The following is a 57,671-nucleotide window of genomic DNA, read 5'->3' on the forward strand; positions in this document are numbered from 1 at the left end:
ACTCATCGCGCGCGACATCAAGAACGTCAGTGAAATCGAGGCTCAGTCCGCAGGTATCAGCATCTCGGGCAGTTACGGTGGTGCTGGGGCGAGCGCCTCGGTGGGTGGTTTGTACGGCATTGCTCTAAGCGAATCCGACAAGAGCCACACACGTAGCGCGGTGAGCGACGGCACGATCATCGTTCGCAACCCGGAGGGCGCCAAGGATGTTGTCGGGTTGAACCGCGATACAGCCAATGCCAACGAGAAGCTCGACAAGCCTGATGAAGACGCCATGAATGAGCGCATCGAGCTGGTGAAGAGTTCGGTGGAGTTGGTGAAAGGAATCAGCAGCGTGGTTGCTGCGGAGAGAATCAAGGAGGCTCAAGATCCAAATAGCGAGGCCTACCAGGTTGCGCGTGAAAAGTTGAACGACAGCGGTGTAGCTGACCCGACGCCCGAGCAAATCAGTCAACAGGTTCAGCGTGATTACGGAACAGGCAGTAGTTTTCAAAAGGCCAGCCAGGCGGTCGCTGGGATTGTCCAAGGCATCCTGACTGGAGACATTGGAGCTATCGTGGGAGGAGGGGCAGCTCCTTACCTGGCTCAAGCCGTTAAACAGCTGACGGAAGGAGACGACACCGCCAACCTGATGGCACATGCCGTGCTCGGTGCTGTTTTGGCAAAAGCGCAGGGAGGCTCGGCGCTGGCCGGTGCTGCAGGCGCCACTGCGGGTGAGCTGATCGCCCGTCAGCTCTACCCAGGCAAGTCCAGTGATCAGCTGACGGACGCGGAAAAGCAAACCGTCGCAGCCCTGTCGACTTTGGCCGGTGGGTTATCCGGTGCGCTTGCTGGAGGCGGTGCCTTTGACGCTGCGTTGGGGGCTGGAACGGCGAAAAATGCCGTTGAGAACAATCATCTGAGCGATATAGAAAGGATCTCGCTTGCGGGGCTCCAGAAAGAGTATGACGCGTCGTGCAAAGGCTCTACGTCAAGTCATTGCCAGGGCCTGTCTGATGACATTGCAGCGCTTATTGCCAAAGGCTTTAGCGTTCTCAAGAACGAGCCGATAGCAGAGGATAGCGATTTTACGCGTGCCTTTGTTTGGACGACCAACCCGGGGGATGTGGTCTCCTGCGCCACTTCGCCCAATGGCTATTGCGTGGCTACCGATAAGTCGATCACAACGGATCGGGGAGAGGAATGGGTCCTGCAACCAGCGTCGTTTGAGCAGGCTGAGGGAGGGAAAGCCAGAAGCGATTTGAATGCAGCTACTACGAAGGCTGAGCTTAAGGGGCTTTCTAACGAGCTGTTCACGGCTGGTTGTGGCGGGAGCGGTCTGGTTGGGATAGGGTGCCAGGGCTACATGGCGGCAGGTGGAGAGAATCCGATTACGGGGGAGACGGCTACCAATACCGAACGTGTCATGTGGGGAATACAGGGGCTGTTAAATGCATGGGGGCTGGGTGGCTCAATACTCAGCGGAGTAGCGAAAACCCCAGTAGTAGGAGTTCTGGATGAAGGAGCTTTTGCACAAGTTTTAGCCAAGCCAACTAAGGCATTTAGTGACGAGGGGAAAGTGATTTATTCGCAAGCCGCAGGGCGGTCAATTAACACCGTTAGTGATCTCACTGAAGCTTTGATGCAAGGGGTGATTAAACCGAGTCAAATACCCTTGGATTATGTTGTTATTGATGGTCAGAAAGTTATCGCTAATACGAGAAGTTCGACGGCGCTTATAAATGCCGGGATACCTAAGAGCCAATGGTACGGGGTTGACAAGACTGGTGTTAAAGCTTTTGGTGATGTGACTTTTGATAAGTTGGTGCAAGATCAGCTAAATAAAAACTATGGTGGTTCAGTCTCAAATGCCAGAAGGTGATGAAGTATGAAGTTGTCCAGGCCAAAGAAGGTACTTGATATGGATAGTTTTTTGCCTCTTGATGGTGAGGAAAGAGTTGATATAAATTATTCAGATGGTGATTTAAATCTGGACGTATTTTATGAGGTGGGGGAGGCTGCTGAAGGAATAGCAAAAAAAAGCATTCGATTTTTACGCGCCAAATATTTTTTTAAGTCTCCATTTCCGGGGCATAATATTTTCGTTTGTCCGGATGATGGGGATATTTCCTTGCTTAATTCCCTAGTTGAGTATGAGTGTTCAGAGCTGTTGGATATTGATGGTAGGACCCTCGGAGTAGCTGATTACAGGCACTATCGCTTGTTTCTGCACTCGGTGGGAGTGGCGCTGTATGTAGTGGCAAAATCTTTTGAACTTTCAGATTAGGGAAGGGGGCATAGGATTAATTGAGCCGCTGGAACATTGTTGACAAGCCAGACACCGTTATCTGCTTGGTAAAATTTGAAGCCCTGCTGGCACATATGAAAGGCTTTGATTTTTAATAAGACAGGACTTCCATAACGCTTGCCGACATTGATGGCTGTCGTCATATCCTGCGATAAGTGCACATAATGACGTGAACCTGCAACCAATCCTTGCTGCCAAATTGAGTTCAGAAACCGACTCGCAGTGCCGTGGTAGAGAAATTCCGGTGGTGTTTTCTCTGTATATCGAAGCCTCACATTGGCTGTTGAGTGCCCCTGTACAGCACGAATGCGTAGCCCATCATCCGAAATGCTGAAACGTTTTTTATCGCTGCTGTTAACTACGGTTTGAATAAGTGAAATATCCAACGCTTGCCCAAGTTTGGCCGCTCCAGCTATTAAGGAGTCAATTTCTCCCCAGCCTTCGCTGTCTAACTGCAAGCCGATAGCTTGCGGTTCATGCCTGAGAACATAGCTAAGGAACTTGCTGGTTTCATCGAGTTGTTGAGTCATCATGGTGGTCCCGTGGGTCTATTTTTTACTATGGATATTTTGCGATTTATTCGGAGAGGATGGAAGCTCTGTGAGCAATTTGTATTATTTCTGCTCTCTTTGCTGAGTAAGTGCTAAGAATAACCTATTGATTTTATGATGATTTTTTCTGGTCGAAAGCTTCGGTCTTATCTAGTCCACGTTCGGCGATGTCGTCGGCGTATTAGCAGTGCAGCGGAAAATTATGGTGATATCCACGTTGTCAGCAGCATCAAGGCGGGCAACAGGTCATTGTTTTTCAGCAAAAATAATAAACGGGGACAGACCACGATTAGGGGTTGACCGGAATAAACGGGGACAGACCACGATTAGGGGTTGACCGGTAGCAGTCTAGTATTTTAATAGTGGTCTGTCCCCGAATTCCGTTACAATTTAGGGAGCGTTATCCAAATATCCAGTTGAATGTATTTGCACGTGATTGAGTTTGGTTTGGAGGTTCTTTGAGTTATTTCGATATGTTGTATGAGATGCAGGCTTCGTATGGTGAAGCTACTAATAATAAAGGTCTAACAATCTATCAGGCCTTTGCTTACGCTTATGATGAGATGGATGCGCTTTTGCATTCCAAAGCTTACAGGGTAAGGATTCAGGCCTTCACCGCTTTATTTTTTGTGGCGATAAGGGAGGGAGTGACGTTTGCTAGGAATGATCCTTTTACAGATGATGTTTTCGAAGAGCTCAGCGATGCGTACTCTAAACTGTCTGAGCTTGGGTTAGGTAGCGGTAGTGATGAAGACGACAAGCTGATGCTTGAGCATGTACGCTTAGTTGCTAGCTTTACTGGTGTCATTAATTTTTAAGGGATCTGAAAGAGAGAAAACGGGGCGGCCCTTGGGGCGGGCTCCGGGGGAGTCGGTCGCTGGGTTGGGGCAGTTGATGGGAAAAAAGGGGACAGATTTATTTTCTCTTTTGCTACGCTGAAAGCTTCCACGCTTCCACGCTTCCACGGACGGATGAGTCATCCGCACCACGTTGTGCTACGTGACCAAGAGCGGCGAGGTCAGGATAGACGGAGGATTGATTTGAGAAAATAAATCTGTCCCCTTTTTCCTTACTTGCTTGCCTGTAGTCGTTACATTGAATTGAATCCTGTACGGACTCGTATGGTGGCTGATGCTGTGGATTACCCATGGTCGAGCTATCGAATCCGGGTAGGTGAGGTGCCAGATGGCCGTTGGCTGGACGCTGATCCATGCTTTGTTGCTCTGGGTAATACAGCTGCGGAGCGTTGTCGTGGGTATGAGGCGTTCGTACGCCAAGCCGTTCCGGCGGATGAGATCAGGTTAATTCGCGATGCTTTGCAGCGAGGTCAGTTGACGGGGACGAGCCGTTTTGTGGACGAGGTAGAGCGGATTGTTGGTGTACGAATAGAGCAGCGAGGGCAGGGCCGGCCAAGGATTGATTTGGAAAAATAAATCTGTCCCCTTTTGTCCAAGCCAATTACAACAGACAAGGGAATTCCTTTCTTGGAGAAGCGCTTGACGGATGGTCGGGGCATACGCCTGAATATGGATGGAACATTTAAAGGGTTCGTGGATTGATTATGACTACTGAATCTTATGAAGTGATTTTTGAGGGTGTGCCCGACAAAGTGTTGTTTGCACTTTTAAAAGTGATCGAAGGTAATGCTGATACGCTCTCGGATCTGACAGTGTCGGAGCCTGTCGAGCTTTTAAGTAAAAGCGGTGTTTGTAAAGAATTGATAGATGATTTTTGTGTCCGTGAAGAGGATGCATGTCTATCGGAGTGTCTTGGTGGTTTCCATGTTTCGCCGGCATTGACGCTTCCTTCGGTTCTGTTGAGAGTAGTCAAGTATGGGGGCGGTACCGATGTCGAGTTATCTTTTGATGGTATCGTTACTCTTGGTGTTGATAGTGTGATGCTGGATGTGCAGAGATATGCGAGCAATTTGTCTAAGTTTTTTGGGGTGACAAAGTTTTACGGTGGGTTAGAGCCAGCTATCGATGTCGAAACTCGATATTTCACTAATGATATGTTGGGACCTTTATCTTGTGCACCAGTGAGGTAATGCAAAAAAGAAAAGAAAAAGGGGACGGATTCTGAGAAACCCCCGATTTTTCTTACGAGAAATCAAGAGGTTGGGAGTTGAAAAAAAGGGGGCAGATTTATTTTCTCTTTTGCTACGCTGAAAGCTTCCACGGATGAGTCATCCGTACCACGTTGTGCTACGTGGCCAAGAGCGGCGAGGTCAGGGTAGACGGAGGATTGATTTGAGAAAGTAAATCTGTCCCCTTTTCACTGCTAAGGGCGACTGGGAGAAACATATTAAGGGAATGAACCCTGATGGGATCACCATTTCTAATAAGCTAAAGGGGCTAAAATGACTGTGCATAAGATTACGGCGCCTGAGGGGGACTTATTAAATGTGCTCTATGAGGTCAGCCCGCTTGAGTGGCGGAAATATCAACAGCGGTACCCAGAGATTCGGGTCGCAAATCGTTTTCAGAAAGTAGACCGCAGTGGATATCCACCCTATATTTCATTTAGATTTGTAGTTGAGAGTGACGTGGTTATAGCGAAACTGAGGTTGGCAGTAGAGAGCTATCTCGGGAAAGTTTCTTGGAGTTTGATTGAGCATAAGAGAGATGGATTGTCAGGAAGAAACTGGACAATAAAGCCACGCCGAGTCAGAGAGATTGGCGAGGAGGCTTTAAAGCTGGGGCTAGCCCCAGATGAGTATTTTGCCGAATATGAACCGAAGTTTGGGGTAACCGCTTACGACGATTTGGTAGGCCTAACAGAGCATATTCGACAAGCTTTTAGTGAGGATGGAAGATTTTAAAAAAAGCAGGAAAAAGGGGACAGATTTATTTTTTGATTCTTTGCCACGCTGAAAAATTCCACGGACGGATAAGTCATCCGCACCACGTTGTGCAACGTGGCCAAGAGCGGCGAGGTCAGGGTAGGCGGAGGATTGATTTGAGAAAATAAATCTGTCCCCTTTTTCAGTCCGAATAAATGGAGAGCTCGCTGATGTATATTCACCGACTTCGACGAGCGCTATCTCGGTGTTGAAAACTGTTGCTTATAAAGTACAAAAGCAAGCTGATAATATTGTTATCAATCTTGCGGACTCACCGTTGAGTATCGAGGCGATAGAGCAGGCATTGAAAGTGAACCCTATTGACAAGCTGAAACGGTTGTTTGTTATGAAGGGTGACAACAAGCGGATCATTGAGGTTCAGCGATGACGATCACTATGTTCATGGAAATTGAGGCTGGCGCCACGCTGGAAACTATCCGGCATATTGTGCAGGACGTAGCCAGTGCTGTAACGGTGGAGAAAAACTCGTTAGAAGGCTATTTTTCCGATTCGAACAGTTTCTTTTATTTTGAATTGGTTGAACCGCCTAGTACCGTGTCGGCTGAGGGCTGGGTCGTGGATTGGCTTGTCGGTGTCATGGGGGCGTTTCATTGCCCCCTGCATGAACTGGAGCAGAGTTGGCGCGAGATTAAATATGTCATGGAAGCGTTATCTTTGAAATCTTCGGCGCGCTTTGTTCTTTCCTTTCAATACGATAGCGTCTATGCGTTCAATGAAGGGGAAGGTGTGGTGTATAAAAAAAGTATGGTTGTTTAATGGACGCGGATTCAAGAGAGTCTGGAAAAGGGGGCTACACATCGATCAAGCGAGGACACAGCCCGAGCGAATCGTAGACGCCAAGTCTGCAGGGTTAAACTCTGTAAAGGTCTCAATAATTTTGCTCTCGCGCATGTGAAAAACGGGCGACCAAAGGTCGCCCGTTTTCGTTACTCAGCAGCCTGTACCCGCAACCGTCTCCCAATCACATCCATCACATCACACCCATCTCGTAACGCTATCGTCAGCATCTTGCAAAAGTCAGAAAGCACCACCGTATCGGAGCTGATATCCGAGCGGAACGCGATGTTTTCCAGCAGTTGGGTCACGGTGCGGATGCGGTAGTCGGCGGTTTCGAAGAGGACGTCGAGCGGAGCTTCGGTGTCGATGAGCAGGGTGGCCGGGGTGCAGTCGATTCCGGTGATGGGCATGTATCTGGTCATAAGCAGAGCCTCGAAAGTTGATGAGTCTCTCTGTAGATCGGGTCGCCAAACCCGGCTGCCTTTTTAGGCGACGAGGGACTATAGGGCGATCCGCTCTTGAGCCACAAGACGCCGCTTTCCGTGCTTCATGTAGGACGTTTGGCCTGGCAGTTGTCGGCTTTGGCTGAGGTAAAGCAAACGACTGCTGCGCAGTCGAGCGGGAGCAAGCTCCCTCGCCACAGGGGGCGGTGCTCGACTTGGGTTGGCGTATCAGCCATGGCAGCAGCCATGGGGCTTGGCCTCTTCGTATTTATCGTGATGCCGCACCCAGTCCATGATTTCGTCTTCGTTGCGGCCCTTGGGCGTCAGGTCGAGGTAGTTGTAGGTGCCGACCAATATGTCCAGGCCGCGGGCATAGGTGGAGTAGGTGTGGAAGATGTCGCCGGCTGCGTTGCGATAGAAGACGCTCAGGCCGGGGAGTTCGCCTTCGGTGGTGTCGGTTTTTTCGTAGTTGTAGGTGGCTTTTTCGGTGGCGGTGTCTTCGGTTTTGAAGCTGACGCCGAAGTCGTAGTTGAAGTCGCAGCCGTTGGACGAGACCCAGTCGAAGTCCCAGCCCATGCGGCGCTTGAAGGGTTGGAATTCGGCGAAGGGCGCGCGGGAGACGGCCACCACGGCCACGTCATGGTGGGCCAGGTGTTGGTTGGCTCCGTCGATGTGGTCGGACAGGAACGAGCAACCTTGGCAGCCTTCGGTCCAGCCGGGGCCGAACATGAAGTGGTAGACGATCAGTTGGCTGCGGCCGCCGAACAGGTCGGCCAGGTTCAGTTCGCCGTGGGGGCCTTGGAAGCGGTAGGGTTTGTCGATTTTTACCCAGGGCAGGGCGCGGCGTTCGGCGCTGAGTTTATCCCGTTCGCGGGTGAAGGCTTTTTCGTGGGCCAGGTGTTGGCGGCGGGCGGCGAGCCATTCTTCCCGCGAGACGACTGGATGATTCTCTACGTTCATGGTGATTTCTCCTGTGGCTGAGCTGCGAAATCGGCTTTCAACAGGTGGTCGTTCGGCCTTGGAAGAATTCGACAGGCCGTTGGTCGGCTCAAGACGGAGACCGCCCGGAAACCCGGCTGAACGGCGACGCAGCGCCTCGGTCACACCTTAAGTAGGCATCTCACTCTTTGGAGGATGGACCAGGATGACGACTTATAACTGGGACTTGATCGAACGGTTGTTGCACGAAGTGCAGAACGGCGCCGGCCACAGCTTTACCCCTCGGCCTTATGCGGAGCAGTACGCGGCGGAGAAAGCAGCCGCAGGCGAGGCGATCGAGAACCTCGATCATCTGAAAGCGGTCGCCGGGGAGTACGAAAAGCTGCTGTTGGAGCGTAACTATATCGAGCCGCGGCCGGAGGAAGAGGGCGGTAATGGCGAGAACTTTGTGCTGACACCGCGTGGCTCGCGGTTGTTAAGCCTGATCGACAGCAGCATTCCGGGCAATGATCATCCGCGCCAGGTGTTGGATGAGCAGGAGGATGCGCTGGATGAGTTTACCTTTGATGATTTGGCTTCGAAGGCGCAGATTGCCTGACAGGTCTGCATCGATTCCTGATGTGGGAGCGAGCCTGCTCGCAATAGCGGCCTGACAGTCATAGATAAGTTGCCTGTCGGAATGCTATCGCGAGCAGGCTCGCTCCCACATAGGATCTCTGTGTTTTCAAGTTCGTGCTTATTCAGCTTTGTGCCGCTTTCAGGCACTTCAAGTCAGTGAAGTCCTTCTTCACCCCGTCGATTTTCTTCAGCAGCTGTTCGCGCTGGGCTGGGGTGCTTTCGGCCATCAGGTCCACCAGCAGGCTGCGAGCCTGGGCTTCGGTTTTGCTGAAGGCCTCGCGGTAGGCGGGGGTCCAGAGGCTTTCGCGGTTGACCAGCAGTTGCTCGATGCGTTTGGGGAAGTCGGGGCTGTGGCGTTGGGCCACGGTTTCGCTGAACTGGTTTTGCCAGTGGGCGCGGTTGGCGATCCATTGCTGGTTCTGGTCGCCCAGGGCAGTGGACCAGGCCATTACTCGTTGGCGCTGGGCGTCGTTGAGTGGGCCGAGCCAGTCGTCCAGGCGTTTGATCATGCGTTCGCTGCGCTCCTGGATCTGTTCCTGCAACGTCGGCTTGAGGTATTGCTGCTGGCGTTTGCGCTGGTCCTTGACGAAGGCTGCGTCCATGTCGTCGACCTGGTCGTCGCTCAAGCCTTGCAGCAGTTCAATGGCCGAGGGGGTGATTTCCCGGGCGGTCTCGGCGATGGCGGCCTTGGCTTCCCGGGTACGCTGTTGCAGGGCTTCGTCGGTCACCTGGTCGGTTTGCACCATGGTCTTGAGGCGATCCAGCCAGTCGAGGTAGCCGGGCAGTTGCGTGGTGCAATGCCAGCTCAGGTGCTCCTTGAGACGTTCGTTGAACCAGTCTTTTTTCTCGCCATTGATCTCCAGGTAGTCGTTGAGGGTCCAGGGGATGATCAGGTCGAGGTTGCGGTAGGCCAGGCCTACACGGCTGCAGGCGGTAAGCGTCAGCAGCAGGGCGATGAACATGGCAGTGCGAGTCAACCAGCGCGGCATGAGCGAGTCCTTGCGAAGGCGTAGGTGCTTTGTTTGAGCATGGCAGGCGCGCGGCAGTTCAGCCGATCGAATAAGTAACGCTTAGTAAAAAGGATGGGCCATCTTGAGGGTCAGCAGGCTGTCGCATTCGCTGTTGTGGCCGGAGTATGCCGAGCAACTGCTGCCGCTGAGGCTTGAGTCGCTGTAGATCAGGTCCAGGTCGATGCCTTTCCAGGGACGGGAAATTTTCAATGACCAGTCGCTGAAACTGCCTACATAGCCGTTCTCGACCGAGACCGGTGTATTGAGCTGGTGGGTGGTGTATTTGGCGCTGATGCCAATGCCAAACGGCACGTTGCCGCCCAGGTCGGCAAACAGCGTGCTGTTCTGTTTGTCCGGATCGTTGCTCAGGGCCGCGCCGAAACGGCTGCCGAGCACGGTCAGGCCGCCGTAGAACTCCTGGCTATCGAGGGTATCGGCGGTGGGATAGCTGTAGTGGATCAGGCCGACCTCGTAGCCCAGGGTCTGGTCGAAGGGTTGTTTAAAGCCCATGTAGGAATCGACTTCCAGTTCGGTGGAAGGTGTGAGGCCGGCGCTGGGTGACCATTGGCCGACGTACCAGCCGCTGTCGTGGCTCAGGTCCAGGCCGCCATGAAACGAACCGGTGCTCGACGGTGTGACCAAACCTTCGGCCATGCTGCGGCTGGGCGTGGTGCCGAGTTTGAGGTCGAAGTCGCCGAGTTCGCGTTGGAACACCTGCCCCTGAGCGAGGGAACATGTCAGTAGGCTGATCATCAGCAGAACGATAGAGCTGCGCATGCTTCCTCCATGAATAGCGAGAAGCAGGATCGGTATTAAGCTGAAACGCTTGAGCTAGAGAGGTGAAAGCATACCGGCGAATGCTCGGCAGCGAAGGCCGTTCGTCGATTCATGGGAAATGGGTGGGGCGGGGAGGGTTCCAGTCCAAGCGCTTCGAAGTTCAAAGCGCCTTGGGACCAGGTGACACGCAGGTTACTTCTTGCCCAGGCTGATCTGCTTGGACGCGCCGAATGTCTGGCCGCTGACGCCTTTGGCAATTTGCTGGATCTCACCGCCGGACTTGAGGAACGCAGCGATCTGATCGTTGATCGACTCGCTGGTTTCAACGGCTGGAGCTGGCTTCGATTTGCTGTTGGATGCTTTTACGCGCATGACGACCATTAACCTGTAAATAATTAATTGGGCCAGGCATCGTACAGTAAATACTTGACAATTGCTTGGCAAATATCCTTCTCAATTATCGCTATGGTGACGGCAATAATGCGCGATTACCCTGCAATTATTGCCCTAAGCCTCTGTTTTAAATAACAACCGTGAAAGAAATAGGGTGCTGATGGCGAGCGGTATGCACCGTCGCCGGCCTGACGAATGGCCGTGTGCCGGGGGAAAACCCAGGAAAATCAATGATTGCGCAGGGGCTTGCCGGCAAACCTTGCTGGCGGCCACGAATCGCGCTGCAAAACCGGGTAGAATGCCGCCCACGCAATGAGGGTATTGGAAATGGCTTTAGTCGGGCGCTACAACAGTTTGCAAGTGGTTAAACACACTAACTTCGGTTTATATCTGGACGGCGGTGCGGACGGCGAAATCCTGCTGCCCAACCGATATATTCCCAAGGATATTCCCAGTGAAGATGAAGATTGGCTCAATGTTTTCATTTATCTGGACAGCGACGACAAACTGATCGCCACCACGGAAAAACCAAAAGTGCAGGTGGGTGAGTTCGCCAGCCTGAAAGTGGTCGAGGTCAACAGCATCGGGGTGTTCCTGGACTGGGGCCTGCCCAAGGATCTGCTGCTGCCGTATTCCGAAGAAAAGCGCCAGATGACCGCTGGCGAATACTGCGTGGTGCATGTCTACCTCGACAAACACACCCGTCGCATCACCGCCACGGCGCGCCTGGATCGTTATCTGGACAAGACTCCGGCCAACTACACGCCAGGGCAGGAAGTGGATTTGTTGGTCGCCGAAGCCACCGACATGGGGTTCAAGGCGATCATCAATAACAAGCATTGGGGCTTGATCCACAAGAACGAAATCTTCAAGTTCATGCGCGCCGGCAAACAGGAAAAAGGCTTCATCAAGGAAATCCGCCCGGACGGCAAGATCAGCCTGAGCTTGCAGCCGGTGGGCCAGGAAGCCGCCACCAGCCTGAACGCCAAGATCCTCGCCAAGTTGCGCGAGAACAACGGCACGCTGGCAGTCAGCGACAAGAGCGACCCGGCGCTGATCAGCAGCCTGTTTGGCGTGAGCAAGGGCAACTTCAAGAAAGCCATTGGCGCGCTGTACAAGAATGGGCAGATTGTCATTCATGCTGATCGCATTGAATTGAGCTGATCTTCAGCCGAGTCACAGCATCCGTGGCAAGTAAGGGTTTATGTGGCCAGGGAGGCCTAGCTGTGGGAGCAAGGCTTGCCCGCGATGAAGGCGATGCGGTCTTTTCTGAAACCGAGGCGCCTGTTTCGCGAGCAAGCTTTGCTCCCACATAATAGCGACGTACTGCGACTTCCCTCTGTATACAAAACCCTGCACCTTTAGCATGCATCCGCGCCCTGTTCGTGGGCGCATGTCTGCTCTTGCTCGGCTTTTACTCCCGCTACACACCCCGGTTTGTCTCACATTTCGCCGCTATGGCACGCATTCTGCGTGGCAACGCGTATACAAACCATGCCGGCTCCCGTGCGCAGTATGGTGAGCAGGTTGATGCGGGGGCACGGCGGTACTCAAAAGGAGCCCCGCAATGTCCGAGCAATTGCCCAACGGCTACAGCCCCCGCCTCTATAACGAGGACTTGGGCCCGCTGCCGCAGAAATGGAATTGGTACAACATCTTCGCGTTCTGGATGAGCGATGTGCACAGCGTCGGCGGTTATGTCTTCGCCGCCAGCCTGTTCGCGTTGGGCCTGGCGAGTTGGCAGGTGTTGATCGCCTTGCTCGGTGGGATTTGCATCGTGCAGTTGATCGCCAACCTGGTCGCCAGGCCGAGCCAGCAGGCGGCGGTGCCGTATCCGGTAATCTGTCGGCTGGCGTTCGGGGTGTTCGGGGCAAATATTCCTGCGGTGATCCGGGGCTTGATCGCCGTGGCCTGGTACGGCATTCAGACGTACCTGGCGTCCAGCGCGTTGATCATCGTGGTGCTGCGGTTTTTTCCTTCGATGGAAGTCTACGCAACGGCGCATTTTGCCGGTTTGTCCTACCTGGGTTGGTTCGGTTTCCTCAGCCTGTGGTTCGTCCAGGCGCTGGTGTTCTGGACAGGCATGGAGTCGATCCGTCGCTTCATCGACTGGGCCGGGCCGGTGGTGTATGCGGTGATGTTTCTGTTGGCCGGCTGGATCGTCTGGAAGGCCGGTTGGAGCAATATCAGCTTCACCTTGGCGGAGAAGTCGTTGTCCGGTTGGCAGGCGTTCGGCCAGGTGATCGTGGCCACGGCTCTGGTGGTGTCGTACTTTTCCGGCCCAACCCTGAATTTCGGCGATTTCAGCCGTTACTGCCGGAGCATGTCTGACGTACGCCGGGGCAATTTCTGGGGGCTGCCGGTGAATTTCCTGGCGTTCTCCCTGGTCACCGTAGTGATTGTTTCCGGGACCTTGCCGGTGTTCGGCGAAATGCTCCATGACCCGATCGCCACCGTGGCGCGCATCGACAACGATGTGGCGGTCTTGCTGGGTGCCTTTGCCTTCGTGACTGCCACCATCGGCATCAACATTGTCGCCAACTTCGTCTCTCCGGCCTTTGATTTCGCCAACGTCGCGCCCAGCAAGATCAGTTGGCGCGCCGGCGGCATGATCGCGGCAGTGGCCTCGATTTTCATCACGCCGTGGAACCTGTTCAACAACCCCGAAGTGATCCACTACACCCTGGACGTACTGGCGGCGTTCATCGGCCCGCTGTTCGGGATCCTGCTGGTGGATTACTACTTGATCAAAAAACAGCAGATCGACGTCGACGCGCTGTTCAATGATGGGCCGAGCGGGCGCTATTACTACAGCGGCGGTATCAACTGGACCGCGGTCAAGGCGCTGATCCCGGCAACGTTGATGGGGGTGGCGATCACCTTCACGCCACTGCTGCAACCGATGGCCAACTTCGCCTGGTTCACCGGTTGCTTCCTCGGCGGGGTGTTGTATTTCGCCTTGGCACGACGTGAGCCAGTCACGCACTTGAGTTCATCGCTCAGCCAGGCCTGATCAACGCAGGGCGGTCTGGACGCAAGGGCTCACCGCGCCCCGGCTGGCGGGCCGCAGCAACAGCCCGCCGGCCAGCAGCAGGCCACTGCCGGCAATGATCAGCGCCGGTTGCAGGCCGCCGCTGAAATGGCTGCTCAACGCCGCCAGCAGTGGCCCGCTGAGCTGGCCCACGGCAAAGCAGGCGGTCAACAGGCCCGCGTTGCGCTGGGTGGCGTGGGGCGCCAGTTCCCGGGAGTGCTGCATCACCAGCTGCATGCAGGCCAGGAACGGTGCGCCACACAGGATCACGCCCAACGCCAGCCCCGGCCCGCTGCCCAGCAGGCAGGCGAACACCCCGGCGGCTTGCAGCCAGAGTGTACCAATCAGCCAGCGGCCGGTGGTGTTCGGGTTGGGGCGACGCAGGCTGACCAGCAACACGCCAGTGGCAGCGGTCAGGCCGAAGCAGGGCCAGAACAGGTCGGCTTGCCATTGCCCATGGAACTGCGCCGAGGCCATCTGCGACAGGAACGTTGCCGGGATGATGTAGCCCACGCCGTACAGGGCGTACACCACGCCAAGTCGAGCGATGCCACGGTTCGGCGAGGCGCTCACTGGCGCGGCAACGGTCGCGGCTGCGGCGGGTTGCGGCAGGATCGGCAGAATCACCAGCAGCATCGCCAGTGCCACGCCGGCATACACTAGCCACAGGGTCGCGGACGTTTGCCCCAACAGGTTCGAAGCCAGGGCGAGCAGGCCGGTCAGGAAAATCCCCAACCCAGGGCCGGCAAACACCAGGGCGCCGAGCCGTGGACGTCCCGCTGCTGCTGCCAAGGGTTGGCTCAGGGCGGTGATCATCACCAGTACCCAGGCGCTCGCCACGCCAGTGCCAAAGCGCAATGCCAGGTGTGGCCAGAAGCCCCAGGCCCAGAACGACGCCAGGGTCAGCAGTACGCACAGCCACAGGCCACCGAGCAAGCGCCGGCGCACCTGTTCCGGGCGGTGGGCGAACATGGCGTCCAGCGCGCCGAGGAAGTAACCCAGGTAGTTGGCGGCGGCAATCAGACCGGCGGCGGTCAAGTCGAGCTGACCTTCGCCGATCAAATGAGGTAACTGGGGTGTAAGGGCGAAGCGGCCAATGCCCATGGCCATCATCAGGGCGATGAAGCTGCCGAGCAGGCGAGTAAGAGGTGACATGGTCGTTCTCCGGGTATCGGGGCGAATGACCGTCAGGCTAGGACTGATTGACTTTCATTAAAAATGAATAATAGTGAGTAACTTGTTCTTTTTTGGAGAATGTCGTGGAGTTCAGCCAATTACGGATTTTCCAGGCCGTGGCCGAGGAAGGTTCCATCACCCGGGCCGCCGAGCGCTTGCACCGGGTGCCGTCGAACCTCTCGACCCGGCTCAAGCAGCTTGAGGAGCAACTGGGCGTGGACCTTTTCCTGCGGGAGCGTCAGCGTTTGCAGTTGTCACCGGCAGGAAAAGTCCTGCTGGACTATGCGGCCAAGCTTTTTGCCCTGCACGACGAAGCCCATGCTGCCGTGCAGGGCGGGCAGCCAGCCGGGGATTTTCTACTGGGCACTATGTACAGCACGGCGGCGACGCATTTGCCGGACCTGTTGGCGGCCTATCACCGGGCGTATCCGGCGGTGAACCTGCAAGTGCAATCCGGGCCCAGTGGTGAATTGCTCGAAGGCCTGCTCACCAATCGTCTCGACGCAGCGTTGGTGGACGGTCCACTGGAGCTGGCGGGGCTCGATGGCGTGCCGTTGTGCGACGAGCGGTTGGTGCTGATTACCGAGGCCGATCATCCGCCGGTACGCAGCGCGCTGGATGTGCAGGGCCGCGCGGTGTTCACGTTCCGGCGTGGTTGCTCCTACCGGATGCGCTTGGAAGCCTGGTTTGCCCATGACCATGCGACCATGGGCCGGGCGATGGAAATCGAGTCTTACCAGGGGATGCTGGCGTGTGTGATCGCCGGGTCTGGGGTGGCGTTGATGTCCGAGTCGATGCTGGCCAGCCTGCCGGGTCGCGAGCGGGTGACGGTGCATCCGCTGGCCGAGCCGTTCGCCAGCGCCACCACCTGGCTGATGTGGCGCAAAGGCATGGTCGGGGCCAACCTGAACGCCTGGATCGAATTGCAACAACAGGCCTGGCCGCGAGGGCCAATGATCACGGCGCAATCGGCTTGAACTCCGGGAGGTGGATTTGGATCAATTCAGTAACAGATCATTGCAAACTGAGACGAGCATTGCGTAGAACATCGGACTATTATCAGTGCGAAGGGGCCACAGAAATCTGCCGCTCGCACCACCCTGAGGGGGCACCACGATGAAAGAGAAAATCCAGAACTGGCTTCACGACCTGGGTGTCGCGCTGGGGCTGATCGAGCCGCCAATGCAACCGGTACCGATCCGCACCGATGACGAGCAACGCCGCCGTCAATCGCGCCGCCGGTAAACACACCGCAGAATTTGGAGAGATCGCAGTTCCGGACCATTTCATTGAGATGGGCCGGAACTGCGATCTTTTTATTTCCAGGGCAACCCTATGGTGAGGGGGTTTACTTGTGGCGAGGGGATTTATCCCCGCTGGAGCGCGCAGCGGTCCCAAACGCTGACACTTCGGTGTGGCAGACAGATTGAATTGACTGTTTTGGGCTGCTTCGCAGCCCAACGGGGATAAATCCCCTCGCCACAACTGCGTTCGGCTTGATTTCAGTTGTCGATCAAACCGCCTTGGCCACCACCTCCGGGCGTGGCGCCAACACACTCACCAGCACAAAACTCACCAGCGCCACGCTCAGGCTGTAGTAGATCGGCGTGTTCGCGTCCAGGCCATCCTTGAGCATGAAGAACAAGGCGGTCAAGAAGCCCAGCGACATGCTGGTGATCGCGCCGGCAGTGGTGGCGCGCTTCCAGTAGATGGCGCCGATCAGCGGGATCAGCATGCCGCCCACCAACAGGTTGTAGGCCAGGGTCAGGGCGCTGATGACGTCGCTGACCACCAGGGCGATCACCAGCACCACGGCCCCCATCAGCAGGGTCGCGATACGGTTTTCGTGGACGTCGCCACTGCCGCTTTCACGGCCCTGGCGCAGGCGTGGCAGCAAATCCTGGACCACCGTGGTGGACGCCGCGAGCAGGCCTGCCGCGGCGGTGGACATCAAGGCCGCCAGGGCCGCGGCGATCACCAGCCCGCGAATGCCGTTGGGCAGGCTGGTCTGGACGACGCTGGCAAAGGCGTTGTTGACGTTCGCAAGGTCCGGCAGCAAGACCTTGGCCGCCATGCCGATCAACGCCCCGGCCAGGCCGTACAGCACGCAGTACAGGCCGGCGGCGGTGCCGGCGACCTTGGCCACGCCTTCGCTGCGGGCGGTGAACACCCGTTGCCAGATGTCCTGGCCGATGAAGATGCCGAAGAAGTAGATCAGGAAGTAGGTGAGGATGGTGTCCCAGCCAATGGCGGTGAAATCGAAGTAGCTGGCCGGCAGCTTGGCCACCATGGCGTCCCAGCCGCCGGCATCGACGATGGACATCGGCATCAGCAGGAACACCAGGCCAACGGTCATGATCAAGAATTGCACGATGTCGGTGAGGGTCAGCGACCACATGCCGCCAATGGTGGAATACAACACCACCACGCCGCCGCCCACCAGGATCGAAACCCAGAACGGCAGGCCGAACAGCACCTGCATCACGGTACCAATGGCGATGGTCGAGGTGGCACCGATCATCAATGCGTAAACCAGCATGATCAGCGCACTGGCCTGGCGCGCGGCGGGGTTGTAGCGACGCTCCAGCACTTGGGTCACGGTGTAGATCTTGAGCTTGAGCAACGGCTTGGCGAGAAACAGGCTGAGGCCGACGATGCCCAGGCCGATGGCGCCGCACAGCCAGAATCCAGAGATGCCGTAGACGTAGCCCAGGCGTACGGTGCCGATGGTGGACGCACCGCCCAGTACGGTAGCGGCCATGGTGCCCAGGTAAAAGCCCGGGCCGAGGTTGCGCCCGGCGACCAGGTAGTCGTCACGGGTCTTGGCGCGGCGCATGCCGTACCAGCCGAGGGCGATCATGCCGGCAGCGTAGATAAGAACGACGATTAAGTCCAAAGCCATGGTGGCGTGTCTCCGATTGTCTTTTTTATAGTGAGTCGGGGTGCTGCCGTCCCTGGCACCTCAACCCCTGCGTGAGCGCGCTTTTTGTGGCGAGGGAGCTTGCTCCCGCTCGACTGCGCAGCAGTCGCCATCAGCGGCCGCGACGCGCCCCAGCGGGAGCAAGCTCCCTCGCCACGGGTCTTTCGTTGATCTCGGGTCAGGCGGTCTGGCTGAGGGAGGGTTTATCGATTGGCTCCGCAGCACCCTTGCTACGCGGATCCCCCGGCCCATACACCGCTGCCGGCTCTGGAAACAGCCCCAGCAACACCAGGTACACCACCGAAGCCAAACCCAGGGTCACCGGCAGGCTGATGTCGATCCCGCCGGCCAGTTCCCCCAGCGGCCCGACGAACTGGCCCGGCAGGTTGACGAAGCACAAGCCCACCAACGCGCTAGGGATCCACGCCCCCAGGCCGCGCCAGTTCCAGCCGTGGCTGAACCAGTAGCGCCCGCCGGTTTCGCCACGGGTGAACACTTGCAGGTCATCCGGGCAGTAGAAGCCGCGGCGTATCAGCAGGCCGATGATCATGATCACCATCCACGGCGTGGTGCAGGTGATGATCAGTACGGCGAAGGTGGACACGCTTTGCACCAGGTTCGCGGCGAAGCGGCCGATGAAGATGAAGGCAATCGACAGCACGCCGATCAGCAGTGTCGCCTTGACCCGCGACAGCACCCGTGGGAACACGCTGGACATGTCCAGGCCGGTGCCGTACAGCGACGTGGTGCCGGTGGACATGCCGCCGATCACCGCGATCAGGCACACCGGCAGGAAGAACCAGCTCGGCGAGACCGCCAGCAGGCCGCCTACGTAGTTGTTGGCCGCGATGTAGTCCGGCGCCTTGATCGCCACGATGGTGGCGGTGGCGAGGCCGAACAGGAACGGAATCAGCGTCGCCAGTTGCGCGGCGATCACCGCCAGCATGATGCGGCGCTTGGGCGTGTTGCGCGGGATGTAGCGCGACCAGTCACCGAGGAACGCACCGAAGGAAATCGGGTTGCTCATGGCCACCAGCGCCGCGCCGATGAAGGCGGCATAGAAGCCCGGCTGGCCGAGGCTGACGGTGCCGGCGAACTGGCTGTCGAAGGTCGGCGCGAAGGCCACGATGCCCAGCAAGAACAACAGGCTGGCGGCCCACACGGCGATGCGGTTGACCCACAGCATGAAGCGAAAGCCGTAGATGCACACGGTCAAGACCAGCAAGGCGAACAGGCCGTAGGCCAGGCCCAGGCTCAGGTCGGTTTCCGGTACGCCGATCAACCGCTTGGCACCGCCGATCAATGCGTCTCCGGAACTCCACACCGACAGTGAAAAGAACGCGATGGCGGTCAACAGTGACAGGAACGAACCGACGATCCGTCCGTGCACGCCGAAGTGCGCACCGGAAGACACCGCGTTGTTGGTGCCGTTGAGCGGGCCGAACAGGCCCATCGGCGCGAGGATGATCGAACCCACCAATACCCCCAGCACAATCGCCCAGACTCCAGCCTGGAATGACAGGCCGAACAGCACCGGGAAACTGCCGAGCACTGCGGTGGCAAAGGTATTGGCGCCGCCGAAGATCAGGCGAAACAGATCGCCTGGGCCGGCGGTGCGTTCGTGGTCGGGGATCTGTTCGACCCCGAAGGTTTCGATTTGCGTAAGGCTGTTGTCGTTATTGTTATTCATGATCTGCTCCGATCATAAAGGCGCGCTCATCGAGTGTGAGCGTCGCCTGTTTGGCTAAGGGATTGGCAGCCCTTCCGGCATTGCGGACAAATGTTCGTGACAGGCCAGCCATAGGCCTTGTTGTTCTTGGCGAAACACAATGGTTTCGCGCTCCTGGCTAAAGTGAAGCTCCCCTTGCATGCGCAGCTCGGTGGCCACGTCATGGATGAAAACCGCCACGTCCCCTTGCAGGCTGACGAAGGCGTTGCTTGAGGTGCAGTCCAGCACCTCGAAGCCATCCTCGGAGCGCCAGCGGTCCCACAACGCCTGGTAGGCATCGCGTGACAGCAGGGGCTGTTCGAGGGTGTGGAACACGAAACTCGCATCGGCCGTGAACGCGCCGAAGTAGGCGTCACGGTCATTACGGGCGAAGGCCGACACCAGTTGTGCGGCGGCCTGGCGTACTTGGTCCTGTTGGTTCATGGGCGCACCTCAGCGATGAACCACGCCGGGCAGTACGCAGAGCATCTCGTACAGCAGGTTGGCGCCCAACAGCGAAGTGTTGCCGGTGGTGTCGTACGGTGGCGAGACTTCTACCAGATCGCAACCGACCAGGTCGAGACCCTGGCAGCCGCGCACGATTTCGATTGCCTGGATAGTGGTCAGGCCGCCGATTTCCGGGGTGCCGGTGCCAGGGGCCCAGGCAGGGTCGATGCCGTCGATGTCGAAGCTCAGGTACACCGGACCGCCGCCGACTTTCTCGCGCACTTCGGCCATCAGCGGGGCCAGGGATTTGTGCCAGCACTCTTCGGCCTGGACCACGCGGAAACCCTGGTTGCGGCTCCAGTTGAAATCATCGGCCGTATAGCCCTGGGCCCGCAGGCCGATCTGGACCACGCGGTCGCAGTCGAGCAAGCCTTCTTCCACGGCGCGGCGGAAGGTGGTGCCGTGGGCGATTTTCTCGCCGAACATGTGGTCGTTCACATCGGCGTGGGCGTCGATGTGCACCAGGCCGACCTTGCCGTGTTTCTTGTGGATCGCCCGCAGGATCGGCAGGGTGATGGTGTGGTCGCCGCCCAGGGTCAGGGGAATGACGTTGTGTTTGAGGATCTTGTGGTACGACTCCTCGATGATCCGCACCGCATCCAGCAGGTTGAAGGTGTTGATCGCCACGTCTCCGATGTCGGCCACCGACAGCGAGTCGAACGGCGCGGCGCCAGTGGCCATGTTGTAGGGGCGGATCATCACGGATTCGGCGCGAATCTCCCGCGGCCCGAAACGGGTGCCAGCGCGAAGGGAGGTGCCAATGTCCAGCGGCACGCCGACGAAGGCTGCGTCCAGGCCGGCAGCGGTCTGCAAATGGGGGAGTCGCATCATGGTGGCGATGCCGCCGAAGCGCGGCATTTCGTTGCCGCCCAGTGGTTGGTGAAGAATCTTGTCCACGGGTAGGGCCTCATCGTTGTTTTATTTATCAGGGGCCGATTCTGCGAAAAGCCTGGGAGGGGAAGAATCGCTGGGGGCAAATACTTAGTTCAGATTTTTCTAAACTAATGTGGGAGAGGGCGATAGACTTCGCAGCAGTGCAGTCCTGGAGGACAGGATGCCCCTGTGGCGAGGGAGCTTGCTCCCGCTGGGCAGCGAAGCGGCCCCAAAACCATTCACCTCGGTGAATCAGACAGACCGCGTCGCCAGGTTTACGACGGCTGCGCCGCCGAGCGGGAGCAAGCTCCCTCGCCACAACAGCGCGACAAGTGCTATCCATATGTGATCGGGAGACACCCAATGGCCAACGCTCTACCCGACCTGAAACTGCTGCGCATTTTCGTCAGCGTGGTCCGGCACCAGGGGTTCGCCAATGCCCAGCACGAACTCAACCTTTCCACGTCGGCCATCAGCACCTATATGAGCCAGCTTGAATCAGCCCTGGGCCTGGTGTTGTGTCATCGCGGCCGGGGCGGGTTCAGCCTGACCAGCAAGGGCGAGTTGTTCCATCAGGAAACCCTGCGCCTGCTGGGCGAACTCGAAGGGTTCGAGCAGTACGCCGCCGCGCTCAAGGGCGAATTGCGCGGCACGTTGAACCTGGGGGTGATCGACTCCACGGTCAGCGACAAGGCCTTGCCATTCGCCGAAGCCATCGGCGCCTACAGCCAGGAGCATCCGGCGGTGCATTTGCACCTGTCGGTCATGAGCCCTTACGAACTGCAACTCGGCGTGCAGGACAACCGCCTGGACCTGGCCATCGGTGCGTTTTCCACGCGCATGAGCGGGCTGGTCTACATGCCGCTGTACCGCGAGCAGCACTGGTTGTATTGCAGCAACCGCCACCCGCTGTTCAACGAGCGGCGCATCCCCGAGCAAGTCATCACCCAGCAGCGCATGGTCGGGCGCGGTTACTGGAGCCAGGCCGAGCTGGCCCGCCATGGCTTCAAGCACAGCGCGGCGACGGTGGAGAGCATGGAGGCGCAGTTGATCCTGGTGTTGTCCGGCGCCTACGTCGGTTACCTGCCTGAGCACTATGCCCAGGCGTGGGTCGACAAGGGCGATTTGCGTGTGTTGCTGCCGGCGACCTTCGGTTATCAGGCGCCGTTTTCGATGATCGTGCGCCGTGGTCGCAGCCGCGAGCCGCTGATCCAGACATTCCGTGATTTGCTCAAAGCTCAACTGAATCAGGCCTGACCATGTCCAGAACTCAATGCTCGCGCTGCCAACGACCGCAAAGCCATTGCTTGTGCCCGTTGATCCCCAGCCTCGACAGCCGCACCCGGGTCTTGCTGTTGCAGCATCCCAGCGAAGTGGACCATGCCTTGAACACGGCCAGGCTGGCGGCGCTGGGGCTCAACAATGCCGAGTTGATCGTGGGCGAGGTGTTCGAGGACTTGCCCAGGCTGCTCAATCCACCGGGTTATCGGGCGCGGTTGCTGTTTCCCAGTGAGGATGCGCAGCCGCTGCAGGCTTATGTTCCGTCCGAGGAGCCGCTGCTGTTGGTCGTGCCCGACGGTACCTGGCGCAAGGCGCGCAAGCTGCTGCACCTCAACCCGTTGTTGGCGGCGCTGCCGAGGGTGACCTTGGCCGAAGGCGGCGTGTCCCGTTATCGCTTGCGCAAGGCCCCGGGGCCGGGGGCGTTGTCGACGGTGGAGGCGATTGTCCAGGCGTTGCAGACATTGGAAGCGCCAAGCAGCTTCGAGCCGTTGCTCAGGCCGTTCGAGGCATTGATCGAGGGGCAGATTGCGGCGATGGGGGAGGAGACCTACCAGCGTAACCATGCTGAGAATAGGTCGTGACTGTGCTGGCCTCATCGCGAGCAGGCTCGCTCCCACATTGGATCTGTGGTGTTAGCAGATTTGTGCATGCACTGGAGATCAACTGTGGGAGCGAGCCTGCTCGCGATAGTGGTAGAACAATCAATGAAGTCTCAGCTCAGGGGCTACCGCTCGCGCATCGCCTCGGTCCGCGCCTTCAACACCGGCTTGAGCAAGTAATCCAGCACGCTTTTCTCCCCGGTAATGATATCCACCGTCGCCACCATCCCCGGAATGATCAGCAACGGTTTGGCATCCCCGCCCAAATGATTTTTATCGGTGCGCACCTGGATCAGGTAGAAGCTGTTGCCCTTGTCGTCGGTGATGGTGTCGGCGCCGATCAGTTCGAGCTTGGCGCTCAGTCCGCCATAGATGGTGTAGTCGTAGGCGCTGAATTTGACCATGGCTTTCTGGCCCGGATGCAGGAACGCCACGTCCTGGGGGCGAACCTTGGCTTCGATCAGCAGGTTGTCTTCCAGGGGCACGATTTCCACCATGTCGTTGCCCGGCTGCACCACGCCGCCGATGGTATTGACCTTCAGTTGCTTGATCACCCCATGCACCGGCGAGACCACGGTGGTGCGGGTCACGCGGTCGTCGATGGCGATGCTCGAGGCGGTGATTTTCGACAGTTCGGTGCGTTTCTCGTTGAGGTCCTTGGCCGCTTCGGAGCGGAAGGTCTGTTCCGATTCGTCGATCTTGCTCTTGATCTCGTTGATAGCCGATTCGGCCCGGGGAATGGCCAGGGTGGTGGCGTTGAGTGAGCCGCGGATTTCCACCGCGCTGCGTTTGAGCCGCAGGATCTCCACCGGCGACACCGCTCCGGTGCGTACCAGCGGCGCGGACATGTTCATTTCCTCTTGCAACAAGGCCAGGGCGGAGCTGAACTGGCCTTGCTTGGAGCGAAACTCCGCCAGTTCCTGGGTCTTCTGCCGCAGTTGTTCGGTCAGGGTCCGTTGTTCGCTGGCCAGGCGCCGTTGCCGTTGTTCGTACAGGGAGCGTTCGTCCTCGGCCACTTGCGGCGCCTTGGCGGTGACCTCTGCCGAGAGCGCGAACGGGCGCCCCTCGGCCTCGGCCGACAGACGCTCGACCTGGGCCGTCAGCGCATAACGGTCAGCCTCGCTTTCACCCTTGTTCGACAGGAACCGCGTATCGTCCAGGCGCAGCAGGGTGTCGCCCTTGTTCACCATCTGCCCTTCGCGCACGAAAATCTCGGTGACGATGCCGCCCTCCAGGTTCTGGATCACCTGGACCTTGCTCGACGGAATCGCCTTGCCTTCGCCTGTGGTGACTTCTTGCAAGACCGCCAGTTTGGCCCAGACCAGCCCGGTGACGATCAAGCCGGCGGCCAGCCACACGGTGACCCGCGAGCGGCGCGGCGAATCCTGCAATGTGGCGCCGGCGGTTTCCGCCATGAACTCGCTTTCGGCGCTTTTGCTGAAACTGCCGAAGTAGCTTCGGGCGGCTGAATCCGGGGTTTGAGCAGACATGGGGCGGTACCCGTCAGTTAAGTGAAATAAAGCCGAACACATACCTGTGGCTTGAGAGGGTTATCTGTGAGAGCAAGGCTTGCTCCCACAGGTTGCTGTGTTGGCAGCTATACCGCCGCAGACCCCACCCGTCCCTTGCGCAATGCATCGATCACCGCGTCCTTCGGTCCATCCGCCACGATCCGGCCGTTGTCCAACACCACCAACCGATCCACCAGACTCAGCATCGAGGTGCGGTGGGTCACCAGCAGCACGGTCTTGCCCTGTACGTGGGTGTGGAGCTTTTGTCGCAAAACGTCTTCGCTGCTGTTGTCCATGGCGCTGGTGGGTTCGTCCAGCAGCAGGATCGGCGGGTCGAGCAACAAGGCCCGGGCCAGCAGCACGGCCTGGCGTTGGCCTCCGGAAAGCAACTGCCCACGTTCGCCCACTGGGCGGTCGAAGCCTTGGGGGTGTTGGCGCGCCAGTTCCGTGACGCCGGTCAGTTCCGCCACTTCCAGCATGCGCGCGTCGCTGATGTAGCGGGCGCCGAGGGTGAGATTGTCCCGCAGGCTACCGGCCAGCAGCGGCAGGTCATGGGCGACGTAGCCGATCTGTTGGCGCAGGTCGGCGACGTCCAGTTGCCGCAGGTCCAGGCCGTCCAGCAGCAACTGGCCTTCCTCCGGCGCGTAGAAGCCCATCACCAGGCGCGCCAGGGTGCTCTTGCCCGAACCGCTGCGACCGATGATCCCGACCCGTTCGCCGGGCTTGAGGCTGAAGCTGATATTGGCCAGTGCGGGGGAGCTCTGGCCGTTGTAATGGAAGGTCACGCCGTTGACCTCCAGCGCGCCCTGCAATTGGGTGCGATCCAGTGGCCGTTGCTTGGCGTCACGCTCCTGGGGCAATGCCATCAAGGCATCGGTGCTGCGCATGGTGAGCTGGGCTTGTTGGTAGCGAGTGATCAGCCCGGCGATCTGCCCGAGAGGGGCGAGCACCCGGCTGCCGAGCATGTAGGTCGCCACCAGTGCGCCGACGCTGAGGTTGCCGGCGATGATGCTGTAGACCCCGGCGACGATGGTCGCCATGCCGGCCAGTTGTTGCAGGAACAACGTGCCGTTGGTCGCCAATGCCGAGAGGTTGCGCGCATGGCTGTCCAGGCGGGTGAGGGCGCCGTGGGTGCTTTCCCACTGATGCTGGCGTTCGCTTTCGGCACTGCAGGCCTTGAGGGTTTCCAGGCCGCCGAGGGTTTCAATCAACAAGGCTTGGCGCTGGGCACCCAGGGCCAGGCTTTTTTGCACGGTGTCGCGCAGGCGCACCTGGATGATCATCGCGAAGACAATGGTGATGGGAAACGCCACCACTGGAATCACCACCAGCCAGCCACCGAGCAGGCCGATCACCACCAGCATCAGCAGGGCGAAGGGCAGGTCGATGAGGCTGGTGAGGGTTACGGCGGTGAGAAACTCCCGCAGGCCCTGGAAGTCATGGATGCTCTGGGCGAAGCCGCCGATGGTCACCGGCTTGGCCTTCATCGCCATGCCGGTGATGCGCTCGAACAGGGTGGCGGAAAGAACCACGTCGGTTTTCTTGCCGGCAGTGTCCAGCAGATGGGCTCGCACCACCCGCAACACCAGTTCGAAACCAGTGCCGATCAGCAGCCCCACGGCCAGCACCCACAAGGTTGACGTGGCCTGGTTCGGCACCACGCGATCGTAGGTCTGCATGACGAACAGCGGCACCATCAGGCCCAGCAGATTGATCAGGAAACTCGCCAGGATCGCGTCGCTGTACAGCCAGCGCGACAGTTTCAAGGTGTCGCGAAACCACGCCTCGACCCGCGGCACCAAAGGCGAGCGCAGGTCTTCGAGTTCATGGCGCGGCCGGGCGAACAAGGCCTGGCCGCTGTAATCGAGGGCCAGTTCCTCGCGACTGACCCATTGTTCGCCGCCGTCGGCTTCGCTGGGCAGGATCAGCGCCTTGCCATCCTCACCCCAGCGCCGCAATACCGCACAGCGGCCGCCCACCAGGACCAGCATCACCGGCAGGTTCAGGGGCGAGATATCCGCCAGCTCACGACGCAACAGTCGCGCCTGCAAGCTCGCCCGGGCCGCTGCGCGTGGCAGCAGGTCCAGGCTCAAGCGTTGGTGCGCCATAGGAAGCCCGGCGCTGAGGCTGGCGCGGCTGACCGTCGCGCCATGGAGTTTGCAGAGGATCAACAGGCCGTCCAGCAAGGGATCATCGAAATTCAGCCGCGGATCAGCGCCGGGGGTTGCAGGTTCCATGCTGGTCACATTGATCGCTCCCATTTTTCGGGGGGACTACTTCAGTTCCGGCAGCCGGGCCTGATTCTTGACTTCGGTCTGCGCGACCGCGTCGGCCGGCAGCACGATCCGTTGCTTGTGCAACAGCAGGCCCATGTTCGCCAGCACCCGGTACATCGAGTATTCCTCGGTGTAACGCACCTCGGTGTAGCGACGGTTGGCGTTGTACAGCTCGTTTTCGCTGTCGAGCAGGTCGAGCAGGGTGCGCTGACCGAGACCGAACTGATCCTGGTAGGCGGCCCGCACACGGGAAGTGGTTTCGGCGTATTCCCGGGCGGTAGGCGTCTGTTTGCGAGCGTTGAGCATTGCGTTCCAGGCCAGGCGCGTGTCTTCGTTGAGCTGGCGCAGGGCATTGTTGCGGATGTCCATGGCCTGGTTGATCTGGTGGGCGTTGGAGGCCAGCCGCGCCTTGTCGCTGCCACCGCGGAACAGGTTGTAGTTCATCACCACGCCGACCCGCCAGTTGTTGTCATGGCCTTCTTCGCCACCGATGTTGTTATTGGCGCCCACCGCCGCCTCGGCATCGAAACGGGGGTAGAACGGTGACTTCGCCACTTCGTACTGGCTTTCGGCGGACTGTATGTCGGCCTGGGCCGATTTCAGGTACGGGTTGTTATCCACCATGCTTTGCTGGGCTTCGCGCAGATCGGCGGGGATTTCGCCCTTGGTCGAGGGCGGCATTTCCAACTCATCGGGCATGCGCCCGACCACGCTGTAGAAATTCGCCTCGGCGTCGGCCAGGTCCACCTGGGCGGTGTCGTAGTTGTTTTCCGCCAGGGCTCGACGGGCATTGGATTGGTCGGAGTCGGCGGTGCTGCCCACCCCACGTTCGGTGCGCAGGCCGATCTGGTCGTTGACCCGCAGGTGCGCCTGCAGGTTGTTCTTGGCCAGGGTCACCAGTTCGCGACGCTTGAGCACTTCCAGGTAGACCTCGATGGTACGTAGCGCCAGATCCTGGGCGGTGCCCTGGGCGTAATAGGCCCGGGAGTTGACCACGCCCTGGGTACGTTCCACTTCATTGGCGGTGTTGAACCCGTCGAAGATCATCTGCCGCAGGCGCAGCTCTGATTGGGTGTAGGTCAGGATATTGGTGTGGTGGTTGCCCAAGGCCCGGGTGTTGGTGTTGTCGCTGTAGCCGCGACCGTAACCGGCATTGAGATCCACCGACGGGAAAAAGCCCCCCCTGGCGACCTTGACGTCTTCATTGGCCGACAGACGGCTGTCCACCCGTTGTGCCAGCTCCGGGTGGGTAGCGATGGTGCTCTGGATCGCTTCGGTCAAGGACATGGCCTGCGCCTGAGAAGAGCAGGCCATGGCCAGCAAAACCGCGCTGCAGAGGGGGGTTAGAACGCGCATGGGGTGCATCTCCTGAGGGCTGTAGTGCTTCGTTGTCGCCAATATATTGACGTATTTAAGATCAAAACCGTTTCAACCTTGTAACAACACAGCTAAGAACATCCTGCGCAAAACCTAAGAAGAATTTCTCATAACGCTTATGCCGAAAAAAACTTATGTACTTGAAAAAAACCAGCACATTGTTCAAAGCGAAAGCCTTTGAATTCGCGGGTTCTGACGGCTTTTAGGCGTCAATAAAAGTTCCGTTCAGTTTTTTAAGCGATGTGAAGAAGTGCCGAAAGGGCGATGTGAGAAGCAAGGTTGTGTGACGGTTTTTTGTCGTTTTGGCGAATTGCCAGCACCTTCCGCTTTCACGAAAGCTGGCAGATTTTCCAGCTTTCCCGGTCGCCAACCTGAGGACGGATTCTTCACCCAGACAGGTGCCGATTGCGGTCGGCAACGGAGGAAATGCACATGGCAGCGCTCATCGGTATCGTCAGTAAAGTGGTCGGGCAGGTTTTCGCAGAAGCGGCCGGTGGCCTGCGGCGGCCTTTGGTCGAAGGCGACCGGCTCTATGCCGGCGAACACCTGATCACCGGGGGCGAAGGGGCCGTGGCGGTGCATCTGCAAAATGGCCAGGAATTGACCTTGGGACGCGGAAGCAACCTGACCCTCACCCCACAGCTGCTTGCCAACCACGCGCCCCATGTCGACACGCCTGAAGCGCTGACACCGAGTAACGCGCAACTGACCGACGTACAAAAACTGCAACAAGCCATCGCCGCCGGTGCCGACCCGACCCAGACCGGCGAAGCCACGGCCGCGGGCCCCGAGGGTGGTAACCCCGGAGGCGTGGGCGGCGGGCACAGTTTCGTGTTGTTGGAAGAAGTCGGTGGCGAGGTCGATCCGCAGATTGGCTTCCCCACGGCCGGGTTCAACGGGATACCCGAGTTTCCGCAACTGCGCCTGGCCGGTGATCCGGATAACGACGGCGATAGCACCGTGCCGCCAGTCACCCCCGAAACACCAGACAACCCCGTGACCTTGGATGGCGTGGACGTGGAAGGCGGCGAACTGACCACCAATGAGGCCAATCTGGCCGATGGTTCGGCGAGCAACCCAAGTGCACTGGTGCAAAGCGGCACCTTCACGGTTTCTGCCCCCGATGGGCTGAGCAGCCTGAGCATCGGCGGCATCAGCGTGATTGCTGGCGGTGTGCCCGCAGGTTTCCCTCAAACCATCACCTCGGCGCTGGGCAACACGTTGACCATCACCGGCTACAACCCGACTACCGGCGTGGTCAGCTACACCTACACTCTGACGGACAATGAAACCCATCCTGCCGGTGGCGGTGCCAACAACATCACCGAACAGTTCCCGGTCGTTGCCGTCGATTCCGATGGCGACACCGCTACCGGGACCCTGGATGTCAACATCACCGACGACGTGCCCCAGGCGATCGACGACAGCCACGCCAACACAGCCTCGGAAACCCTCGTCACCCTCACGGGTAACGTATTGACCAACGATCACCAGGGCGCCGACCGGATCCCCACCGGTCCCGACAGTGGGCCGATCATTGGCGGGACGTTCACCGGTACCTACGGCACTCTGGTGCTAAACCCCAATGGCACGTACACCTACACCCTGAACACCAGCGACCCGCAATTCGTCGCGTTGCACGGTGGCGGAAGCGGCACCGAGACGTTCACCTACACCCTGACCGATGCCGATGGCGATACCAGTACCGCGAACTTGGTGTTGCAAGTGCACAACAACGACGACCCGGTGATCATCACTGGCCTCGACACCGAGGGTGGCGAGTTGGCGGTCCAGGAAAAAAACCTCAGCGACGGCAGCAGCCCGGATGCGCCGGCCCTGACGCAAAGCGGTACTTTTACGATTACTGCTTTGGACGGTGTGCAGACCTTGAGCGTCGGCGGCATCAACGTCGTCACCGGCGGCGTGGCAGCCGGTTTCCCGCAATCGATTACCACCGCACTCGGCAATACGTTGACCATCACCGGCTACAACGCCACCACGGGCGTGGTCAGCTACAGCTACACGCTGCTGGACAATGAAGCCCATCCAAACGCCAACGGTGCCAACAACCTGAGCGAGCAATTTGCCGTCGTTGTCACCGACGACAACGGCACCACCGCCAACGGCAACCTCGACGTGAACATCGTCGACGACCTGCCGAAAGCCGTGGACGACAGCAACGCCAGCACCGCTTCGGAAACCAACCTGACCCTGACCGGCAGCGTGCTGACCAATGACACCCAAGGCGCGGATCACGTGGCCTCCGGTCCGATCACCCCTGGCACTTTCACCGGCACCTACGGCACCCTGGTGCTCAACGCCGACGGCTCATACACCTACACCCTCAACACTGCCGACGCCGATTTCAAAGGTTTGCACGGCGGCGGCAATGGCAGCGAGACCTTCACCTACACCCTGACCGATGCCGATGGCGACACCAGTACCGCGAACCTGGTGTTGCAAGTGCACAACAACGACGACCCGGTGATCATCACTGGCCTCGACACCGAAGGCGGTGAGCTGACGGTCCAGGAGAAAAACCTCAGCGACGGCAGCAGCCCGGATGCGCCGGCCCTGACGCAAAGCGGTACTTTTACGATTACTGCTTTGGACGGTGTGCAGACCTTGAGCGTCGGCGGCATCAACGTCGTCACCGGCGGCGTGGCAGCCGGTTTCCCACAATCGATTACCACCGCGCTGGGCAACACCCTGACCATCACCGGCTACAACGCCACCACAGGCGTGGTCAGCTACAGCTACACGCTGCTGGACAATGAAGCCCATCCAAACGCCAATGGTGCCAACAGCCTGAGCGAGCAATTTGCCGTCGTTGTCACCGATGACAACGGCACCACCGCCAACGGCAACCTCGACGTGAACATCGTTGACGACCTGCCGAAAGCCGTGGACGACAGCAACGCCAGCACCGCTTCGGAAACCAACCTGACCCTGACCGGCAGCGTGCTGACCAATGACACCCAAGGCGCGGATCACGTGGCCTCCGGTCCGATCACCCCTGGCACTTTCACCGGCACCTACGGCACCCTGGTGCTCAACGCCGACGGCTCATACACCTACACCCTCAACACTGCCGACGCCGATTTCAAAGGTTTGCACGGCGGCGGCAATGGCAGCGAGACCTTCACCTACACCCTGACCGATGCCGATGGCGACACCAGTACCGCGAACCTGGTACTGCAAGTGCACAACAACGACGACCCGGTGATCATCACCGGCCTCGACACCGAGGGTGGCGAGTTGGCGGTCCAGGAAAAAAACCTCAGCGACGGCAGCAGCCCGGATGCGCCGGCCCTGACGCAAAGCGGTACTTTTACGATTACTGCTTTGGACGGTGTGCAGACCTTGAGCGTCGGCGGCATCAACGTCGTCACCGGCGGCGTGGCAGCCGGTTTCCCGCAATCGATTACCACCGCACTCGGCAATACGTTGACCATCACCGGCTACAACGCCACCACGGGCGTGGTCAGCTACAGCTACACGCTGCTGGACAATGAAGCCCATCCAAACGCCAACGGTGCCAACAGCCTGAGCGAGCAATTTGCCGTGGTTGTCACCGACGACAACGGCACCACCGCCAACGGCAACCTCGACGTGAACATCGTTGACGATCTGCCAAAAGCCGTGGACGACAGCAACGCCAGCACCGCTTCGGAAACCAACCTGACCCTGACCGGCAGCGTGCTGACCAATGACACCCAAGGCGCGGATCACGTGGCCTCCGGTCCGATCACCCCTGGCACTTTCACCGGCACCTACGGCACCCTGGTGCTCAACGCCGACGGCTCATACACCTACACCCTCAACACTGCCGACGCCGATTTCAAAGGTTTGCACGGCGGCGGCAATGGCAGCGAGACCTTCACCTACACCCTGACCGATGCCGATGGCGACACCAGTACCGCGAACCTGGTGTTGCAAGTGCACAACAACGACGACCCGGTGATCATCACTGGCCTCGACACCGAAGGCGGTGAGCTGACGGTCCAGGAGAAAAACCTCAGCGACGGCAGCAGCCCGGATGCGCCGGCCCTGACGCAAAGCGGTACTTTTACGATTACTGCTTTGGACGGTGTGCAGACCTTGAGCGTCGGCGGCATCAACGTCGTCACCGGCGGCGTGGCAGCCGGTTTCCCACAATCGATTACCACCGCGCTGGGCAACACCCTGACCATCACCGGCTACAACGCCACCACAGGCGTGGTCAGCTACAGCTACACGCTGCTGGACAATGAAGCCCATCCAAACGCCAATGGTGCCAACAGCCTGAGCGAGCAATTTGCCGTAGTTGTCACCGACGACAACGGCACCACCGCCAACGGCAACCTCGACGTGAACATCGTCGACGACCTGCCGACTGCCCACGCTGATTCCGCCTCGGTGGATGAAGGCGGGACGGTCAGTGGCAACGTCCTGAATAACGACGAAGGCGGTGCCGACGGGCCGGCCGCGAGTGGGGCGGTGATTGGCGTGCGCGCTGGCAACGACACCTCGACCCCGGCGATTGGCGGCTTGAATACCCAGATCAACGGCACCTATGGCTACCTGACCCTGGACGCCAACGGCAACGCCGTCTACCACAGCAACCCGAACACCGTCAGCGCCCCGGGTGCCACCGATGTGTTCACCTACACCGTGCGCGACGCCGACGGCGATGAAAGCACCACCACCATCACCATCGATGTCCACGATGTCTGCCTCGTCGCTACGCCAGACCAGGAAGTCAGCGTCTACGAAAAAGCCCTCGACCTGAACCAGGACGGCCAGGACCTGGCGCCCGGCACCGTCACCGGCAGCGCCCCAAGCGCCACCAGCGAGACCGCCAGCGGCAGCCTTGTCGGTTCGGTCAGCGGCGCCGTTGGCGCAGTCGCGTTCGCGCTAGTGGGCAACGCCACCGGTGCCTACGGTCAACTGTCGCTTCAGCCCGACGGTTCCTATACCTACACATTGACTGCGCCAGCCACCACCACGCCTCACGCCAACGACGGCCCGAATGTGTTGAGCGAAAGCTTCACCTACCAGGCCACAGACTCGTTGGGCAATACCGTCACCAGCACCATCGTTATCGAGATCGTCGACGACGTGCCCAGCGCCCATGCCGATGTTGCCTCGGTGCTGGAGGGCGGCACGGTCAGCGGCAATGTGCTGGACAACGACGTACTTGGCGCCGACGGCGGCATGGTGATTGGTGTGCGCGCCGGCAACGACACCTCGAACCCGGCGATTGGCGGCTTGAACACTCAAATCAACGGCACCTACGGCTACCTGACCCTGGACGCCAACGGCAACGCCGTCTACCACAGCAACCCGAATACCGTCAGTGCTCCGGGTGCCACCGATGTCTTCACCTACACCGTGCGTGACGCCGACGGCGATGAAAGCACCACCACCATCACCATCGATGTTCACGAAAGCTGCCTCGTCGCCACATCGGACCAGGAAATCAGCGTCTACGAAAAAGCCCTCGACCTGAACCAGGACGGCCAGGACCTGGCCCCCGGCACCGTCACCGGCAGCGCCCCGAGCGCCACCAGCGAGACCGCCAGCGGCAGCCTTGTCGGCTCGGTCAGCGGCGCCGTGGGCGCAGTGACCTTCGCGCTGGTGGGCAACGCCACCGGAGCCTACGGTCAACTGTCGCTTCAGCCCGACGGTTCCTACACCTACACCCTGACGGCGCCAGCCGCCACCACGCCTCACGCCAACGATGGCCCGAATGTGTTGAGCGAAAGCTTCACCTATCAGGCGACGGACTCGTTGGGCAATACGGTCACCAGCACCATCGTCATCGACATCGTCGACGACGTGCCCAGCGCCCATGCCGATGTTGCCTCGGTGCTGGAGGGCGGCACGGTCAGCGGCAATGTGCTGGACAACGACGTACTCGGTGCCGACGGCGGTGCAGTCATTGGTGTGCGCGCCGGCAACGACACCTCGAACCCGGCGATTGGCGGCTTGAACACTCAAATCAACGGCACCTACGGCTACCTGACCCTGGACGCCAACGGCAACGCCGTCTACCACAGCAACCCGAATACCGTCAGTGCTCCGGGCGCGACCGATGTCTTCACCTATACCGTGCGCGACGCCGATGGCGATGAAAGCACCACGACCATCACCATTGACGTGCACAACAGCTGCCTCGTTGCGGAAACCGATCACGAGATTACCGTCTATGAAAAAGCCCTGGACCTGACCCAGGATGGCCAGGACCTGGCCCCCGGCACCGTCACCGGCAGTGACCCGAGCGCCACCGGGGAAACCGCCAGTGGCAGCTTGGTCGGGTCGGTCAGCGGTGCCACGGGCGCCGTCACCTTTACCCTGGTGGGCAACGCCACGGGCGCCTACGGCCAGTTGCTGCTCCATCCTGATGGGTCGTACACCTACACCCTGACCTCGCCGGCCAGCACCACGCCCCACGCCAACGATGGTCCGAATGCCTTGAGCGAAAGCTTCACCTATCAGGCCACAGACGCCTTGGGCAACAGCACCACCGGTAACCTGGTGGTCAGCATCGTCGATGACGTGCCAAAGGCCGTTGCGTCCGAGCGTTCGGTCACGGCGGTGGAGATCGATACCAACCTGCTGATCGTGCTCGACGTCTCTGGCAGCATGAAAGATGCCTCCGGCGTGCCGGGGCTCTCGCGGATGGACCTGGCGAAACAGGCGATCAGCGCCTTGCTCGACAAATACGACGACATGGGCGATGTGAAAGTCCAGCTCGTGACCTTCAGCGGCAGTGCCACCGACCAGAGCACCCTGTGGGTGGATGTGGCAACTGCCAAGACGCTGATCTCGGCGCTGAGCGCGCACGGTGACACCAATTATGATGCTGCCGTGGCGATGGCCAAGACTGCGTTCGAAAATCCAGGCCAACTGACCGGCGCACAGAACGTCGGCTATTTCTTCTCCGACGGCAAGCCGACCTTGGGTGAAATCGGCTCGGCAGACGAGGCCGCCTGGAAAGCCTTCCTCGACGCCAACGGCATCAAGAACTACGCCATTGGCCTGGGCAGTGGCGTCAGCAACGCCCACCTCGACCCGCTGGCCTACGACGGCAGCGCCCACACCAACACCAACGCGGTGGTGGTCACCGACCTGAGCCAGCTCAACTCGGTGCTTTCCGACACCGTGCAAGGTGCGCCGGTCACTGGCAACCTGCTGGGCGAGGGGGGCTCGTTCGGCGCCGATGGCGGGTTTGTCAAAAGCCTGGTGGTCGACGGCACCACGTACAGCTACGACCCGGCGGCCAACAGTGGCCAAGGTGCACTGAGCGCCAGTGGCGGGGCCAACCACGGCTCTTTCAATACCGTCACCAACACGTTGAGCATCGCCACCGATCACGACGGTACCCTGGTGGTCAACCTGGATACCGGTGCGTTCAGCTACACCTCCCAGACTGCCACCAGCACCTTGATCACCGAGCACATCGGCTACACCGTCAGCGACAATGACGGTGACCTGGCGAGCTCCAACCTGGTGATCAATGTCGTGCCCAACAGCCCACCGATCGCCGTCGACGACAACATCATCACCAACGTGCTGTCGGGCAACATTGTGATCCCGGGTGAGCTGCTGCTGGGTAACGACAGCGACGCCAACGGCGATCCGCTCACCGCTTCGCCCACCAGCTTCAATACCGGCTGGGCCGCCAAGGGCTCGGACTTTACCGGCAGTACCGGCACGGTCAGTTTCACCGGTAACAACGTGCAGTCAATCAACCTCAGCCGCAGCGCCTTTGTCGCCAATACCGCGAGCATGACGGCGGCGCTGGTGGTCAGCGGTGCACTGGGGATGGTGTCCAATAACAATGCCAACGATGAGGACCGGCTCAACATCAGCCTCAAGCAGGGTGAAACCCTCACCCTGGACCACAACCTGGCGGCCGGTCGCATTGCCATGGAGTATTCACTCAACGGCGGGCCTTTCATCGCGATCAGTGACGGCGCTTCTTTCACCGCGGCAGCGGATGGCAACTACCAGATCCACGTCACCAACATCCCCAATGCGGGCGGTGGAAACGCCAACGCTGCGGAAAACTATCAACTGACCCTGACCGTCAACTACGCCGGGGCGCAGGACAGCACGTCGGATTACCACGGCAGCTACACCGCCAGCGACAATCATGGCGGCAGTGATAGCGCGTCGGTAGGCATCAGTTACCAGGCCGGCCATACCCTGACGGGCACCGCCGGGGACGATGTGCTGATGGCCGGCGGCGGTGACAACACCCTCAATGCTGGCGACGGCAACGACATACTCAGCGCCGGTTCGGGCAACAATACCTTGCACGGCGGGGCAGGCAATGACTTGCTCTACAGCGGCGCGGGCAACGACCTGCTCGATGGAGGTACGGGCAATGACACCGCGAGCTATGCTCATGCGACCGCCGGGGTCACCGTCAACCTGGGCCTGCTGGCGGCGCAGAACACCTTGGGCGCCGGCACCGACACGCTGACCGGTATCGAAAACCTGATCGGTTCGAACTTCAATGACACCCTCACCGGCGACGGCGCCAGTAACCGCATCAACGGCGGATTGGGCCATGACGTGCTCAATGGTGGTGGCGGCGACGACTTGCTGATCGGCGGCCTGGGCAACAACACCCTGACTGGCGGCAGCGGTGCCGATACCTTCCAGTGGCAAGCGGGTAACAGCGGCCATGACGTGATCACCGACTTCACGCCTGGCCTCGATAAACTCGACTTGTCCCAACTGTTGCAGGGGGAAAACGGCAGTGCGGCGTCACTGGACGATTACCTGCACTTCTCTGTCACCGGTAGCGGTGCGTCGCTCGTGACCAGTATCGACGTCAGCGCCACCGCTGGCGCTACGCCAAGCCAGACCATCGACCTGGCCGGCGTCAACCTTGCCAGCCACTATGGCGTCACGCCGGGCGCGGACGGGATGATCGCGGGCGCGGACACGGCGACCATCATTAACGGCATGTTGAATGACCATTCGTTGAAGGTGGACACGGTGTGAGGGCTGCTGTGGCGAGGGGATTTATCCCCGTTCGGCTGCGCAGCAGTCGCAAACCGGTCGGTAGGGGCCATCTGTCGCTGCGCGGCGTCTGGTTTTGGGGTTGCTTTGCAACCCAGCGGGGATAAATCCCCTCGCCACAGGGGAATGCGCCGCACTCATACTCAGGGTTTTCGCAATGTCTTCTGCCTGAGGATATAAACCGTCACCAGCACCGCACTGGTAAGCATGAACCCTCGCGCCCACGGCAAGGGCACCAGGTAGCAGGAAAAGAGGATGCTCGCCCACATCAGCCCAATGGCGTAGACCTTGCCCTTGAGCGGGATGCCGTTGCCGCTGAGGTAGTCGCGGATCCACGGGCCGAGGCGGGGATGTTCCACCAGCCATTGGTAGAAGCGCGGCGAGCTGCGGGCGAAGCACGCTGCGGCCAGCAGCAGGAAAGGGGTGGTGGGCAGTACGGGGACGAAGATGCCGATGACCCCCAGCACCACGCTCAACCAGCCGATGGCCAGTAGAGCGTAACGCAGGATCAACGGGCGGTTGCCGATGGGCGCGGACACCCGGTTACTCAGTGGTGACGAGGCTTGAGGATCGCCGGTTTCTCGTCCGGGGCGTTGCACAGCAGGTACAGGGCGGTGAGGGCTTCGGGGATCTGGACGATCATGTCGTCCATCAGGTTCGCATCGGCGGCGATGTCGGAGAACTCCGGTTGTTCGTCGAACAGGCCGGAACCGACCATGATCGGCAGCAGCATTTCGCTGACTTCCTCTTCGGCGGTTTCGAACCAGGCGGCTTCGCGCAGGAACACGCCTTCCATGAAACCGATGCACCAGCCACGCAGTTCCGAATCGTCCGGGTCATCGCCCAGGTCCAGTTCGCAGGGCAGTTCGAATTCTTCGTCGGAGGCCAGTTGGCGGGCGATGTGGGCCTTGAGGCCGACCAGCGTGGATTCGATTTCGGCGCGCTGGGCTTCGCTGGCGTAATGCGGCTCTTCGGCGAACAGGGCGTCGATCCACTCACGGTCCGGCACCTGTTCGGAGCAGATGGACAGGGCGGTCAGGTAGCCATGAGCGGCCACGTAGTCCAGCGCTTCATCGTGCAGCTCATCGGCATCGAGGAAGACTTGCAGGCGGGTCAGTTGCTCAGCGAAGGACATTACGGGCTACCTTGGGGAATAAACAATGCGGGAATTCTAGGCCTTCTTGAGCGCCCAGGCCAGCCGCGTGGTGTATTTGCCTTGCCCATGAGGGCAGGGTTGGGGGGCGTACCGAAAAAGAAGGGCTGAACTCGGTCCCTGTGGCGAGGGGATTTGTCCCCGTTGGGCTGCGCAGCAGACCCAAAATGGCCACCTGAGTTTGCGATCCACCTGGTAAGCCGAGAGGGCTGCTGCGCAGCCCGGCGGGGATAAATCCCCTCGCCACACATGCAGTGTTCGGCTTCCTTATCTTCAAAGTCCAAAGAGCCTCTTGTCAGCGACGCCCTTCGCAACGAAGGCCTCGGGTATACTGCCGCGTTTTGTGATGCCCTGCGGCGTCCGCCGGTCTGAAACGCGCACTTACGATTCGCCGGTGCAGCTTTTGCGATTCTGAACCAGCCTTGCAGGGATGTTTCGGTGATTTTTGGAGTTTCTATGCTCGAACAGGCTCAACGCGTCCTCAAGGACATCTTCGGCTACGACAGTTTCCGTGGCCGCCAGGGTGCCATTATTGAGCGCGTGGCCAGCGGTGGCGATGCCCTGGTGCTGATGCCCACCGGCGGCGGCAAGTCCTTGTGCTTCCAGGTGCCGGCGCTTCTGCGCAACGGCCTGGCGGTGGTGGTTTCGCCGCTGATCGCGCTGATGGACGACCAGGTCGCGACCCTCGAGGAGCTGGGTGTCGCCGCCGCTTCGCTGAACTCCACCCTCAGCGCCGAGCAACAGCGGGACCTGGCGACGCGCATCAAGCGCGGCGAAGTGAAGATGTTGTACCTGGCCCCGGAACGCCTGGTGCAGCCGCGCATGCTGGCGTTCCTGCAGAGCCTGGAGATCGCCCTGTTCGCCATCGACGAAGCCCACTGCGTGTCCCAGTGGGGCCATGATTTCCGCCGTGAATACCTGCAACTGGGGCAACTGGCGGAACTGTTCCCCGACGTGCCGCGCATCGCCCTGACCGCCACCGCCGACAAGCGCACCCGCGAAGAAATCGTCGAGCGCCTGCACTTGCAGGATGCCGAGCGGTTCCTGTCGAGCTTCGACCGTCCCAATATTTTCTACCGCATCGTGCCCAAGGAGCAGCCGCGCAAGCAGTTGCTGGCGTTCCTCGCCGAGCGCCGTAGCGATGCAGGCATTGTCTATTGCCTGTCGCGCAAAAAAGTCGATGAAGTGGCAGCGTTTCTGTGTGAGCAGGGGTTCCCGGCGTTGCCATATCACGCGGGCCTGCCCAACGACCTGCGGGCCTATCACCAGAAGCGCTTCCTCAACGAGGAAGGCCTGATCATGGTGGCCACCATTGCGTTCGGCATGGGTATCGACAAGCCCAACGTGCGCTTTGTCGCGCACCTGGACCTGCCCAAGTCCCTCGAGGCGTATTACCAGGAAACCGGGCGGGCCGGCCGTGATGGCTTGCCGGCCGACGCCTGGATGGCCTACGGCCTGCAAGACGTGGTGATGCTCAAGCAGATGCTGCAGAACTCCGAAGGCGATGAGCGCCACAAGCGCCTGGAACAGCACAAGCTCGACGCCATGCTCTCGCTGTGCGAAGAAACCCGCTGCCGTCGCCAGACCCTGCTGGCCTATTTCGATGAAGACATGCCTCAGCCGTGCGGTCATTGCGACAACTGCGTCGATGGCGTGGAAACCTGGGACGCCACCGAGCCGGCCCGCCAGGCCCTGTCGGCGATTTTTCGCACTGGCCAGCGCTATGGCGTGGGGCATCTGGTGGACGTGTTGCTGGGCAAGGACAACGAGAAGATCCGCAACTTCGGTCATCAGCACCTTTCGGTATTCGGGGTGGGCAAGGCCCGCACCGAGAGTGAATGGCGTTCATTGTTCCGACAACTCGTGGCCCGCGGCCTGGCCGACATCGACCTGGAAGGCTACGGCGGCCTGCGTTTGTCTGAAACCTGCCGGCCTTTGCTCAAGGGTGAGGTCACCCTCGAACTGCGCCGCGACCTCAAGCCGGCAACGGCGATCAAGAGCAGCAAGAGCCAGGCCAGCCAACTGGTGCGCGGCGAAGAGCGCGATCAATGGGAAGCCTTGCGCGCCTTGCGTCGCAAGCTGGCCGAAGAACACGGCGTGCCGCCGTACGTCATCTTCCCCGACTCGACGCTGCTGGAAATGCTCCGCAGCCAGCCCACCTCCCTGGCGGAAATGGCCCGGGTCAGTGGCGTCGGCGCGCGCAAGCTGGAACGCTATGGCGAGGCCTTCCTCCAGGTACTGGGCGGCGAGGCCGAAGCACCGAAAGCGGTGGCCGATGTACGCCACGAACTCATCACCCTGGCTCGCGCCGGCATGACGCCGTTGCAGATCGCCGGGCAATTGCAGTGCTCGGAAAAGAACGTCTACACGATGCTGGCCGAGGCCATCGGCAAACAGCAGTTATCCCTGGAACAGGCACTGGATCTGCCCGAAGAGCTGATGGGAGAGGTACAGGACGCGTTCCTGGATGGCGAAGGCGAGTTACCGCCAGTGTCTGAAGTCGCTGCATTGTTTGTCGGACGAGTTCCCGAAGGCGTGCTGTACTGCGTCAGGGCTGCGTTGCAGTCGGAATTTGAAGTCTGATCAGTCAGTTGCGTTCCTTTAACGATTCAGTGCAAGGCGAACCTTGCTTGAATCCAAAGCTCATGCTTAGCTGACTAATAATTAGTTTTTCTCTATTTCAGATCTGATGAGTTTTTTATGCCGTTAACCGATCAACACCGTTTTGGCATGCAGTTGGCGCAAATGTCTCGCGGCTGGCGTGCCGAACTGGACCGTCGCCTGGCCGGGTTGGGCTTGTCCCAGGCGCGTTGGCTGGTGCTGCTGCACCTGGCCCGTTTCGAACAGGCACCGACCCAACGTGAACTGGCCCAGAGTGTCGCCGTCGAGGGGCCGACCCTGGCCCGGTTGCTCGACAGCCTGGAAACCCAGGGGCTGGTGCAGCGCCAGGCCGTGGCCGAGGATCGCCGGGCCAAGAAAATCGTGCTGTGCGCACCGGCCCTACCGTTGATCGAACAAATCGAAACCATCGCCACGCAATTGCGTCGTGAGTTGTTCGAGGGTGTCGACGAGGCGGACATGCGCGTGTGCATGCGGGTCCACGGTACGATCCTGGCCAACCTGGAAAAATCCTGAGGCAGATCCCTGGCGTCAGACTTTTGAGATTCGCCGGTTAGCGAACTATAACCAGTAGTAAGCGTTCCTATTGGGGGCGTTTACGCCGAGGTTGGTTCTGGTAATCGAAAGGGATGCCCATGCTTGAAAGTTTGCAGTCCACGTTGCGCAGTTGGGTCAACGTGTCGGTCGTCGTGGGTGCCCTGGGGTATTCGGCCTTGGCGTCAGCGCTGGGGCTTGGCGAGATCACGCTCCATTCTGCCCTGAACCAGCCGTTGCGCGCCGATATCGCCTTGGTCGATGTGGCTGGGATCGGCGAGGGCGATCTGTCGGCCAGTCTGGCGAGCCCGGACGATTTCAGTCGTGCGGGTGTGGAGCGGGTGTTCTTTCTCAATAACTTGCGCTTCACCCCGGTATTGCGCGGGGAGCGCAGCTTCATTCGGGTGACTTCCAGCAAACCGGTGGAGGAACCGTTTCTCAATTTCCTGGTGCAGCTCAATCAGCCCAACGGGCGCCTGTTGCGCGAATACACCGTACTGATCGACCCGCCGGGCACACCGGGTATCATGCCGGTCCGTGACGAACCTGCCGAGGCCCCGCAGCCCGCGATGCCGGCGATCAAGCCGCCCCCGGCGCTACAGGGCAAGCGCTACACGGTGGTGCCGGGAGACAACCCCTGGATCATCGCCAAGCGCCTGCATGATGCCGGTAGCAATGCGTCGGTCAATGAACTGATGCAGGGCATCCAGGCCTTGAACCCCGGCAGCGACCGGCTTTCCATCGGCCAGCGCTTGTTATTGCCTGACTCAGCCGTGCTGCCGACGTCTGCTGCAACCAGCGCCGGCCAGGCATCCGTTGCGTCCGATGAACAACTGGCCGCCAGCGTGCTGCAAAACCAGCAGCAACAGAAAACCATCGATGAACTGCAAGCCCGGCTCCAGGCCCAGGATGAGGAAATCGCTGGCCAGCGCAAGCAGATCAGCGAATTGCAGACCCGGTTGGCCGAAGTGGCGCCAGCCCCCGTTGCAGCGGCGCAACCGCAGCCGCAGCTCCCCGCATCGGAACCGGCACCGGACGCACTGCCCGCTACAGAGCCGGTTGTCGAGCCAGAGGGCATCAATTGGTCATGGGTGGCGGGGTTGGTGGGCCTGTTGGGGTTGCTGGCGCTGTTGCTATTGGTTCGGCGCCGGCAGCAGCAGGCCGAGTTGGAGCCGATAAGCGGGCGTCCCGGGCCGATGCTGGAGGAGGGCGACGAAACCTTTGCATCAATTCCCGATACGGAGCCGTCCGAGCCCGCGGCATCGTTCAATAATGGGGATGCGCCCTTGGGTGATGTGCTGGAGGGCGTCGGGATTTACCTGACCTACGGTCGTTTCGCCGAAGCCGCGGGGCTGTTGCGTGCCGCGTTGCTGGCGGAGCCGGAACGCACCGACCTGGGTCTCAAGTTGCTGGAGGTACTGGGCAAGCAGGGCGATGTCATCGGTTTCCAGGCCCAGGAACATCATCTACTGGCACAGGGTATCGATGCCGGGATGTTGGCGGAAATCCGTGGTCGTTACCCCAAGGTTGCCGCGATCGCTGCACCGACAGTGGCATCGGCGCAACCTCAGGTACCGGTTCCTGCATCTGCTCCCGAACGTGAGCCGGTGCCCAGTGACGAATTCGAGTTGGACCTGGATGCACTGTCCATGGAAACCAGTTGGGACCTGGCCGATGCCCAGGACAACACTGTCAGAAAAGACGCTGATTCTCCCCTTGCCGCCGATGTGGCCGATGGCTTGTCGCTTTCAGGCTTCGACGAACCGGACTTGCAATGGGAAGCGCCGCTGGAAACCGAGTCATTGGACGATGCCTTTCTCGACGGTTTTGCCGATGAGGAGCAGTCGCTGGAGCTTGAGCCGCTGACCCTTGAACCTGTTTCCCTGGACGCCATGCCCCTCGAACCCCAGGCTCCGGAACACTCGCTCAAGCTGGAGCAGGCGCAGAATTGCATCGATGATGGGGACCTGAAGACCGCCGTCTCCCTGCTTGAAGAACTGCTCGAAGAGGGGGACGAACCTTTGAAGCAGACTGCGCGAGTGCTATTGGCCGGGATTCGCTGAACTTCGGATTGGTGAACCCCAGCGAGCCCGTGTGGGAGCAAGCCTGCTCGCGATTGCGGTGGGGCAGCTTGTTCGATATTGAATGTGCCGACGCTATCGCGAGCAGGCTCGCTCCCACAATGGATCGGCGGCGGATAATCCAATACCGCATCGCTATCAGAACGTCTGCCCCAGGTTCAGATAAACCGCCTGTTCATCATCGTCGTTAAAGCCATAGCTGAAATTCAGGGGCCCCAGCGGTGTATCGAACCCCAGGAAAATACTGGCGGCGTTGATGTAGCCGCTGTCGAATTCGTTGTCGTTGTTCCAGGCCCTGCCGCGTTCCAATGAGCCGCCGATGTACAGCGGCAAGTCCAGCGGCAGGTAGGCCCGCGGTGTGAGCCGGCGGTAATACACGGCGCGCATCAGGCTGATGTTCTGCCCGGAGACCCCGTCTTCGCGAAAGCCCGACAGTTGCCGTGCGCCGCCGAGTACAAAGCTGGATGTCACGACCTCCGCGGTGTCCATTGTCCGGCCGTAGCGCCCGCCCAGGATGAAGGTGTCCGGGCCGCTGCTCAGGGCCTTGTCCAGTTTGAATTCCCACTGGCGGTAACGCTGGTCGGAACCCAGCCCCGGTTCGTATTGGCGCCAGGTCAGGCCGATGTCCTCCCCTTCATGGGGGAAGTACACGTTGTCGAAGGAGTCGAAGGAGTACTTGAGGTCATAGAAGCCTTCATTGAAGTTTTCGCTGGGCTGGTCGTGATCGCCAATGCGCACATCCGCCTTGCCCCAGGCCTGGCCGACACCCAGGCGGATTTCGCCGCTGTTGCCGATCTGTCGGCCGACGTTCAGGCCGAAGCCATAGCGTTCGACGCGATACTGGGCCACCGGATCGTTGTCCAGGATGGATTCCACGTTTCGCGATTCAAACTGCCCATAAGGGGCGATGAAGTAGCGTGAGCCGACATCCAACGGCTGGTAGAACTCGCTGTACAACTCCTGCCTGTCGCCGATCTGCGCCCGGGTCAGCCATTCGGCGCCCAGGCGGTTGATACCGTTGACCCGATAGCTGGCCCCCAGGTTGAACGCGCTGTCGCCGCGCATGTCGTCCGACAGGCTCAGCCCCAGCCGCAGGTAGTCGGTGCCGGTGCGTCGGCCCCGGGCGCTGATGACCAGTGTGTGGTCCGGGCCCTTGCGGACCACGCGGTATTGCACCTGTTCGAAATAATCCAGGCCGTAGAGCGTGCCCATGTCGGTCTGCAGGCGCCCCAGGTCCAGCGGCTCGCCAATCTGCTGGCGAATATAATAGCGGATCACGTCATCGCCGACTTTCGAATCGTTCTCCACACGAATGGCGGTGATGACCGGCGTGCGTTCGCTTGGGGTGCGTGCGGCCATGAGTTCGGCGTCGGGCGCTTCGGAAGGGCGTAGAGGGGCCAGGCGCGCCTCGAGTATCCGGGTGGCGCGGTAGCCGGCGTCGATCATCTCCCGGGCCCGGCCGAAGTCAGTGGAGCCGAAGCTTGCCAGGGCCGGCTGGATCAGGACGTCGTCTTTTTTCAGGGTTGCCAGTTGCTCTTCAGAGTTGCGCCGAGTCATCAAGGTGGTCGACTGGTTCAACACGTCGACCACCGTGACCAGTTGCTTGCGGTTGCGCAGGGGCGTACCGATATCGACCACGATGGCCACGTCCACGCCCATTTCCCGGGCCACATCCAGCGGGATGTTGTCGGTCATGCCGCCGTCCACCAGCAGCCGGCCGTCCAGTTCCACCGGGGCGAACACCGCCGGGATGGACATGCTGGCGCGGATGACCTTGGGCAGGTGGCCTTTGCGGAACACCACTTTTTCGCCGCTGGCGATGTCGGTGGCAACTGCACGGAAAGGGATCGGCAGTTTGTCGAAGTCCCGGGTGTCGCTGGCGTGGGCCAGCAGGCTTTCGAGCAGCAAGGCCAGGTTCTGGCCCTGGATGACCCCCAAGGGCAGGCCAAGGCTGCCGTCGTCGCGAAAGCTCAGTTTCTGTTTGACCAGGAAGTCGCGGTCATCCTGTTTGCGCCGGAAGGGCACGTCCTTGCGCGGTGGGGCGTCGGACAACGCCTGTTGCCAGTCGATGCCCAGGGCGAGTTTTTCCAGTTCGTCGATCTTGTAGCCCGAGGCGTACAGCCCGCCGATCACCGCGCCCATGCTGGTGCCGGCGATGGCATCGATCTTGATGCCTTGCTCTTCCAGGGCCTTGAGCACACCGATGTGGGCCAGCCCCCGTGCCGCGCCGCCGGATAGCACCAGGCCGATTTTCGGGCGTGGCGTTTCGACGGCCTGGACGAAAAAGGGCAACAGCAGCAGAAGCAGGAGGGGCAGCAGGCGGCGCATCGTCAATCTCGGGGGCGGGCGATCAAAGGCAGGTATTATAACGACGCCTTCGAACCCAGGAGTTCACCCGCAATGACCGAACACAAACCGGAAGTCGTCATCACGTATTGCACCCAGTGCCAATGGCTGTTGCGCGCCGCCTGGCTGGCCCAGGAACTGCTCAGCACCTTCGCCGATGACTTGGGCAAAGTGTCCCTGGTGCCGGGTACTGGTGGTGTGTTCCACATCAGTTGCGACGGCACGCAGATCTGGGAGCGCAAGGCCGATGGCGGTTTTCCCGAAGCCAAGGTCCTCAAGCAGCGGGTCCGCGACCAAATCGACCCGGCGCGGGACCTGGGCCACAACGATCGGGTTCAGTGAGACGCGGCTTGAGCGCCAACCCCCGGTTTCTTCGAACCGCCCAGTTGGCTTGAGATCACGATGGCCGCGATGATCACCACGCCGCCCAGCAGCATGCGCAGTGTCGGGTTTTCATCGAACAGCCACCAGGCCATGGCGATGCCGTAGACCGGCTCCATGGCGAAGACTACCGCCGCTGTGCGGGCCTTGATCACCGCCAGGCTGGCGACGAACAGGCTGTGGGCCAGGCCAGTGCAGAACACGCCGAGCAAGCCGATCCACAACCAGTCGATGGGGCGCACGTCGCTCAATTGTGGCGCGGCCATTGGCAACAGGCACAACCCGACCACCACGTTCTGGCACAGCGCGGCCTGTACGGGCGGTACGTGCGCCGAGCCGGCGCGGTTGGTCAATGACAACAGGGAAAACAGCAACCCCGAGGCCACGGCCCACAGCAAACCGGTGGTGGCGCCGCTGGCCAGGTCGAAGTTCGGCGTGACCAACACCAGGCCAATGCTCACCAGCACCACCAGCCAGATTTCATTGGCGCGAATCCGCTCGCGGAAAATCAGCCCCTCGAGCAATACCGTGAAGGCCGGGAAACTGGCGAACCCCAACGTGGCGATCGCCACGCCGGCAACCTTCACGGCAATGAAGAAACTCACCCAGTGCCCGGCCAGCAACAGCCCCCCGAGCAGCAACCGCCGGCCATCCTGTGCCCGCAGTTTTTGCCAGCGGCTGCTGCTGGCAAACCGGGCAAACATCGCCAGGGCGAGCACAGCGAAGACGGCGCGACCGAACACGATGACCGCTGGTGAAGCCGCGGCGAGTTTGCCGAATACACCGGTCAGGCCAAACATGAGTGCGCCAATATGCAGGGCGCCGAGGGCAGTACGGGGCGTCATTTCAATCCTTGTCCAACGGTTGAGCGTCAGGGTATTGAACCTGTTGCCGAGCGCTTCTGTCTGTCGCGATCCTAGCGATTTTTAGCGCGAATCTAGCGCTGACGCCGCAGCTTGCCCGGCGAGACGCCGAATTCGCGCAGTACCGCTGCGGCGAAGGCACTCTGGGAGCTGTAGCCGACCCGTTGGCCGATCTCGCCGATGGGCAATTGCGAATCACGCAACAACGCCACGGCCTTGTGCAAGCGGCGGCTGCGGATGTAATCCATCGGGGTTTGCCCGCACTCGGCGACGAAGCGCGCATGCAGGCGGGCGCTGGAGAGACCGGCGACCTGCGCCAGGTCCGCCACTTGCAGCGGATAGGCCGCGTACCGGTCGATATGGGCGTTGAGTGCGGCATAAGGCAGGCGCCGGCCACCGAGGGTTTCCTGGCGAGCACCATTGAGACTCGCCAGCAGCAGCACCGCGCCTTGCTGGGCGATCACCGGGTCGTCCACCGGGCTGCCGGCCAACCAGGTGACCAACTGGCTTTGCCCCGCATCCAGGGGCAGGCGCGCGGTGTCGTCGAGCAAGCGGCGGCTGGCGTCGGCGTGATCCCCCAGGCATTGCCCGACCCAATCATCACTGGGCACATCCAGCACCAGGCAACGACTGCCATGGGGGCTGCCACAGGCGTGATGCGCACCGGCCGGTATCACCACGAAGCTTTGTTGCACCACCTGGCTGCCCTGGCCTTCGACCTCGAAATCCAGCGCGCCAGACAACCCGAACACCAGTTGCGCGTGGTCATGGCTGTGGACGATCAAGTCGTGGCTGTAGTGGCGTAGCGTGAGGATCGGTCTCATCGCGGTCTCCCGTGTCAGGCCGCCAGCATACACCTAGGGCGCAACGCCCGGCGCTGTCATGCAATGGACTTGTGTTTGTCATGGGCCATTAACCGCTGGCGTGCACAGTGGCAAAAACGATCAGAGGGTTGCCCAATGACCAGCGCCGAGCTCGCCAGACCCAGCCGCAAACAGCGTGTTCGCACCCTGTGGATTTCCGATGTGCACCTGGGCACCCGGGATTGCCAGGCCGAGCACTTGTCGCAGTTCCTCAAGGGTTACCACGCCGACAAGATCTACCTGGTAGGAGACATCATCGATGGCTGGAAACTGCGCGGTGGCATGTATTGGCCCCAGGCCCACACCAACGTCATTCGCCGCTTGCTGACCATGAGCAAGCGCGGCACCGAAGTGATCTACGTCACCGGCAATCATGACGAGTTCCTGCGGCGCTATTCAAAGCTGATCCTGGGCAATATCCAGTTGGTGGACGAAGCGGTGCACGTCACCGCCGATGGTCGGCACCTGTTGGTGATCCATGGCGATCAGTTCGATGTCATCACCCGCTACCACCGTTGGCTGGCGTTCCTCGGCGATTCGGCCTACGAGTTCACCCTCACGCTGAACCGCTGGCTCAACCATTGGCGGGCCCGTTACGGCTACGGTTACTGGTCGTTGTCGGCGTACCTCAAGCATAAGGTCAAGACCGCCGTCAGCTTCATCAGCGATTTCGAAGAAGCTATCGCCCATGAATGCGTGAAGCGCGAACTGCACGGTGTGGTCTGTGGGCATATCCACCATGCCGAGATGCGCAAGGTGGGGGAGGTGGAGTATCTCAATTGCGGTGATTGGGTCGAGTCGTGCACGGCGTTGATCGAGCATTGGGATGGGTCGATCGAGTTGTATCGGTTGGCGGACGCCCAGGCGCGGGAGGCGCAGTTGAAGGCACTGAAAGTCGCCGAACCTGCGTGAGCCTTACACCATTGTGGCGAGGGGATAAATCCCCTCACCACAGGGATTTTCTGTGTCTGTCAGAGCATGGGCTGTTCAGCCATCGCCGCCTTGTAGATCGATTGCTTCGGCGTGGCAAACACCCTTTCCAGCATCGGCTCGAAGAAACTCAACGGCAGTGTGTCGTACTCCGGATCGAACGCCGCCGCGTCATATTTCGCACAAAAGTCGATCGTCGCCTGGTACTGCGGATGTTCGCAAAACTGCTCGCGCAGGTGACGGTCCATGCCCAGGTGATGGAAGAAGTAATAGCCCTGGAAAATCCCGTGTTTCTCCACCATCCATAGGTTCTCGGCGCTGACGAATGGCTTGAGGATCGCCGCCGCGATATCCGGGTGGTTGTATGAGCCCAGGGTGTCACCGATGTCGTGAAGCAGGGCGCAGACCACGTATTCCTCGTCGCGCCCGTCGCGGTAGGCACGGGTGGCGGTTTGCAGGGAATGGGTCAGGCGATCCACCGGGAACCCGCCGAAGTCGCCGTCCAGCAATTTCAAGTGGGCCAGGATCCGGCCCGGCAACTGTCGCGCGTAGGCGCTGAAATCGGCTGCGATGATCGCCCAGTCTTCCTGGGTGCCGTCCTGCATGTGGGTAAAGCGTGCATGCGTATTCATCGAGGGTCCTTTGGCTCATGGGCATTCAACGCTTAGAACGCCACCTTGCCCAGCAGCATGTCGCGGTACATGACGAAATCGCCAAGCAGGCTGTAGAACGGATGCTGGAACGTGGCAGGCCGGTTCTTTTCGAAGAAAAAATGCCCGACCCAGGCAAAGCCGTAGCCAGCGACTGGCAGGGCGATCAACCACCACCAGGTGCCCGCGACGAGCGCCACGGCGAGAATCACAAAGAGCAGGGAAGTACCGACGAAGTGCAGGCGTCGGCAGGTGCTGTTGCTGTGTTCGCTGAGGTAATACGGGTAGAACTCAGTGAACGTATTGAATCGTCTGGCGTTTTCCACGACTGCGAGCTCTGTGGTCATTGTTGTTTATTGAAGTCTAGAGCGATCATGGACAGCGGCTAGTGACAATGGGCGCCACTCTAGTGTCCTGTGTTACAAATACCCCTTGTTTTTGTAATGAAAGACACTGCTATCCTTCGCCAATCCAGCCGTACCCTGCGGCTCGTCATGCAAGTAAAAACGTCATGAGCGAACGAACGACTTCTTCAAGCTGGGCGATGGGGATCGTCAAGGCATTGGAAATGGACGGCGTCGATTGCCGGGCGCTGTTCAAGCAGTTGGGGCTGGACTTCGAGGCCCTGGACGATCCGGATGCCCGTTTCCCCCAGGACTCGATGACGCGGCTCTGGCAACGGGCGGTCGAGTTGTCGGGTAACCCGGCCATTGGCTTGAACATGGGCAAAGTGGTGCGTCCGGCCTCGTTCCATGTGGTTGGCTATGCCTTGATGTCCAGTCGCACCCTGGCAGAGGGCTTCCAGCGGCTGGTGCGTTACCAGCGGATCATTGCCGAAAGCGCCGACTTGAGTTTTCGTCGCTTGGAAGAAGGCTACGGGCTGATCCTGACGGTGCATGGCGACCATCTGCCCCCCACTCGCCAAAGTGCCGAAGCCTCCCTGGCCTGTGCGCTGGCCCTGTGCAGTTGGTTGACCGGGCGCACCCTGCACCCGGTGAAGGTGCTGTTTCAGGGGGCCGAGCCGTTGGACCTGGGGCCTTATCACCGAGCCTTCCCCGCGCCGCTGGTGTTCGGCGCGCCTTATGATGCGCTGATTTTTGAACCGACCGACATGGAGGCGCCACTGCCGACGGCCAACGAAGCCATGGCGCAGCTTCACGACCGGTTTGCCGGTGAGTACCTCGCGCGCTTTTCGGAAAGCCGCGTGACCCACAAGGCGCGACAGGTGTTGTGCCGGTTGTTGCCCCAGGGTGAGCCCAAGCGTGACGTGGTGGCGCAGACGCTGCACCTGTCGCAGCGCACCTTGCAGCGGCGCCTGCAAGAGGAGGGCACGAGTTTCCAGAACCTGCTCGAAGACACCCGGCGCGAACTGGCCGAGCAGTACCTGGCGCAGCCGGGCATGACGTTGCTGGAAATCGCCTACCTGCTGGGGTTTGCCGACCCGAGCAATTTTTTCCGGGCCTTTCGCCGTTGGTTCGACACCACGCCTGGTGAATACCGGGCACGCCTGGCGAGCCAGCCTGCACCGGTCAGTGACGCCAGAACGCCGGGATACACAGCACGAACACTGTGATGATCTCCAGACGGCCCAGCAACATGCCCCCCGACAGAATCCACTTGGCTGCGTCCGGCAGCGGTGCGAAATTGCCCGCCGGCCCGATGGTTTCCCCCAGCCCCGGGCCGACGCCCGACACGGTACTGGCCGCGCCGGTCAGCGCCGTCATCCATTCCACGCCCAGCAGCGACAGCAGCAGGGCGATCACGCAGATGGTGATGGCGAAGAAGAACGAGAACGTGAGGATCGAGCGGACGATTTCTTCGTCGAGGCGATGACCGTTGTATTTCTGCTTGATCACTGCACGAGGGTGGATCAGTTGATTAAGGTTGGCCCGCAGCAGGATGTAGGCGACCTGGAAGCGGAAGATCTTGATCCCGCCGGCCGTCGAGCCTGAACAACCGCCGACGAATCCCAGATAAAAGAACAGCATCAGCGAAAAGTTTCCCCACAGGCTGTAGTCGCCCAGGGCGAAGCCGGTGGTGGTGATGATGGACGTCACGTTCAGCGCCACGTGCCGCAGGGCATCCAGCCAATGCAGGTCGGTGGTTGCCCAATACCAGGTGCCGAGCACCAGCCAGGTCACCAGCAGCACGCCGATAAGCCCCTGGACCTGCTGGTCCTTGATCAGCGCCCGGCGATTGCCCCGCAGCGTCGAGACGTACAGGGCAAACGGCAGGCTGCCAAGAATCATGATGACGATGGCGACCCAATGCACGGCTGGCTGGGTCCATTTGGCCAGGGACAGGTCCGAAGTGGAGAAACCGCCGGTGGAGATCGCCGACATCGAATGGTTGATGGCGTCGAACAGGCTCATCCCGGCCCACCAGAGCGCCAGGGTGCCGAGAATGGTGATGCCCACGTAGGACGCCACGATCAGCCGTGCCACCATGTGGGAACGGGGCATGACTTTTTCCGAACGATCCGACGATTCGGTCTGGAACAGCCGCATGCCACCGATACGCAGCAGGGGCAGGATCGCCACCGCCATGCCGATGAAGCCGATACCGCCGAGCCAGTGCAGCAGCGAGCGCCACATCAGGATGCCCGGGGACATGTTGTCCAGGCCACTGAGGACTGTGGCGCCGGTGGCGGTAATGCCGGACATGCTTTCGAAAAACGAGTCGGTATAGCTGATGTGTTGGGTCAGCAGGAACGGCAGCGCGGCGAAGATACACACCACCAGCCAACTGCTGACGGTCAGCAGGTACATGTCGCGCGGGCGCAGGTGGATGTGTTCCGGGCGCCCGGGAAGCACCAGGGCCAGGCCGGCGACGAAGGTGATCATGCTCGACCACAGGAACGACGGCAGCTCGTGGGTGCGCTCGAAGACCACCAGGGTGGCCATGGGCACGACCATGAAGATCGCCAGGGTGATCAGGAAGATGCCGATGATGAAACCAATGATCCGCAGGGTCGGCAACGCCATGAAGTCCGCTCAGGCTGAAAGGGAAGGGCGCCATTCTACCTGTGGCAAGCGTCATGTAAACCGGCACCCGGCGGCGCTTGCGGGGCGTGGGCGCGTGGCAACGGAATTTGAACTAACGAACTCGTCAAACAGCCACTAGAATAGCCGGACATTCTTTCAGGAGGTGGCCGATGCAGGCTCTCGACGCTTTGCTCAACCGTGTTTCCGTCCCGCGCCTGGTAGACCCGGCCCCCACGTCCGAACAGCGCGAACTCATGTTCGCCGCGGCCATGCGGGCACCGGATCATGGCCAGTTGCGCCCATGGCGTTTTCTGACGGTCGAAGGGCAGGCGCGGCATCGCATGGGCGAGCTGCTGGCCGAAGCGGCGCGGTTCAGTGACCCGCTGGTACCGGACGCGATCGTGGAAAAGGCCCTCAATGGCCCATTGCGCGCGCCTCTGGTCGTGGTGGTGATTGCCCGTCTGCAGGACCATTTCAAGATCCCTAAATCCGAGCAATTGCTGGCGGCCGGCTGTGCGGCCCATGGCATCCTGCTGGCGGCTTATGCCCAAGGGATTGGTGGCGTGTGGCGTACCGGTGAGCTGGCGTACTCGCCGCATGTGGCCAGGGGGCTTGGCCTTGAAGACGGGGAAGAGGTCATTGGCTTCCTCTACCTCGGCACGCCGCAGAAAGAAGCGCGTACGGCGCCGCAGGAAGATGTCGGGCAGTTTGTCCGCGAGTGGACGGGCGCGTAACCTCGCAAGGGCAGCGGATTGCTTGAGGCTGGATTGATCCACTGTGGCGAGGGAGCTTGCTCCCGCTGGGCGGCGAAGCCGCCCCCAGTGGAACAACGCAGTCTTCCAAGCACACCGCGCCAGGCCTGTTTACGACTGCTGCGCAGCCGAGCGGGAGCAAGCTCCCTCGCCATAAAATCAACAGCCGACGGTGGCGTTATTTACACGCGTCCGCAATCGCCTCGGCCAGCAGGTCCAGGCGCGTGGCGTCGATGCCGGCGACGTTGGCCCGGCCGGTGCCAACCATATAGACGCTGTGGCGTTCGCGCAGGTGCTTGACCTGTTCCGGCGTCAGGCCGGTGTAGGAGAACATCCCGCGTTGCACGCCGATATGGGCGAAGCGCTCGCGCAGGCCATGGGGTTCGAGGGCCTCCAGCAAGCCGCTGCGCAATTGCGCGATGCGCAGGCGCATGGCCTGGACTTCATCGGCCCACAGGCTTTTGAGTTCCGGATTGCCGAGGATGGTCGCCACCACAGCCGCTCCATGGTCCGGCGGCGTCGACCACAGGTTACGGGCGATGTTGGCCAGTTGGCTGCGCACGTCCAGCAGTTTTTCACCGTCCCGGGCGCAGACGATCAACGCACCGGTGCGGTCGCGGTACAGGCCGAAATTCTTCGAACAGGAACTGGTGACCAGCACTTCCGGCAACGCATCGGCAAACAGCCGAACTGCCCAGGCGTCCTGCTCCAGCCCATCGCCGAAGCCCTGGTAAGCGAAATCGATCAGCGGCAGCAGGTCGCGGCTGCGTACCACTTCCAACACCTGGCGCCATTGCTCATGGGACAGGTCAAAGCCGGTGGGGTTGTGGCAGCAGGCATGCAGCAGCACCACATCGCCTTTGGGCGCCTGGTTCAGGGTCGCCAGCATCGCCTCGAAATCCAAGCGGTTGTCGGCGCCCACATAAGGGTAATGACTGGCCTTGACGCCAGCCGCGGCGAAGATGGTTTCGTGGATCGGCCAGGTCGGATTGCTCAGCCAGACGCCACGGCCAGGCAGGCATTGGGCGATGAAGTCGGCACTCAGGCGCAGGGCACCAGTGCCGCCCGGTGTCTGGGTGACGCCAGCGCGCTTTGCGCTGATCAGCGGCGAGTCGGTGCCCAGCACCAGTTCATTGATCAACTGGCCGAACGCGGGGTCGCCATGGCCGCCGATGTAGGTCTTGGTGGTCTGGCGATCCACCAGCCATTGTTCGGCCTGCTTCACGGATTGAAGAATCGGCGTCAGGCCCTGGGCGTCCTTGTAGACACCCACGCCCAGGTCGAACTTGCTCGGATTGCTGTCCGCGCCGTAGGCCTCCATCAGGCCGAGGATCGGGTCGCCGGGTACCCGGCCGATGGCATCGAAATGCATTACTTGCGGCCCTCGGCGGTCTTGGCCACGTCATCGGTGCGGGCGGCCATGATGAAGTCGTTGCGGTGCAGACCCTTGATGGAGTGGCTCCACCAGGTCACGGTGACTTTGCCCCATTCGGTGAGCAGGCCTGGGTGGTGGCCTTCGGCCTCCGAGATTTCACCGACGGCGTTGGTGAAGGCCAGGGCGTGCTTGAAGTTTTTGAACAGGAAAACTTTTTCCAGCTGCATCACGCCGTCGCGCACTTCGATGTTCCAGTCGGGGATCTGCTTGATCAGCGCCGGCAGTTCTTCGTCGCTGACTTGCGGGGCATCGGCGCGGCAGGCTTCGCAATGGGCTTGGTTCAGAGTGTTCATGGTGTGTTCCTGGATCGAATATTTGAAAAACGTCGATGCACCCACGCTAAAGCAAAGCCGCGTTGTGCAACAGACTCAATTGAGATTAAAAGACGCGGTTCACGCTGCCTTGGGTGGGAATTTCGGGGCGTGCAAGCCCAGTTCCCGACCGCGCTTGACCATGCCCATGATGTCTTCGTGGGCCAGGTCGAACAGGCGCTTGAGCTCGGGCAGCACGAAATACACCGGCTGCAGGATGTCGATGCGGTATGGCGTGCGCATCGCTTCCAACGGATCAAAAGGCTGGTGTTCAGGCTCGTCCGACAGGCAGTAAACGGTTTCCTTGGGCGAAGACAGGATGCCGCCACCGTAGATACGCCGGCCCTGCGGGGTCTCCACCAGGCCGAACTCGATGGTCATCCAATACAGGCGCGCCAGATAGACGCGTTCTTCCTTGGAGGCCTGTAGGCCGAGTTTGCCGTAGGTGTGGGTGAATTCGGCAAACCAGGGGTTGGTCAACAGCGGACAGTGGCCAAAAATCTCGTGGAAAATGTCAGGTTCTTGCAGGTAGTCCAGTTCTTCGCGGGTACGAATAAAGGTCGCTACCGGAAACTGCTTGCTGGCGAGCAGTTCGAAGAAGGTCTGGAAGGGGATCAAGGCCGGCACCCGGGCGACTTGCCAACCCGTGGTTTCGCCCAGCACCTTGTTGATTTCGCCCAGTTGCGGGATACGGTCGTGGGGCAGGCCAAGCTTGTCGATGCCGTCCAGGTATTCCTGGCACGCGCGGCCTTCGATGACTTTCAGCTGGCGGGTGATCAGCGTGTTCCACACCGCATGTTCTTCGGCGGGGTAGTGGATAAAACCTTGCGCATCGGGCTCGCGGGCCACGTACTGCGTCTGCTTCATGCTGCTCTCCTGCTGATTTCCCTCAGGGGGGAAGGCTGTTTGTTTTTATGTCCAGCGATGCATTAGAGATAACTCGAAGCAGGGATGTGTGCAGCAGGCAGACGAAGGGATGGATTGCGATAAAGGCATAAATTCGTAAAGTTTTCGTTACGTATTGGGCGGTGTGCCAGTGTTGTCGAGATTTTCAGCTGGGAAATGGCCTACAGCTGTCACATAATCTTGACGTTTATTTGCGCTGCCATGCAGAAAACCTTGTGGCGAGGAAGCTTGCTTGCGCTGGCTGCGCAGCAACCTCCTCCCCATGCTTGCATACACATCGATATCGGGCCTTTTCATGCGCATCAAAGTCCATTGCCAAAACCGCATCGGCATCCTGCGAGACATCCTCAACCTGCTGGTGGAGTACGGCATCAACGTTGCCCGGGGCGAGGTCGGGGGTGAGCATGGCAACGCGATCTACCTGCATTGCCCGAACCTGATCAACATTCAGTTCCAGGCGCTACGTCCGAAATTCGAAGGCATCGCCGGGGTATTTGGCGTCAAGCGCGTAGGATTAATGCCTAGCGAGCGTCGGCACATGGAGCTCAATGCCCTGCTCGGTGCCTTGGAGTTTCCGGTGCTGTCCATCGACATGGGCGGCTCCATCGTCGCGGCCAACCGGGCGGCGGCGCAGTTGCTCGGGGTGCGGGTGGACGAGGTGCCCGGGATTCCACTGTCCCGCTACGCCGAGGATTTCGATTTGCCTGAACTGGTGCGCGCCAACCAGTCGCGGATCAACGGGCTGCGGGTCAAGGTCAAGGGCGATGTGTTCCTGGCCGACATCGCCCCGTTGCAATCGGAGCACGACGACAGCGAGGCCATGGCCGGCGCGGTACTGACGTTGCACCGGGCCGACCGGGTCGGCGAGCGAATCTATAACGTGCGCAAACAGGAGCTTCGCGGCTTCGACAGTATTTTCCAGAGTTCCAAGGTGATGGCGGCGGTAGTGCGTGAGGCCCGGCGTATGGCACCGCTGGACGCGCCGCTGTTGATAGAAGGCGAAACCGGCACCGGTAAGGAATTGCTGGCACGCGCCTGTCACCTGGCCAGTCCGCGCGGGCAATCGCCATTGATGGCGCTCAACTGTGCCGGGTTGCCGGAGTCCATGGCCGAGACCGAACTGTTCGGCTACGGCCCCGGTGCTTTCGAAGGTGCCCGGGCCGAAGGCAAGCTTGGCCTGCTGGAACTGACTGCCGGGGGAACGTTGTTCCTCGATGGCGTCGGGGAGATGAGCTCGCGCCTGCAAGTGAAACTGCTGCGCTTTCTGCAGGACGGTTGCTTCCGTCGCGTAGGCAGCGATGAAGAGGTGTACCTGGACGTCCGGGTGATCTGCGCTACCCAGGTGGACTTGTCCGAACTCTGTGCCCGGGGAGAATTCCGTCAGGACTTGTACCACCGCTTGAACGTCCTTTCCTTGCACATCCCGCCGCTGCGCGAATGCCTCGATGGCCTGGCGCCGCTGGTGGAGCACTTCCTCGACCAGGCCAGCCGCCAGATCGGCTGTGCGCTGCCCAGGCTGGCGCCGGCGGCGATGGAGCGTCTGAGTCACTACCACTGGCCGGGCAACGTCCGGCAGTTGGAAAACGTGTTGTTCCAGGCCGTTTCCCTGTGCGACGGCGGGACGGTGAAGGCCGAGCATATTCGCCTGCCGGACTATGGTGTGCGCCAACCCCTTGGCGATTTTTCCCTCGAGGGCGGATTGGACGAGATCGTTGGGCGTTTTGAGAAAGCGGTGCTGGAACGTCTTTACTCCGAACATCCCAGCAGTCGGCAATTGGGCAAGCGGCTGGGGGTTTCCCACACCACCATCGCCAATAAGTTGCGGGAGTACGAGGTGGGCAAGGCTGCGCCTTAGCGGGCATTGTTTTCGCTGGTATGGGATTTGCTACATCGAGAACTGTCCACGCTTATTCATATTTGGTGGCGAT

General features: G+C 60.3%; 50 protein-coding genes and 1 pseudogene (1 of these 51 cut by a window edge). 25 read left to right on the plus strand and 26 right to left on the minus strand.

Going from position 1 to position 57,671, the window contains the following annotated elements; all coding sequences use genetic code 11:
- On the plus strand, positions 1-1,861 hold the end of the coding sequence (locus tag PBDP_RS07550; RefSeq protein ID WP_212802044.1) for a two-partner secretion domain-containing protein. 12,644 nt of this gene lie to the left of the window's left edge; only the last 1,861 of its 14,505 coding nucleotides appear in the window; the start codon falls outside the window, past its left edge; it ends in the stop codon at positions 1,859-1,861.
- A 39-nt stretch (positions 1,862-1,900) separates the two neighbouring features.
- Entirely contained in the window at positions 1,901-2,266 is a 366-nt protein-coding gene (locus tag PBDP_RS07555; RefSeq protein WP_162893800.1) for a hypothetical protein, read from the plus strand.
- Here the strand turns inward: PBDP_RS07555 and PBDP_RS07560 are convergent.
- Entirely contained in the window at positions 2,263-2,820 is a 558-nt protein-coding gene (locus tag PBDP_RS07560) for an RNA 2'-phosphotransferase (RefSeq protein ID WP_116831714.1), read from the minus strand. The two genes, PBDP_RS07555 and PBDP_RS07560, sit on opposite strands and share 4 nt — an antisense overlap.
- A 476-nt stretch (positions 2,821-3,296) precedes the next feature.
- Between PBDP_RS07560 and PBDP_RS07565 the strand changes: the two genes are divergently transcribed.
- From PBDP_RS07565 to PBDP_RS07585, 7 genes and pseudogenes are all read left to right on the plus strand, one after another.
- On the plus strand, positions 3,297-3,656 hold the full coding sequence (locus PBDP_RS07565; protein ID WP_162893801.1) for a hypothetical protein: 360 nt from the start codon (positions 3,297-3,299) through the stop codon (positions 3,654-3,656).
- A gap of 252 nt (positions 3,657-3,908) precedes the next feature.
- A pseudogene (locus PBDP_RS29875) lies at positions 3,909-4,271 on the plus strand (transposase); the annotation flags it as partial.
- A gap of 12 nt (positions 4,272-4,283) precedes the next feature.
- Positions 4,284-4,397: a tRNase toxin domain-containing protein gene (locus PBDP_RS30265; protein ID WP_502936861.1), complete on the plus strand. Its 114-nt coding sequence runs from the start codon at positions 4,284-4,286 to the stop codon at positions 4,395-4,397.
- Between the two features lie 2 nt (positions 4,398-4,399).
- Positions 4,400-4,885: a Cdi1I family immunity protein gene (locus PBDP_RS07570; protein WP_116831716.1), complete on the plus strand. Its 486-nt coding sequence runs from the start codon at positions 4,400-4,402 to the stop codon at positions 4,883-4,885.
- 312 nt (positions 4,886-5,197) lie between these two features.
- Complete coding sequence (locus PBDP_RS07575) at positions 5,198-5,659, plus strand: hypothetical protein (protein WP_116831717.1); 462 nt, start codon at positions 5,198-5,200, stop codon at positions 5,657-5,659.
- Between the two features lie 172 nt (positions 5,660-5,831).
- Entirely contained in the window at positions 5,832-6,068 is a 237-nt protein-coding gene (locus PBDP_RS07580; RefSeq protein ID WP_283246473.1) for a CdiA C-terminal domain-containing protein, read from the plus strand.
- A complete protein-coding gene (locus tag PBDP_RS07585) occupies positions 6,065-6,457 on the plus strand; it encodes a hypothetical protein (RefSeq protein WP_109755816.1) in 393 nt (130 codons plus the stop codon). The genes PBDP_RS07580 and PBDP_RS07585 overlap by 4 nt, the downstream gene beginning before the upstream one ends.
- Before the next feature lie 170 nt (positions 6,458-6,627).
- On the opposite strand, the gene PBDP_RS07590 is transcribed toward PBDP_RS07585, so the two are convergent.
- Together PBDP_RS07590 and PBDP_RS07595 are read right to left on the minus strand one after the other, a co-directional pair.
- On the minus strand, positions 6,628-6,900 hold the full coding sequence (locus PBDP_RS07590; RefSeq protein WP_109755815.1) for a hypothetical protein: 273 nt from the start codon (positions 6,898-6,900) through the stop codon (positions 6,628-6,630).
- A 249-nt stretch (positions 6,901-7,149) separates the two neighbouring features.
- On the minus strand, positions 7,150-7,881 hold the full coding sequence (locus PBDP_RS07595) for a DUF899 domain-containing protein (RefSeq protein WP_116831719.1): 732 nt from the start codon (positions 7,879-7,881) through the stop codon (positions 7,150-7,152).
- A gap of 184 nt (positions 7,882-8,065) precedes the next feature.
- Between PBDP_RS07595 and PBDP_RS07600 the strand changes: the two genes are divergently transcribed.
- Positions 8,066-8,458, plus strand: coding sequence for a transcriptional regulator (locus PBDP_RS07600; RefSeq protein WP_116831720.1), 393 nt, complete (start codon positions 8,066-8,068; stop codon positions 8,456-8,458).
- A 142-nt stretch (positions 8,459-8,600) separates the two neighbouring features.
- On the opposite strand, the gene PBDP_RS07605 is transcribed toward PBDP_RS07600, so the two are convergent.
- From PBDP_RS07605 to PBDP_RS07615, 3 genes are all read right to left on the minus strand, one after another.
- Positions 8,601-9,467 (minus strand): DUF6279 family lipoprotein, encoded by an 867-nt coding sequence (locus PBDP_RS07605; protein ID WP_212802045.1) that lies wholly within the window; start codon positions 9,465-9,467, stop codon positions 8,601-8,603.
- A gap of 81 nt (positions 9,468-9,548) precedes the next feature.
- The gene (locus tag PBDP_RS07610; RefSeq protein ID WP_109755811.1) at positions 9,549-10,265 is read right to left on the minus strand and encodes a TorF family putative porin; all 717 of its coding nucleotides are present in this window, start codon (positions 10,263-10,265) and stop codon (positions 9,549-9,551) included.
- Positions 10,266-10,457: 192 nt separating this feature from the next.
- Positions 10,458-10,646 carry a PFL_1563 family small protein gene (locus PBDP_RS07615; RefSeq protein ID WP_212802046.1) on the minus strand — a complete coding sequence of 63 codons (189 nt, stop codon included), beginning with the start codon at positions 10,644-10,646 and terminating at the stop codon, positions 10,458-10,460.
- 339 nt (positions 10,647-10,985) lie between these two features.
- Between PBDP_RS07615 and PBDP_RS07620 the strand changes: the two genes are divergently transcribed.
- Positions 10,986-11,822 (plus strand): CvfB family protein, encoded by an 837-nt coding sequence (locus PBDP_RS07620; protein ID WP_109755810.1) that lies wholly within the window; start codon positions 10,986-10,988, stop codon positions 11,820-11,822.
- Positions 11,823-12,225: 403 nt separating this feature from the next.
- Complete coding sequence (locus PBDP_RS07625; RefSeq protein ID WP_116831724.1) at positions 12,226-13,671, plus strand: NCS1 family nucleobase:cation symporter-1; 1,446 nt, start codon at positions 12,226-12,228, stop codon at positions 13,669-13,671.
- Here PBDP_RS07625 and PBDP_RS07630 read toward each other — a convergent pair whose 3' ends face one another.
- Positions 13,672-14,844: an MFS transporter gene (locus PBDP_RS07630; protein ID WP_212802047.1), complete on the minus strand. Its 1,173-nt coding sequence runs from the start codon at positions 14,842-14,844 to the stop codon at positions 13,672-13,674.
- 104 nt (positions 14,845-14,948) lie between these two features.
- Between PBDP_RS07630 and ptrR the strand changes: the two genes are divergently transcribed.
- Together ptrR and PBDP_RS30105 are read left to right on the plus strand one after the other, a co-directional pair.
- The gene (gene ptrR / locus PBDP_RS07635) at positions 14,949-15,842 is read left to right on the plus strand and encodes a putrescine utilization regulator PtrR (RefSeq protein ID WP_109755807.1); all 894 of its coding nucleotides are present in this window, start codon (positions 14,949-14,951) and stop codon (positions 15,840-15,842) included.
- Positions 15,843-15,981: 139 nt separating this feature from the next.
- Positions 15,982-16,110, plus strand: coding sequence for a PA1414 family protein (locus PBDP_RS30105; protein WP_267904898.1), 129 nt, complete (start codon positions 15,982-15,984; stop codon positions 16,108-16,110).
- 268 nt (positions 16,111-16,378) lie between these two features.
- On the opposite strand, the gene PBDP_RS07640 is transcribed toward PBDP_RS30105, so the two are convergent.
- The 4 genes from PBDP_RS07640 to speB form a co-directional block, all read right to left on the minus strand.
- Positions 16,379-17,767, minus strand: a complete 1,389-nt coding sequence (locus PBDP_RS07640; RefSeq protein ID WP_109755806.1) for a sodium:solute symporter family protein — start codon at positions 17,765-17,767, stop codon at positions 16,379-16,381.
- 196 nt (positions 17,768-17,963) lie between these two features.
- A complete protein-coding gene (locus PBDP_RS07645; protein ID WP_116831727.1) occupies positions 17,964-19,475 on the minus strand; it encodes a purine-cytosine permease family protein in 1,512 nt (503 codons plus the stop codon).
- Positions 19,476-19,529: 54 nt separating this feature from the next.
- Complete coding sequence (locus PBDP_RS07650) at positions 19,530-19,937, minus strand: YybH family protein (RefSeq protein ID WP_116831728.1); 408 nt, start codon at positions 19,935-19,937, stop codon at positions 19,530-19,532.
- 9 nt (positions 19,938-19,946) lie between these two features.
- The gene (gene speB / locus PBDP_RS07655; RefSeq protein ID WP_212802048.1) at positions 19,947-20,897 is read right to left on the minus strand and encodes an agmatinase; all 951 of its coding nucleotides are present in this window, start codon (positions 20,895-20,897) and stop codon (positions 19,947-19,949) included.
- 339 nt (positions 20,898-21,236) lie between these two features.
- On the opposite strand from speB, the gene PBDP_RS07660 reads away from it, so the two are divergent.
- Positions 21,237-22,130, plus strand: a complete 894-nt coding sequence (locus tag PBDP_RS07660) for a LysR family transcriptional regulator (protein WP_003184133.1) — start codon at positions 21,237-21,239, stop codon at positions 22,128-22,130.
- Positions 22,131-22,132: 2 nt separating this feature from the next.
- Positions 22,133-22,735, plus strand: a complete 603-nt coding sequence (locus PBDP_RS07665; protein WP_109755803.1) for a tRNA-uridine aminocarboxypropyltransferase — start codon at positions 22,133-22,135, stop codon at positions 22,733-22,735.
- Between the two features lie 143 nt (positions 22,736-22,878).
- Here PBDP_RS07665 and PBDP_RS07670 read toward each other — a convergent pair whose 3' ends face one another.
- The 3 genes from PBDP_RS07670 to PBDP_RS07680 all read right to left on the minus strand — a co-directional run bounded on the left by PBDP_RS07670 (position 22,879) and on the right by PBDP_RS07680 (position 27,896).
- Positions 22,879-24,243, minus strand: coding sequence for an HlyD family type I secretion periplasmic adaptor subunit (locus PBDP_RS07670; RefSeq protein ID WP_116831730.1), 1,365 nt, complete (start codon positions 24,241-24,243; stop codon positions 22,879-22,881).
- Positions 24,244-24,350: 107 nt separating this feature from the next.
- Positions 24,351-26,510, minus strand: a complete 2,160-nt coding sequence (locus PBDP_RS07675) for a type I secretion system permease/ATPase (RefSeq protein ID WP_116834191.1) — start codon at positions 26,508-26,510, stop codon at positions 24,351-24,353.
- A gap of 27 nt (positions 26,511-26,537) precedes the next feature.
- Positions 26,538-27,896: a TolC family outer membrane protein gene (locus PBDP_RS07680; protein WP_109755801.1), complete on the minus strand. Its 1,359-nt coding sequence runs from the start codon at positions 27,894-27,896 to the stop codon at positions 26,538-26,540.
- Between the two features lie 453 nt (positions 27,897-28,349).
- Here PBDP_RS07680 and PBDP_RS07685 point away from each other — a divergent pair, with 453 nt between their 5' ends.
- Positions 28,350-36,917 (plus strand): retention module-containing protein, encoded by an 8,568-nt coding sequence (locus PBDP_RS07685; protein WP_212802049.1) that lies wholly within the window; start codon positions 28,350-28,352, stop codon positions 36,915-36,917.
- 161 nt (positions 36,918-37,078) lie between these two features.
- On the opposite strand, the gene PBDP_RS07690 is transcribed toward PBDP_RS07685, so the two are convergent.
- Together PBDP_RS07690 and PBDP_RS07695 are read right to left on the minus strand one after the other, a co-directional pair.
- Positions 37,079-37,474, minus strand: a complete 396-nt coding sequence (locus tag PBDP_RS07690) for a YbaN family protein (protein WP_109751311.1) — start codon at positions 37,472-37,474, stop codon at positions 37,079-37,081.
- A gap of 8 nt (positions 37,475-37,482) precedes the next feature.
- The gene (locus PBDP_RS07695; protein WP_109751312.1) at positions 37,483-38,070 is read right to left on the minus strand and encodes a UPF0149 family protein; all 588 of its coding nucleotides are present in this window, start codon (positions 38,068-38,070) and stop codon (positions 37,483-37,485) included.
- Positions 38,071-38,544: 474 nt separating this feature from the next.
- Between PBDP_RS07695 and recQ the strand changes: the two genes are divergently transcribed.
- The 3 genes from recQ (at position 38,545) to PBDP_RS07710 (ending at position 43,304) form a co-directional block, all read left to right on the plus strand.
- Positions 38,545-40,671 (plus strand): DNA helicase RecQ, encoded by a 2,127-nt coding sequence (gene recQ / locus PBDP_RS07700; protein WP_109751313.1) that lies wholly within the window; start codon positions 38,545-38,547, stop codon positions 40,669-40,671.
- 117 nt (positions 40,672-40,788) lie between these two features.
- The gene (locus tag PBDP_RS07705) at positions 40,789-41,223 is read left to right on the plus strand and encodes a MarR family transcriptional regulator (RefSeq protein ID WP_003199001.1); all 435 of its coding nucleotides are present in this window, start codon (positions 40,789-40,791) and stop codon (positions 41,221-41,223) included.
- 119 nt (positions 41,224-41,342) lie between these two features.
- Positions 41,343-43,304, plus strand: coding sequence for a FimV/HubP family polar landmark protein (locus tag PBDP_RS07710; RefSeq protein ID WP_212802050.1), 1,962 nt, complete (start codon positions 41,343-41,345; stop codon positions 43,302-43,304).
- Between the two features lie 156 nt (positions 43,305-43,460).
- On the opposite strand, the gene PBDP_RS07715 is transcribed toward PBDP_RS07710, so the two are convergent.
- Positions 43,461-45,650 (minus strand): patatin-like phospholipase family protein, encoded by a 2,190-nt coding sequence (locus PBDP_RS07715; protein ID WP_176688437.1) that lies wholly within the window; start codon positions 45,648-45,650, stop codon positions 43,461-43,463.
- 72 nt (positions 45,651-45,722) lie between these two features.
- Here PBDP_RS07715 and PBDP_RS07720 point away from each other — a divergent pair, with 72 nt between their 5' ends.
- The gene (locus tag PBDP_RS07720; RefSeq protein WP_109751316.1) at positions 45,723-46,010 is read left to right on the plus strand and encodes an Rdx family protein; all 288 of its coding nucleotides are present in this window, start codon (positions 45,723-45,725) and stop codon (positions 46,008-46,010) included.
- Here the strand turns inward: PBDP_RS07720 and PBDP_RS07725 are convergent.
- Positions 46,004-46,894: a DMT family transporter gene (locus tag PBDP_RS07725; protein WP_163854887.1), complete on the minus strand. Its 891-nt coding sequence runs from the start codon at positions 46,892-46,894 to the stop codon at positions 46,004-46,006. The two genes, PBDP_RS07720 and PBDP_RS07725, sit on opposite strands and share 7 nt — an antisense overlap.
- Before the next feature lie 92 nt (positions 46,895-46,986).
- On the minus strand, positions 46,987-47,736 hold the full coding sequence (locus tag PBDP_RS07730) for a helix-turn-helix transcriptional regulator (protein ID WP_109751318.1): 750 nt from the start codon (positions 47,734-47,736) through the stop codon (positions 46,987-46,989).
- 135 nt (positions 47,737-47,871) lie between these two features.
- Here PBDP_RS07730 and PBDP_RS07735 point away from each other — a divergent pair, with 135 nt between their 5' ends.
- Positions 47,872-48,687: a UDP-2,3-diacylglucosamine diphosphatase gene (locus PBDP_RS07735; protein ID WP_212802051.1), complete on the plus strand. Its 816-nt coding sequence runs from the start codon at positions 47,872-47,874 to the stop codon at positions 48,685-48,687.
- Between the two features lie 59 nt (positions 48,688-48,746).
- Here the strand turns inward: PBDP_RS07735 and PBDP_RS07740 are convergent, their stop codons facing one another.
- Together PBDP_RS07740 and PBDP_RS07745 are read right to left on the minus strand one after the other, a co-directional pair.
- Positions 48,747-49,337, minus strand: a complete 591-nt coding sequence (locus PBDP_RS07740) for an HD domain-containing protein (RefSeq protein WP_212802052.1) — start codon at positions 49,335-49,337, stop codon at positions 48,747-48,749.
- Between the two features lie 32 nt (positions 49,338-49,369).
- Entirely contained in the window at positions 49,370-49,681 is a 312-nt protein-coding gene (locus tag PBDP_RS07745; RefSeq protein ID WP_109751825.1) for an Mpo1-like protein, read from the minus strand.
- A 185-nt stretch (positions 49,682-49,866) separates the two neighbouring features.
- Between PBDP_RS07745 and PBDP_RS07750 the strand changes: the two genes are divergently transcribed.
- A complete protein-coding gene (locus PBDP_RS07750) occupies positions 49,867-50,928 on the plus strand; it encodes an AraC family transcriptional regulator (RefSeq protein ID WP_163854879.1) in 1,062 nt (353 codons plus the stop codon).
- Here PBDP_RS07750 and PBDP_RS07755 read toward each other — a convergent pair.
- The gene (locus tag PBDP_RS07755; RefSeq protein ID WP_116831738.1) at positions 50,885-52,339 is read right to left on the minus strand and encodes a TrkH family potassium uptake protein; all 1,455 of its coding nucleotides are present in this window, start codon (positions 52,337-52,339) and stop codon (positions 50,885-50,887) included. The two genes, PBDP_RS07750 and PBDP_RS07755, sit on opposite strands and share 44 nt — an antisense overlap.
- A gap of 170 nt (positions 52,340-52,509) precedes the next feature.
- On the opposite strand from PBDP_RS07755, the gene PBDP_RS07760 reads away from it, so the two are divergent.
- The gene (locus PBDP_RS07760; protein ID WP_116831739.1) at positions 52,510-53,073 is read left to right on the plus strand and encodes an NAD(P)H nitroreductase; all 564 of its coding nucleotides are present in this window, start codon (positions 52,510-52,512) and stop codon (positions 53,071-53,073) included.
- Between the two features lie 196 nt (positions 53,074-53,269).
- On the opposite strand, the gene PBDP_RS07765 is transcribed toward PBDP_RS07760, so the two are convergent.
- From PBDP_RS07765 to PBDP_RS07780, 4 genes are all read right to left on the minus strand, one after another.
- The gene (locus PBDP_RS07765) at positions 53,270-54,463 is read right to left on the minus strand and encodes an amino acid aminotransferase (RefSeq protein ID WP_212802053.1); all 1,194 of its coding nucleotides are present in this window, start codon (positions 54,461-54,463) and stop codon (positions 53,270-53,272) included.
- Positions 54,463-54,819, minus strand: coding sequence for a 4a-hydroxytetrahydrobiopterin dehydratase (locus PBDP_RS07770; RefSeq protein ID WP_109751326.1), 357 nt, complete (start codon positions 54,817-54,819; stop codon positions 54,463-54,465). The genes PBDP_RS07765 and PBDP_RS07770 overlap by 1 nt, the downstream gene beginning before the upstream one ends.
- A gap of 99 nt (positions 54,820-54,918) precedes the next feature.
- Entirely contained in the window at positions 54,919-55,704 is a 786-nt protein-coding gene (gene phhA / locus PBDP_RS07775) for a phenylalanine 4-monooxygenase (protein ID WP_053154874.1), read from the minus strand.
- 147 nt (positions 55,705-55,851) lie between these two features.
- Positions 55,852-56,040 carry a hypothetical protein gene (locus PBDP_RS07780; RefSeq protein WP_212802054.1) on the minus strand — a complete coding sequence of 63 codons (189 nt, stop codon included), beginning with the start codon at positions 56,038-56,040 and terminating at the stop codon, positions 55,852-55,854.
- Between PBDP_RS07780 and PBDP_RS07785 the strand changes: the two genes are divergently transcribed.
- Entirely contained in the window at positions 56,039-57,598 is a 1,560-nt protein-coding gene (locus tag PBDP_RS07785) for a sigma-54-dependent transcriptional regulator (RefSeq protein ID WP_212802055.1), read from the plus strand. The genes PBDP_RS07780 and PBDP_RS07785 overlap by 2 nt on opposite strands.
- The last annotated feature ends 73 nt before the right edge of the window (positions 57,599-57,671 follow it).

It is taken from the genome of Pseudomonas sp. St290 (genome assembly GCF_018325805.1).
Lineage (GTDB): Bacteria > Pseudomonadota > Gammaproteobacteria > Pseudomonadales > Pseudomonadaceae > Aquipseudomonas > Aquipseudomonas bijieensis.

Excerpts from the sequence above, each read along its gene's own strand:
- PBDP_RS07555 (WP_162893800.1), top strand. The coding sequence starts at position 1,901 with ATGGATAGTTTTTTGCCTCTTGATGGTGAGGAAAGAGTTGATATAAAT.
- PBDP_RS07560 (WP_116831714.1), bottom strand. The coding sequence starts at position 2,820 with ATGATGACTCAACAACTCGATGAAACCAGCAAGTTCCTTAGCTATGTT.
- PBDP_RS07570 (WP_116831716.1), top strand. The coding sequence starts at position 4,400 with ATGACTACTGAATCTTATGAAGTGATTTTTGAGGGTGTGCCCGACAAA.
- PBDP_RS07575 (WP_116831717.1), top strand. The coding sequence starts at position 5,198 with ATGACTGTGCATAAGATTACGGCGCCTGAGGGGGACTTATTAAATGTG.
- PBDP_RS07585 (WP_109755816.1), top strand. The coding sequence starts at position 6,065 with ATGACGATCACTATGTTCATGGAAATTGAGGCTGGCGCCACGCTGGAA.
- PBDP_RS07590 (WP_109755815.1), bottom strand. The coding sequence starts at position 6,900 with ATGACCAGATACATGCCCATCACCGGAATCGACTGCACCCCGGCCACC.
- PBDP_RS07595 (WP_116831719.1), bottom strand. The coding sequence starts at position 7,881 with ATGAACGTAGAGAATCATCCAGTCGTCTCGCGGGAAGAATGGCTCGCC.
- PBDP_RS07600 (WP_116831720.1), top strand. The coding sequence starts at position 8,066 with ATGACGACTTATAACTGGGACTTGATCGAACGGTTGTTGCACGAAGTG.
- PBDP_RS07605 (WP_212802045.1), bottom strand. The coding sequence starts at position 9,467 with ATGCCGCGCTGGTTGACTCGCACTGCCATGTTCATCGCCCTGCTGCTG.
- PBDP_RS07610 (WP_109755811.1), bottom strand. The coding sequence starts at position 10,265 with ATGCGCAGCTCTATCGTTCTGCTGATGATCAGCCTACTGACATGTTCC.
- PBDP_RS07615 (WP_212802046.1), bottom strand. The coding sequence starts at position 10,646 with ATGGTCGTCATGCGCGTAAAAGCATCCAACAGCAAATCGAAGCCAGCT.
- PBDP_RS07620 (WP_109755810.1), top strand. The coding sequence starts at position 10,986 with ATGGCTTTAGTCGGGCGCTACAACAGTTTGCAAGTGGTTAAACACACT.
- PBDP_RS07625 (WP_116831724.1), top strand. The coding sequence starts at position 12,226 with ATGTCCGAGCAATTGCCCAACGGCTACAGCCCCCGCCTCTATAACGAG.
- PBDP_RS07630 (WP_212802047.1), bottom strand. The coding sequence starts at position 14,844 with ATGTCACCTCTTACTCGCCTGCTCGGCAGCTTCATCGCCCTGATGATG.
- PBDP_RS30105 (WP_267904898.1), top strand. The coding sequence starts at position 15,982 with ATGAAAGAGAAAATCCAGAACTGGCTTCACGACCTGGGTGTCGCGCTG.
- PBDP_RS07640 (WP_109755806.1), bottom strand. The coding sequence starts at position 17,767 with ATGGCTTTGGACTTAATCGTCGTTCTTATCTACGCTGCCGGCATGATC.
- PBDP_RS07645 (WP_116831727.1), bottom strand. The coding sequence starts at position 19,475 with ATGAATAACAATAACGACAACAGCCTTACGCAAATCGAAACCTTCGGG.
- PBDP_RS07650 (WP_116831728.1), bottom strand. The coding sequence starts at position 19,937 with ATGAACCAACAGGACCAAGTACGCCAGGCCGCCGCACAACTGGTGTCG.
- PBDP_RS07660 (WP_003184133.1), top strand. The coding sequence starts at position 21,237 with ATGGCCAACGCTCTACCCGACCTGAAACTGCTGCGCATTTTCGTCAGC.
- PBDP_RS07665 (WP_109755803.1), top strand. The coding sequence starts at position 22,133 with ATGTCCAGAACTCAATGCTCGCGCTGCCAACGACCGCAAAGCCATTGC.
- PBDP_RS07670 (WP_116831730.1), bottom strand. The coding sequence starts at position 24,243 with ATGTCTGCTCAAACCCCGGATTCAGCCGCCCGAAGCTACTTCGGCAGT.
- PBDP_RS07680 (WP_109755801.1), bottom strand. The coding sequence starts at position 27,896 with ATGCGCGTTCTAACCCCCCTCTGCAGCGCGGTTTTGCTGGCCATGGCC.
- PBDP_RS07685 (WP_212802049.1), top strand. The coding sequence starts at position 28,350 with ATGGCAGCGCTCATCGGTATCGTCAGTAAAGTGGTCGGGCAGGTTTTC.
- PBDP_RS07695 (WP_109751312.1), bottom strand. The coding sequence starts at position 38,070 with ATGTCCTTCGCTGAGCAACTGACCCGCCTGCAAGTCTTCCTCGATGCC.
- recQ (WP_109751313.1), top strand. The coding sequence starts at position 38,545 with ATGCTCGAACAGGCTCAACGCGTCCTCAAGGACATCTTCGGCTACGAC.
- PBDP_RS07705 (WP_003199001.1), top strand. The coding sequence starts at position 40,789 with ATGCCGTTAACCGATCAACACCGTTTTGGCATGCAGTTGGCGCAAATG.
- PBDP_RS07710 (WP_212802050.1), top strand. The coding sequence starts at position 41,343 with ATGCTTGAAAGTTTGCAGTCCACGTTGCGCAGTTGGGTCAACGTGTCG.
- PBDP_RS07715 (WP_176688437.1), bottom strand. The coding sequence starts at position 45,650 with ATGCGCCGCCTGCTGCCCCTCCTGCTTCTGCTGCTGTTGCCCTTTTTC.
- PBDP_RS07720 (WP_109751316.1), top strand. The coding sequence starts at position 45,723 with ATGACCGAACACAAACCGGAAGTCGTCATCACGTATTGCACCCAGTGC.
- PBDP_RS07725 (WP_163854887.1), bottom strand. The coding sequence starts at position 46,894 with ATGACGCCCCGTACTGCCCTCGGCGCCCTGCATATTGGCGCACTCATG.
- PBDP_RS07730 (WP_109751318.1), bottom strand. The coding sequence starts at position 47,736 with ATGAGACCGATCCTCACGCTACGCCACTACAGCCACGACTTGATCGTC.
- PBDP_RS07735 (WP_212802051.1), top strand. The coding sequence starts at position 47,872 with ATGACCAGCGCCGAGCTCGCCAGACCCAGCCGCAAACAGCGTGTTCGC.
- PBDP_RS07740 (WP_212802052.1), bottom strand. The coding sequence starts at position 49,337 with ATGAATACGCATGCACGCTTTACCCACATGCAGGACGGCACCCAGGAA.
- PBDP_RS07750 (WP_163854879.1), top strand. The coding sequence starts at position 49,867 with ATGAGCGAACGAACGACTTCTTCAAGCTGGGCGATGGGGATCGTCAAG.
- PBDP_RS07755 (WP_116831738.1), bottom strand. The coding sequence starts at position 52,339 with ATGGCGTTGCCGACCCTGCGGATCATTGGTTTCATCATCGGCATCTTC.
- PBDP_RS07760 (WP_116831739.1), top strand. The coding sequence starts at position 52,510 with ATGCAGGCTCTCGACGCTTTGCTCAACCGTGTTTCCGTCCCGCGCCTG.
- PBDP_RS07765 (WP_212802053.1), bottom strand. The coding sequence starts at position 54,463 with ATGCATTTCGATGCCATCGGCCGGGTACCCGGCGACCCGATCCTCGGC.
- PBDP_RS07770 (WP_109751326.1), bottom strand. The coding sequence starts at position 54,819 with ATGAACACTCTGAACCAAGCCCATTGCGAAGCCTGCCGCGCCGATGCC.
- phhA (WP_053154874.1), bottom strand. The coding sequence starts at position 55,704 with ATGAAGCAGACGCAGTACGTGGCCCGCGAGCCCGATGCGCAAGGTTTT.
- PBDP_RS07785 (WP_212802055.1), top strand. The coding sequence starts at position 56,039 with ATGCGCATCAAAGTCCATTGCCAAAACCGCATCGGCATCCTGCGAGAC.
- PBDP_RS07780 (WP_212802054.1), bottom strand. The coding sequence starts at position 56,040 with ATGAAAAGGCCCGATATCGATGTGTATGCAAGCATGGGGAGGAGGTTG.